This is a genomic window from Herbaspirillum sp. GW822-FHT03A08 (assembly GCF_058801885.1).
Map to the genome: position 1 here is coordinate 113466 of NZ_JBXANR010000002.1, position 56653 is coordinate 170118.

50 protein-coding genes (2 of these 50 only partly in view) are annotated in these 56653 nt (G+C 59.6%); 31 read left to right on the forward strand and 19 right to left on the reverse strand.

The genetic code is table 11. The features are described from left to right. A protein-coding gene (locus AC1RN6_RS05535) for an ABC transporter substrate-binding protein (protein WP_493004724.1) crosses the window boundary here: on the reverse strand, positions 1 to 701 show its 5' portion. It extends 493 nt beyond the left edge of the window; 701 of the gene's 1194 nt are visible here — the first part of the coding sequence; the start codon lies at positions 699 to 701; its stop codon lies off the left edge, out of view. A 97-nt stretch (positions 702 to 798) separates the two neighbouring features. On the opposite strand from AC1RN6_RS05535, the gene AC1RN6_RS05540 reads away from it, so the two are divergent. Then, positions 799 to 1074: a hypothetical protein gene (locus AC1RN6_RS05540; RefSeq protein WP_493003699.1), complete on the forward strand. Its 276-nt coding sequence runs from the start codon at positions 799 to 801 to the stop codon at positions 1072 to 1074. Between the two features lie 236 nt (positions 1075 to 1310). On the opposite strand, the gene AC1RN6_RS05545 is transcribed toward AC1RN6_RS05540, so the two are convergent. Together AC1RN6_RS05545 and aptA are read right to left on the reverse strand one after the other, a co-directional pair. After that, positions 1311 to 2804 (reverse strand): CoA-acylating methylmalonate-semialdehyde dehydrogenase, encoded by a 1494-nt coding sequence (locus AC1RN6_RS05545; protein WP_493003701.1) that lies wholly within the window; start codon positions 2802 to 2804, stop codon positions 1311 to 1313. Between the two features lie 21 nt (positions 2805 to 2825). Next, entirely contained in the window at positions 2826 to 4148 is a 1323-nt protein-coding gene (gene aptA / locus AC1RN6_RS05550; protein WP_493003702.1) for an omega-aminotransferase AptA, read from the reverse strand. Positions 4149 to 4385: 237 nt separating this feature from the next. Here aptA and AC1RN6_RS05555 point away from each other — a divergent pair, with 237 nt between their 5' ends. Together AC1RN6_RS05555 and AC1RN6_RS05560 are read left to right on the forward strand one after the other, a co-directional pair. Further along, the gene (locus AC1RN6_RS05555) at positions 4386 to 5804 is read left to right on the forward strand and encodes an aminotransferase-like domain-containing protein (protein WP_493003704.1); all 1419 of its coding nucleotides are present in this window, start codon (positions 4386 to 4388) and stop codon (positions 5802 to 5804) included. Positions 5805 to 5846: 42 nt separating this feature from the next. Beyond that, positions 5847 to 6503, forward strand: a complete 657-nt coding sequence (locus AC1RN6_RS05560; RefSeq protein ID WP_493003705.1) for an HAD family hydrolase — start codon at positions 5847 to 5849, stop codon at positions 6501 to 6503. 6 nt (positions 6504 to 6509) lie between these two features. Here the strand turns inward: AC1RN6_RS05560 and AC1RN6_RS05565 are convergent, their stop codons facing one another. Then, positions 6510 to 7175: a DsbA family protein gene (locus tag AC1RN6_RS05565; protein ID WP_493003706.1), complete on the reverse strand. Its 666-nt coding sequence runs from the start codon at positions 7173 to 7175 to the stop codon at positions 6510 to 6512. Between the two features lie 112 nt (positions 7176 to 7287). Beyond that, a complete protein-coding gene (locus tag AC1RN6_RS05570) occupies positions 7288 to 8202 on the reverse strand; it encodes an MBL fold metallo-hydrolase (protein WP_493003707.1) in 915 nt (304 codons plus the stop codon). Between the two features lie 131 nt (positions 8203 to 8333). Between AC1RN6_RS05570 and AC1RN6_RS05575 the strand changes: the two genes are divergently transcribed. Then, positions 8334 to 9233: a LysR family transcriptional regulator gene (locus AC1RN6_RS05575; RefSeq protein ID WP_493003709.1), complete on the forward strand. Its 900-nt coding sequence runs from the start codon at positions 8334 to 8336 to the stop codon at positions 9231 to 9233. A gap of 8 nt (positions 9234 to 9241) precedes the next feature. Here the strand turns inward: AC1RN6_RS05575 and AC1RN6_RS05580 are convergent, their stop codons facing one another. Next, entirely contained in the window at positions 9242 to 9802 is a 561-nt protein-coding gene (locus AC1RN6_RS05580; protein WP_050479316.1) for a PAS and helix-turn-helix domain-containing protein, read from the reverse strand. 160 nt (positions 9803 to 9962) lie between these two features. On the opposite strand from AC1RN6_RS05580, the gene AC1RN6_RS05585 reads away from it, so the two are divergent. Then, positions 9963 to 10667, forward strand: coding sequence for a CoA transferase subunit A (locus AC1RN6_RS05585; RefSeq protein WP_493003711.1), 705 nt, complete (start codon positions 9963 to 9965; stop codon positions 10665 to 10667). Between the two features lie 12 nt (positions 10668 to 10679). Next, on the forward strand, positions 10680 to 11330 hold the full coding sequence (locus AC1RN6_RS05590) for a 3-oxoacid CoA-transferase subunit B (protein WP_493003713.1): 651 nt from the start codon (positions 10680 to 10682) through the stop codon (positions 11328 to 11330). A gap of 84 nt (positions 11331 to 11414) precedes the next feature. On the opposite strand, the gene AC1RN6_RS05595 is transcribed toward AC1RN6_RS05590, so the two are convergent. Further along, on the reverse strand, positions 11415 to 13160 hold the full coding sequence (locus tag AC1RN6_RS05595; RefSeq protein ID WP_493003714.1) for a chloride channel protein: 1746 nt from the start codon (positions 13158 to 13160) through the stop codon (positions 11415 to 11417). A gap of 325 nt (positions 13161 to 13485) precedes the next feature. Here AC1RN6_RS05595 and AC1RN6_RS05600 point away from each other — a divergent pair, with 325 nt between their 5' ends. Beyond that, positions 13486 to 13845 carry an STAS domain-containing protein gene (locus AC1RN6_RS05600; protein WP_493003716.1) on the forward strand — a complete coding sequence of 120 codons (360 nt, stop codon included), beginning with the start codon at positions 13486 to 13488 and terminating at the stop codon, positions 13843 to 13845. Positions 13846 to 13996: 151 nt separating this feature from the next. Here the strand turns inward: AC1RN6_RS05600 and AC1RN6_RS05605 are convergent, their stop codons facing one another. After that, entirely contained in the window at positions 13997 to 14623 is a 627-nt protein-coding gene (locus AC1RN6_RS05605; protein WP_493003718.1) for a glutathione S-transferase family protein, read from the reverse strand. 216 nt (positions 14624 to 14839) lie between these two features. Between AC1RN6_RS05605 and AC1RN6_RS05610 the strand changes: the two genes are divergently transcribed. The 4 genes from AC1RN6_RS05610 to panE all read left to right on the forward strand — a co-directional run bounded on the left by AC1RN6_RS05610 (position 14840) and on the right by panE (position 17865). Beyond that, positions 14840 to 15400, forward strand: coding sequence for a TetR/AcrR family transcriptional regulator (locus AC1RN6_RS05610; protein ID WP_493003719.1), 561 nt, complete (start codon positions 14840 to 14842; stop codon positions 15398 to 15400). A 269-nt stretch (positions 15401 to 15669) separates the two neighbouring features. Then, a complete protein-coding gene (locus tag AC1RN6_RS05615) occupies positions 15670 to 16479 on the forward strand; it encodes an SDR family NAD(P)-dependent oxidoreductase (RefSeq protein WP_493003720.1) in 810 nt (269 codons plus the stop codon). Positions 16480 to 16513: 34 nt separating this feature from the next. Further along, the gene (locus tag AC1RN6_RS05620) at positions 16514 to 16933 is read left to right on the forward strand and encodes a winged helix-turn-helix transcriptional regulator (RefSeq protein WP_493003723.1); all 420 of its coding nucleotides are present in this window, start codon (positions 16514 to 16516) and stop codon (positions 16931 to 16933) included. Between the two features lie 2 nt (positions 16934 to 16935). Further along, positions 16936 to 17865: a 2-dehydropantoate 2-reductase gene (gene panE / locus AC1RN6_RS05625; RefSeq protein ID WP_493004725.1), complete on the forward strand. Its 930-nt coding sequence runs from the start codon at positions 16936 to 16938 to the stop codon at positions 17863 to 17865. A 141-nt stretch (positions 17866 to 18006) separates the two neighbouring features. On the opposite strand, the gene AC1RN6_RS05630 is transcribed toward panE, so the two are convergent. Continuing rightward, the gene (locus AC1RN6_RS05630) at positions 18007 to 19485 is read right to left on the reverse strand and encodes an efflux transporter outer membrane subunit (RefSeq protein WP_493003725.1); all 1479 of its coding nucleotides are present in this window, start codon (positions 19483 to 19485) and stop codon (positions 18007 to 18009) included. A 233-nt stretch (positions 19486 to 19718) separates the two neighbouring features. On the opposite strand from AC1RN6_RS05630, the gene AC1RN6_RS05635 reads away from it, so the two are divergent. Both AC1RN6_RS05635 and AC1RN6_RS05640 read left to right on the forward strand, forming a co-directional pair. Then, the gene (locus AC1RN6_RS05635) at positions 19719 to 20870 is read left to right on the forward strand and encodes an HlyD family secretion protein (RefSeq protein ID WP_493003726.1); all 1152 of its coding nucleotides are present in this window, start codon (positions 19719 to 19721) and stop codon (positions 20868 to 20870) included. Between the two features lie 2 nt (positions 20871 to 20872). Continuing rightward, the gene (locus tag AC1RN6_RS05640) at positions 20873 to 22471 is read left to right on the forward strand and encodes a DHA2 family efflux MFS transporter permease subunit (RefSeq protein ID WP_493003727.1); all 1599 of its coding nucleotides are present in this window, start codon (positions 20873 to 20875) and stop codon (positions 22469 to 22471) included. Between the two features lie 3 nt (positions 22472 to 22474). Here AC1RN6_RS05640 and AC1RN6_RS05645 read toward each other — a convergent pair whose 3' ends face one another. Beyond that, the gene (locus tag AC1RN6_RS05645) at positions 22475 to 23353 is read right to left on the reverse strand and encodes an oxygenase MpaB family protein (RefSeq protein ID WP_493003729.1); all 879 of its coding nucleotides are present in this window, start codon (positions 23351 to 23353) and stop codon (positions 22475 to 22477) included. Between the two features lie 194 nt (positions 23354 to 23547). On the opposite strand from AC1RN6_RS05645, the gene AC1RN6_RS05650 reads away from it, so the two are divergent. The 5 genes from AC1RN6_RS05650 to AC1RN6_RS05670 all read left to right on the forward strand — a co-directional run bounded on the left by AC1RN6_RS05650 (position 23548) and on the right by AC1RN6_RS05670 (position 33031). Further along, entirely contained in the window at positions 23548 to 26778 is a 3231-nt protein-coding gene (locus AC1RN6_RS05650; protein ID WP_493003730.1) for an efflux RND transporter permease subunit, read from the forward strand. Positions 26779 to 26794: 16 nt separating this feature from the next. Further along, the gene (locus tag AC1RN6_RS05655) at positions 26795 to 28063 is read left to right on the forward strand and encodes an efflux RND transporter periplasmic adaptor subunit (protein WP_493003731.1); all 1269 of its coding nucleotides are present in this window, start codon (positions 26795 to 26797) and stop codon (positions 28061 to 28063) included. Then, positions 28063 to 29508 (forward strand): efflux transporter outer membrane subunit, encoded by a 1446-nt coding sequence (locus tag AC1RN6_RS05660; RefSeq protein WP_493003732.1) that lies wholly within the window; start codon positions 28063 to 28065, stop codon positions 29506 to 29508. Before AC1RN6_RS05655 ends, AC1RN6_RS05660 begins: the two co-directional genes overlap by 1 nt. Before the next feature lie 388 nt (positions 29509 to 29896). Continuing rightward, positions 29897 to 32224, forward strand: a complete 2328-nt coding sequence (locus AC1RN6_RS05665; RefSeq protein WP_493003734.1) for a catecholate siderophore receptor Fiu — start codon at positions 29897 to 29899, stop codon at positions 32222 to 32224. A gap of 126 nt (positions 32225 to 32350) precedes the next feature. Beyond that, positions 32351 to 33031 (forward strand): Fe2+-dependent dioxygenase, encoded by a 681-nt coding sequence (locus tag AC1RN6_RS05670; protein ID WP_493003735.1) that lies wholly within the window; start codon positions 32351 to 32353, stop codon positions 33029 to 33031. 79 nt (positions 33032 to 33110) lie between these two features. Here AC1RN6_RS05670 and AC1RN6_RS05675 read toward each other — a convergent pair whose 3' ends face one another. The 3 genes from AC1RN6_RS05675 to AC1RN6_RS05685 are packed head-to-tail and all read right to left on the reverse strand — an operon-like array spanning position 33111 to position 37436. Continuing rightward, on the reverse strand, positions 33111 to 34649 hold the full coding sequence (locus tag AC1RN6_RS05675; RefSeq protein WP_493003737.1) for a DHA2 family efflux MFS transporter permease subunit: 1539 nt from the start codon (positions 34647 to 34649) through the stop codon (positions 33111 to 33113). A 13-nt stretch (positions 34650 to 34662) separates the two neighbouring features. Next, complete coding sequence (locus AC1RN6_RS05680) at positions 34663 to 35919, reverse strand: HlyD family secretion protein (RefSeq protein WP_493003739.1); 1257 nt, start codon at positions 35917 to 35919, stop codon at positions 34663 to 34665. Between the two features lie 50 nt (positions 35920 to 35969). Further along, positions 35970 to 37436 (reverse strand): efflux transporter outer membrane subunit, encoded by a 1467-nt coding sequence (locus AC1RN6_RS05685; protein ID WP_493003740.1) that lies wholly within the window; start codon positions 37434 to 37436, stop codon positions 35970 to 35972. 185 nt (positions 37437 to 37621) lie between these two features. Here AC1RN6_RS05685 and AC1RN6_RS05690 point away from each other — a divergent pair, with 185 nt between their 5' ends. The 4 genes from AC1RN6_RS05690 to AC1RN6_RS05705 all read left to right on the forward strand — a co-directional run bounded on the left by AC1RN6_RS05690 (position 37622) and on the right by AC1RN6_RS05705 (position 43989). Then, positions 37622 to 38242: a TetR/AcrR family transcriptional regulator gene (locus AC1RN6_RS05690; protein ID WP_493003741.1), complete on the forward strand. Its 621-nt coding sequence runs from the start codon at positions 37622 to 37624 to the stop codon at positions 38240 to 38242. 344 nt (positions 38243 to 38586) lie between these two features. Next, complete coding sequence (locus AC1RN6_RS05695; protein ID WP_493003743.1) at positions 38587 to 40140, forward strand: methyl-accepting chemotaxis protein; 1554 nt, start codon at positions 38587 to 38589, stop codon at positions 40138 to 40140. 545 nt (positions 40141 to 40685) lie between these two features. After that, complete coding sequence (locus AC1RN6_RS05700; RefSeq protein ID WP_493003744.1) at positions 40686 to 42935, forward strand: putative bifunctional diguanylate cyclase/phosphodiesterase; 2250 nt, start codon at positions 40686 to 40688, stop codon at positions 42933 to 42935. A 115-nt stretch (positions 42936 to 43050) separates the two neighbouring features. After that, positions 43051 to 43989, forward strand: coding sequence for a dihydrodipicolinate synthase family protein (locus tag AC1RN6_RS05705; RefSeq protein ID WP_493003746.1), 939 nt, complete (start codon positions 43051 to 43053; stop codon positions 43987 to 43989). 19 nt (positions 43990 to 44008) lie between these two features. Here the strand turns inward: AC1RN6_RS05705 and AC1RN6_RS05710 are convergent, their stop codons facing one another. Then, complete coding sequence (locus AC1RN6_RS05710) at positions 44009 to 44944, reverse strand: TIGR03571 family LLM class oxidoreductase (protein ID WP_493003748.1); 936 nt, start codon at positions 44942 to 44944, stop codon at positions 44009 to 44011. Positions 44945 to 45385: 441 nt separating this feature from the next. Between AC1RN6_RS05710 and AC1RN6_RS05715 the strand changes: the two genes are divergently transcribed. Both AC1RN6_RS05715 and AC1RN6_RS05720 read left to right on the forward strand, forming a co-directional pair. Further along, positions 45386 to 46528 (forward strand): patatin-like phospholipase family protein, encoded by a 1143-nt coding sequence (locus AC1RN6_RS05715; protein ID WP_493003749.1) that lies wholly within the window; start codon positions 45386 to 45388, stop codon positions 46526 to 46528. A gap of 224 nt (positions 46529 to 46752) precedes the next feature. Then, positions 46753 to 48420, forward strand: a complete 1668-nt coding sequence (locus tag AC1RN6_RS05720; RefSeq protein WP_493003751.1) for a methyl-accepting chemotaxis protein — start codon at positions 46753 to 46755, stop codon at positions 48418 to 48420. Between the two features lie 92 nt (positions 48421 to 48512). Here AC1RN6_RS05720 and AC1RN6_RS05725 read toward each other — a convergent pair whose 3' ends face one another. The 3 genes from AC1RN6_RS05725 to AC1RN6_RS05735 form a co-directional block, all read right to left on the reverse strand. Beyond that, a complete protein-coding gene (locus tag AC1RN6_RS05725; protein WP_493003753.1) occupies positions 48513 to 49064 on the reverse strand; it encodes a flavin reductase family protein in 552 nt (183 codons plus the stop codon). Between the two features lie 167 nt (positions 49065 to 49231). Continuing rightward, positions 49232 to 49903, reverse strand: a complete 672-nt coding sequence (locus AC1RN6_RS05730) for an NAD-dependent epimerase/dehydratase family protein (protein ID WP_493003754.1) — start codon at positions 49901 to 49903, stop codon at positions 49232 to 49234. Positions 49904 to 50097: 194 nt separating this feature from the next. Continuing rightward, entirely contained in the window at positions 50098 to 50466 is a 369-nt protein-coding gene (locus AC1RN6_RS05735) for a hypothetical protein (RefSeq protein ID WP_493003755.1), read from the reverse strand. Positions 50467 to 50683: 217 nt separating this feature from the next. Between AC1RN6_RS05735 and AC1RN6_RS05740 the strand changes: the two genes are divergently transcribed. The 4 genes from AC1RN6_RS05740 to AC1RN6_RS05755 all read left to right on the forward strand — a co-directional run bounded on the left by AC1RN6_RS05740 (position 50684) and on the right by AC1RN6_RS05755 (position 53625). Further along, positions 50684 to 51631, forward strand: coding sequence for a DMT family transporter (locus tag AC1RN6_RS05740; protein WP_493003757.1), 948 nt, complete (start codon positions 50684 to 50686; stop codon positions 51629 to 51631). 7 nt (positions 51632 to 51638) lie between these two features. Further along, positions 51639 to 51965 (forward strand): hypothetical protein, encoded by a 327-nt coding sequence (locus AC1RN6_RS05745; protein WP_493004727.1) that lies wholly within the window; start codon positions 51639 to 51641, stop codon positions 51963 to 51965. A gap of 69 nt (positions 51966 to 52034) precedes the next feature. Beyond that, positions 52035 to 52553 (forward strand): hypothetical protein, encoded by a 519-nt coding sequence (locus AC1RN6_RS05750; RefSeq protein WP_493003759.1) that lies wholly within the window; start codon positions 52035 to 52037, stop codon positions 52551 to 52553. A 193-nt stretch (positions 52554 to 52746) separates the two neighbouring features. Continuing rightward, positions 52747 to 53625: an alpha/beta fold hydrolase gene (locus AC1RN6_RS05755; RefSeq protein WP_493003761.1), complete on the forward strand. Its 879-nt coding sequence runs from the start codon at positions 52747 to 52749 to the stop codon at positions 53623 to 53625. A gap of 7 nt (positions 53626 to 53632) precedes the next feature. Here the strand turns inward: AC1RN6_RS05755 and AC1RN6_RS05760 are convergent, their stop codons facing one another. Beyond that, positions 53633 to 54031 carry a nuclear transport factor 2 family protein gene (locus tag AC1RN6_RS05760; protein WP_493003762.1) on the reverse strand — a complete coding sequence of 133 codons (399 nt, stop codon included), beginning with the start codon at positions 54029 to 54031 and terminating at the stop codon, positions 53633 to 53635. An 82-nt stretch (positions 54032 to 54113) separates the two neighbouring features. On the opposite strand from AC1RN6_RS05760, the gene AC1RN6_RS05765 reads away from it, so the two are divergent. Further along, entirely contained in the window at positions 54114 to 54638 is a 525-nt protein-coding gene (locus AC1RN6_RS05765; protein WP_493003763.1) for a MarR family winged helix-turn-helix transcriptional regulator, read from the forward strand. A 204-nt stretch (positions 54639 to 54842) separates the two neighbouring features. After that, a complete protein-coding gene (locus AC1RN6_RS05770; protein WP_493003765.1) occupies positions 54843 to 55991 on the forward strand; it encodes a branched-chain amino acid ABC transporter substrate-binding protein in 1149 nt (382 codons plus the stop codon). Positions 55992 to 56045: 54 nt separating this feature from the next. Here AC1RN6_RS05770 and AC1RN6_RS05775 read toward each other — a convergent pair whose 3' ends face one another. Beyond that, positions 56046 to 56330, reverse strand: coding sequence for a hypothetical protein (locus AC1RN6_RS05775; protein WP_493003766.1), 285 nt, complete (start codon positions 56328 to 56330; stop codon positions 56046 to 56048). A gap of 11 nt (positions 56331 to 56341) precedes the next feature. Between AC1RN6_RS05775 and AC1RN6_RS05780 the strand changes: the two genes are divergently transcribed. Beyond that, positions 56342 to 56653: the 5' portion of a DUF4148 domain-containing protein gene (locus tag AC1RN6_RS05780; RefSeq protein ID WP_493003767.1), read on the forward strand. Its footprint extends 105 nt past the window's final position; only the first 312 of its 417 coding nucleotides appear in the window; its start codon is at positions 56342 to 56344; its stop codon lies beyond the right edge, outside the window.

Here is a 56653-nt window from a genome sequence, read left to right on the forward strand (position 1 = left end):
GTGTCCGACGATTGCGAACCGAAATTCAACAATAACAGGACGTCCGGCTTGGCGGCCATGGCGTTGGTGAGGTAGCCGCTGAACTCTTTTTCGGCCAGCGAGTGGTAGCTGTTGCCGACGTGTTCGATACCTTTTTCTTTGAAGATCGCTTTGGCTGCGCTCAGCAAACCGTCACCGAAAACATATTGCGGCGTGATGGTGTACCAGCGCTTGGCGTTTGGCATTTTTTCCAGTAGCGGACGCACGGTCTGCTCGATCGCACCGAAGGTCGGCACCGACCAGCGGAAAGTAGCGCGGTTGCAATCGCTGCCGGTGATTTCATCGGCGCCCGCGGTGGTGATGAAAATACTGCCGCCTTTTTCCGCTTCCTTGCCCATCGCCAGCGCTTCGCCGGAGAGAATGCCGCCTGCGAAAAAGCGCGTGCCTTTTTCCATCGTCTCTTGCATCTTGCGGACCGCAGTCGCCGGTTTTCCTTCCGTATCCAGCGTGGTGTAGCTCAGGTTCTTGCCGAGCACCTTGCCGTATTTTTGCAGCACCAGCTTCATGCCCATGTCGGCGTATTTTCCGTTCGCGGCAAACGGGCCGGACATCGGAACAGGGCAACCGAACTGAATTGCATCGGCTTGTGCGAATACATCGGTGTAGGACAGTGCACCTGGTGCAGCGAGTGCGGACAGCTTGAGAAAATCACGACGATTCATCATATTCACATCTCCAAAAATGACTGTGCATTGAAAGGGTTAAATCAATCTGTTGTGACGCAAGTTCTGTGCCCGTAACGATAAGAAATTCATCGTCATGGCGAGAGAAAATCTACTGCAGGGACATGTGGAAATGCACCGTGTTTACCTCGGTAAAAACGGTGTGATGATGAAGGTCTCTCGACCTTGCGCGCAGGCGTATGTGTGCGTGCTGCAATACATGATGGCGATGGATCATGTTGCTCCTCCTGGTTTAATGTCTCTGTTTGTTTTTGTACGTCGTTTTTTATTTTTTACTGCCGCGAATGTTGGCATGGTCATGTGTTTTTACATGCCTGCCTTTTGGTTTTTCGCGTTACTGCATGCTACGTGAATTACTTGCTGCGTTGATTTTTCTTTTGATGAATTTAATTCTCCAATTTCGTCAATGTCGGTGCGTTTTCAACATCACTTTGCACCATCAATTTCCGCTACTGCACCAATACTTCACGTCGCGAAATTCAATGTGAAAATCAATAGTGAAAACAGCGACGGCATGAGGTTCGCTCATGCCGTTTTTCTTTCTCAACTCTTCGCTGTTTTCATCGCGCTTTCACATGAACTGCAGACTTATTTCATCTGCGGGAAAGCGAACTCGGCACCGGCGCTGGCGGTGTTCGGCCAACGTTGCATCACGGCTTTGGCGCGTGTGTAAAAACGTACGCCTTCCGGACCGTAGACATGATGGTCGCCGAACAGACTGCGCTTCCATCCGCCGAAACTGCTGAACGCCATCGGCACCGGCAGCGGGACGTTGACGCCGACCATGCCGACTTCGATCTGGCGCACGAACTCGCGCGCTGCGCCGCCGTCGCGGGTGAAGATGGCGACGCCGTTGCCGTATTCGTGGTTGTTGATCAGCTCGACGGCGGTGGCGACATCTGGTGCGCGCAACACGCACAGCACCGGTCCGAAAATTTCTTCCTTGTAGATGGTCATCTCAGGCGTGACGTGATCGAACAAGGTGCCGCCGACGAAGAAGCCGTTTTCACGGCCAGGCACCTTGAAACCGCGGCCGTCGACAACCAGCTTCGCGCCTTCTTCGACACCTTTGCCGATCAGACCTTCGATGCGTGCTTTCGCCGCAGCGGTGACGACCGGGCCCATCTCGGCATCTTTTTCCATGCCGTCGTTGATCTTCAGATTGCGTGTGCGTTCGGCCAATGCAGCGACCAGCTTGTCGCCGGCGTCGCCGACTGCAACCGCCACCGAGATCGCCATGCAGCGTTCGCCCGCGGAACCATAGGCCGCGCCGATCAATGCATCGACCGCGACTTGCATGTCAGCGTCGGGCATGACCACCATGTGATTCTTGGCGCCGCCCAACGCTTGCACGCGCTTACCCTTGGCACTGCCGCGCGCATAGATGTATTCGGCAATCGGCGTCGAGCCGACGAAGCTGATGGCTTTGACTTTCGGATGGTCGAGCAGCGCATCGACGGTAACTTTATCGCCCTGGATCACGCTGAAGACACCGTCCGGCAGGCCGGCTTGCTGCAGCAGTTCTGCGATCAGGAGCGACGCCGACGGATCGCGTTCGGACGGTTTGAGAATGAAGCAGTTGCCGCAGGCCAGCGCGATCGGAAACATCCACATCGGCACCATGGCGGGGAAATTGAACGGCGTGATGCCGGCCACCACGCCCAGCGCCTGGCGCATCGACCAGGCGTCGATGCCGCGTGCGATCTGGTCGGTGTATTCGCCCTTGAGCATTTGCGGAATGCCGACCGCATATTCGACCACTTCAATGCCGCGCGCGACTTCGCCTTGCGCATCGGAAAAAGTCTTGCCGTGTTCGCGGGTGAGGATGGCGGCGAAGTCGTCGGCGTGTTGCTGGATCAGTTGCAAAAACTTGAACAGCACGCGCGCACGCGTCAGCGGCGGCGTGTTGGACCATGCAGGGAAAGCGGCGGCTGCGCTGGCGACTGCGCTGTCAACTTCTTCTGCCGTGCCCAGTGCGACGCGCGCCACCGGCACGCCCAATGCAGGATTGAATACATCGGCATAGCGGTCGCTGCTAGTGTCGACGCGGCGTCCACCGATGAAGTGAGTAATTTTTTCCATGTTGTATTGATGTACTTTCGATTAATCCAGGGTCTTCAAAATCGCAGCGAGCTTGCCGAACAGTTCGTCGATGTGTTTCTTCTCGATGACCAGCGGCGGCGACAAGGCGATGATGTCGCCGGTCACGCGGATCAGGATGCCGTCGTTGAAGGCGCGGCGGAAGGCGTCATAGGCGCGTGCGCCCGGCTTGCCCGGAATCGACGACAGCTCAATGCCGGCAATCATGCCGATGGTGCGGATATCGATGACGTTCGGCAGGCCGCGCAGCGAATGCGCCGCTTCCTGGAAGTAGTCGGCGACGCTCTGGGCGTGTTCGAGGATGCCGTCCTGTTCGAAAATGTCGAGCGAGGCCAGGCCGGCGGCGCAGGCCAGCGGGTGGCCGGAATAGGTATAGCCGTGGAACAGTTCGATGCCGTCCGGACCTTGCATGAACGCGTCATGCACGTGCGGTTTGACGAACACCGCGCCCATCGGCACCACGCCGTTGGTCAGGCCCTTGGCTGTAGTGAACAGATCCGGCTCGACGTCGAAGTAGTCCGATGCGAATGGGGTGCCGAGGCGGCCGAAGCCGGTGATGACTTCATCGAAAATCAGCAGGATGCCGTGCTTGGTGCACAGCTCGCGCAGGCGTTTGAGGTAGCCCTTGGGCGGAATCAGTACGCCGGTGGAGCCGGCGACCGGCTCGACGATGACGGCGGCGATGTTGGACGCGTCATGCAGCGCGACCAGGCGTTCCAGCTCGTCGGCCAGGTGCGTGCCGTATTCAGGTTCGCCCTTGGTGAAGGCGTTCTTTTCCGGGTTGTGCGTGTGCGGCAGGTGATCGACGCCTTGCAGCAGCGCCGAGTTGAAGGTCTTGCGATTGCCGCCGATGCCACCGACCGACATGCCGCCGAAACCGACGCCATGGTAGCCGCGCTCGCGGCCGATCAGGCGGGTGCGGGTGGCGTCGCCGCGTACGCGGTGATACGCCAGAGCAATTTTCAGGGCGGTGTCGACCGCTTCCGAGCCGGAGCCGGTGTAGAACACTTGCGAAAAACGGTTGCCGGTGTATTGCTTCAGGCGTTCGGCCAGCTCGAACGCCATCGGATGGCCGAGCTGGAAGGACGGCGCATAGTCCAGCGTCGCCACGGCCTTTTGCACGGCGGAGACGATCTTCGGCTGCGCGTGGCCCAGCGGTACGCACCACAGGCCGGCGGTGCCGTCGAGGATCGCGTTGCCGGCGTCGTCGCGGTAATACATGCCTTCGGCTGAGACCAGCATGCGCGGGCTGGCCTTGAAGTTGCGGTTGGCCGTATAGGGCATCCAGTAAGCGGACAGGTCGGAAGAGGACAGTGGTTTGTTCATTTCAGGCGCACCTTGAAGGGTTGACGAAACAAGAGTTAACGAAACGGGAATGGATGGACGATCGATGGAATGATCAATGAGACGATTATTGCGAGACGCGGCCGGTATTGTTAGATACACTTTGGAATTAACTGAAAAACTGTATTGTTTAATTCAACAATCTGTATTGATAACAGTTGTCGGCAAGGCAAGCGCTCAAACGCTCAAGCGCCGGCAACATGCTGTAGCGAGGATAAGATGGCGAAGGCGCAGCGCGAGGCGGTCTACCTGACGCTGGAACGAAACGGCGTGGTGAGGTTGGTCGAGCAAGTGGTGAGCGGATTGGCACAATCGATCGAACAGGGCGGCTTGCGCTCGGGCGAGCGTTTGCCCTCGGTACGCCAGTTTGCCGAATCGCACGGCATCGGCGCATCCACCGTGGTCGAGGCTTACGAGCAACTGGTGGCGCGCGGCCTGCTGGTGGCGCGGCGCGGCGCCGGTTTCTTCATCGCGCCCAAAGGGACCAATATTCCGCCCAGCCTGGCGTTCACGCCGCCGGAGCCGGTCATCGACTCGGCCTGGCTGCTGTCGGAGATGTTTGCCGACGAGCGCGTGCCGATCAAAGCCGGTTGTGGCTGGCTGCCTGGCAAATGGCTCGACGACGAAGGCTTGCATCAGGCTGAACGCCGCATCATCCGTTCACCCGGCGCGCAGCAGGTCGGCTACGGCCATCCCTACGGCTATGCGCCGCTGCGGCAGATCATCTGCCAGTTCCTGGCGAACTGGTCGCTGGAAGTCTCGCTCGATCAGGTGCTGACCTCGCACGGCGCGACGCAGGGCCTGGACCTGATCATCCGCACCATGGTCAAGCGCGGCGACACGGTGCTGGTCGACGATCCCGGTTATTGCAATCTGATCGCCATGCTGAAGATGGCCGACCTCAACGTCATCGGCATTCCGCGCACGCCCACCGGCGTCGATACCGAGATGCTGGAGACGCTGGCGCGCACGCACAAGCCGAAATTGTTTTTCACCACCAGCGTGCTGCACAACCCGACCGGCACTTCCTACACGCCGGCCTGTGCGATGCGCGTGCTGCAGGCGGCCGAACGGCACGGTTTCTGGGTGGTGGAGGACGATATCTTCCGCGAACTGGGCCAGCCGACCGACCCTATGCTGGCGGCGCTCGACGGCTTGCAGCGCGTGATTTACGTCGGCAGTTATTCGAAAACCATCGCGCCGTCGTTGCGCCTCGGCTTCATCGCCTGCCAGCGCGATCTGGCGCGCCAGCTGGTGCATACCAAGATGGTGCTGAGCCTGACCAATTCCGAAATCAACGAACGCCTGGTGCACAGCGTGCTGACCGAAGGCCACCATCGCCGCCACGTCGAGAATCTGGCGGCATCCTTGTTGAATGCGCAATCGCGCGTCAACAGCAAGCTCAGCGAGACCGGTCTGACGCCGTTCACGACGCCGCGCGGCGGTATGTTTTCCTGGGCAAAACTGGATGGTTGCGAACTGAGTGCGCGCGAGATCGCCGATCGCGCGCGGCAGAAAGGCATCTGGCTGGCGCCGGGAGAGTTCTTTCACCTCACGCCGCCGGACGAGCCGTGGTTCCGTTTCAACGTGGCGTATGCGGATGCGCCTGAGCTGTATGAATTTTTCCGCACATTGTGATGTCCAGATCCTTCCATCCACCAATCATTCGATGACTGTCTGATGCAAAAATTTAACTCTGACTATGCAAGTTCGGCCGGCATTCGCGCCGTGGTGTTCGATTTCGGCGGCGTACTGTTCGACTGGAATCCGCTGCACCTGTATCAACAACTGATTCCAGACGCCGCCGAGCGCGAGCATTTCCTGACCAACGTCTGTTCGCCGGACTGGAACATCCGCCAGGACGGCGGCCGTACATTGCAGGAAGGCACCGAATTGCTGGTGGCGCAGCATCCGCAGCATGAGCCGATGATCCGCGCCTTCTACGATCGCTGGACCGAAATGCTGCGCGGCCCGCTGCATGACGGCGTGGAATTGCTGCGTACTTTGCACGAAAAAGAAGTGCCGTTGTTCGGTCTCACCAACTGGTCATCGGAGACCTTTCCGTATGCGCTGGCGAACTACGATTTTCTGCAGATCTTCCGTGACATCGTGGTATCGGGAGCCGAGCAGTGCATCAAGCCGGATGACGTTATCTACCAGATTGCGCTGACGCGTTACGGCAAACATCTGTCCAACCTGAAGCCGTCCGAACTGATCTTCCTCGACGACTCCGCCAAGAACGTGGAGGCGGCGCGGCGCCTCGGCTGGCATGCGATTCATCATGTCGATTGCGCCGAGACGGTGAAGCAGTTGCGCGAGCTTGGTTTGCCTGTGTAAGCAGGTTTAACGACGCGTGTATGCGGCGAGATGTTCGCGCCACGCGTCGGGTTCGCCCAGCCAGCGGCCGGCGTCGAGCATTTCGAAACGGCCGTCCTGCTCCAGCACGAAAGTCGGAAAGCCGTGTCCACCGACCTGCGCCAGCAAGCGGCGGCTGGCGGCGATATGTTGCTGCAATTCTTCCTCGCCGATGCGCCCGTAAGCTTGCGCGAATTCGTCGGCATCCAATCCCAGTTCGACCGCCAGCGCCAGCAGCACATCGTCATCGGCAATGCGTTTGCCTTCCACGTAATGCGCCACTTGCAGACGCGACAGCAGGTCGAGGCCGCGTTCGGCCAACTCTTCTGCGGCCAGAATCGCCCTGATCGGCGGCGCCGAATCGAAGACGGCGGTTTCATCCAGCAACAAGCCGTTGAAGTAGCCGTCGCCGAATGGTTGGCCGGTCAGGCCGGCAATCCGATGGTCGTGCGGCATGACGTAATTGCGTAAAGCCGGGTTGATCTGTTTGCGGTTGGCGCCGGTCATCATGCCGCCGCCATGGCCGATCACCGGCATGACGTTGCGTGCAGCTGCCGCCAGCGGGGCGGCGCCGTAGCACCAGCCGCACAGCGGGTCGTAGATGTAATGCAGCGCAGTAGCGCCGCCGGTGTTGTTGGCGTTGTTGGTGTTCATGATGCGTTCCTTGAAGAGAGATCCCTAATTTAACGCGAATAGCCGGCGCATGTGTGCCGGCTATTCGCTATTCAAGACGAGAACTTTGTTGATGAATTTTTGTTGAATTGCATTACCACTTCATCTCGCCCTTGGCGACCTTGGCGCACAGTTCCAGCACCGAAAGATTGGTCGCGTTGGGATAGCGCGCTTTCATCGCCGCGATCAGTGCGGTGGAGTCGGCTGCCTTTGCGGTTTCCGCATCGAAGGCCTTGATGTAATCGCGGGTGTATTTCACCGACGCGATGGTCATCGGTGCGCCGGCGGCGTAATGGCCGGGGACGACGGTCTTCGGTTTCAGCTTCTCGATGCGCGCCAGCGTGAGCAGCCAGCCCTTGTGCGATTTTTCGCCTTGCGTGTCGGCCATCCAGACGTGTTCGTTGCCGTCGACAACCACACCGCCGACGACTGCCCTGATCGAAGGAATCCAGACGAAGCTGCGCTCCGGCTGTGGTCCGTCGAGACCGATCACTTGCAGCTCCTTGCCTTCCAGCGTCAGCGTATTGCCCTCAAGGACATCCGGCACGATGGTTTGCGCGGGGGCATCGGCGCCCAGCTTCGGTCCCCAGAAGGCCAGCTTGTGGGCGACGGTTTCTTTGATATGCGCCACGGTTTGCGGCGTTGCCAGGATCTTCACGCCGGGATAGGCGGCCTTGATGGTGTCGAGGCCGAAGTAGTAGTCCGGGTCGCCATGGCTGATGTAGACCGCAACCAGTTTCTTGCCGCTGGCACGGATCTTCTCCACGACTTGTTCCGCCTGCGCGCGGCCGAATTGGGCGTCGACCAGAATCGCGTCCTGCTTGCCGGCGACCAGCACCGAGCTGACAGGAAACAGCGCGCTGTCGCCGGGGTTGTAGATATCCAGCTTGAGGGCATCGGCGGACGCGGTTGTTGCAGCGGCGGCGTTGCCGGTGCTGGCGGCGAAGATGCCGACGGCCGCAGCCAATGCCAGCAGCGGACGGGAAATTGTGTGGAAGCGCGAATACATGTTCATCTCTCCGAAAAGGTTTAAGTGCGACGGAGGAAGATTAATGATTTATTTGTTTTGGAAAAACAGCATAATGAAACATAGTTTGTTTCTTAAATCGTGCATATAAACTGAAGCGCCGGGAGGGCGGCATGGATAGATTGACGGCAATGCAGGTATTTGTGAGCGTGGTCGATAGCGGCAGCCAGTCAGCGGCCGCCTTGCAGCTGGACATGTCGCGTCCGGTGATTTCGCGCTATCTGGCGGAGCTGGAAGAGTGGGTCGGCGCACGCCTGCTGCACAGGACCACGCGCCGCCTGAGTCTGACCCCGGCCGGCAATGAGATTCTTGAACGTTGCCGCCAGATGCTTTCTTCCGCGAGCGATCTACAGCATGCCGTCAGCCAGCCGCAGCAGGCGCCGAAGGGCTTGCTGCGCATCACCACGACTACCTCGTTCGGTCCGCAGCTGGCACGCGCTGTCACCGCTTATTGCAAGCGCTATCCTGAGGTCGCGGTCGATCTGATGATGCTGGATCGCACCGTCAATCTGGTGGAAGAGCGCATCGATCTGGCGATTCGCATGACCACGCGCCTCGATCCCAGCCTGATCGCACGCAGGCTGTCGGTGTGCCGTTCGACGATCTGCGCATCTCCGGATTATCTGCGCGTGCACGGCACGCCGAAGAAAGTGGCGGACCTGGCGCTGCACAACTGCCTGACGCATTCCTATGTCGGAAAGAGCCTGTGGGAGTTCGATCACAAGGGCAAGCACAGCTCGGTCGCGGTCAGCGGCAATATCAGCGCCAATGAAGCGATGGTGTTGCTGTCGGCCGCGCTGGCCGGCGCCGGCATTGCGCATCTGCCGGCCTATGCAGCCGCGCCCTACGTGGCTTCGGGAAAACTGGTGGCGCTGCTGCCGCAACATGAACCGACCGTGCTCGATATCTACGGCGTGTACGCGTCGCGCAAGCACATGCCGGCGACCTTGCGCACCATGCTGGATTTTCTGGCGGAGAGATTTACCGGCGAACCGGAATGGGGTGAAGGTTAACGCCGGAGTTATGGCGTAATGCTGAGCAGCTTGTGCACGAGTTCAGACGACGTCGCTGCGCCGAATTTACGCATCAGACGGGCGCGGTGCATTTCTACAGTACGTGGGCTGAGTTCGACCTGGCGTGCGATCAATTTACTTGTCTTGCCTTCCACCAGCAGCGCCGCGATCTCGCGTTCGCGTGGCGTCAGGCCCGGCGCCAGCGGCCGTTTGGCGCTGACGTCTTCGAAGGTCCAGATGCCCGCCGCGTGCGGATCGCCCTGCACCAGCGACGCCCCGGTGACGTGGCACCAGAACATTTCTTCGTTGGCGCGCTTCATGATGCGCTCGTCGGAGTAGAAACCTTTTTCGTTGAGAATCGGCACCAGCCGTACGCCGGTGCGTTCGAATTCATCAGGTGTCGGATACAGCACCATGAATGAGAGCCCCGACAGTTCGCCCGGCGCGTAACCGAACATCTTCGCCAGCGCCAGATTGCTTTGCTGGATGACACGGTTATGCGATACGCACATGCCGATCGGGGCATGCATGAATACTTGTTCGAAGTCGACGAGATGCGAGTTGCTCATTATCCGTTGCTAATTTTTTGTATCGTAAAAATACTGTCAGGAATCCTCAATAATAAGGCCTGGCGGGAGTTCTAGGTATTTTTACCGTATTGTAGGGGCTATGGCAGCAACCTATGATGCCAGCTGACATTTTCAAACTATAAGAATTGAAAGGAGACATGTGAATAAAGTCTATCCCGACGCGTCCAGCGCGTTATCCGGCATCGTCAAGGACGGCCAGACGATTGCGGTCGGCGGCTTCGGCCTGTGCGGCATTCCTGAAGCGCTGATCGCCGCCTTGCGCGACTCCGGCGTACAGAATCTGACGGCCATCTCCAATAACGCCGGCGTTGACGGTTTCGGCCTCGGCCAATTACTCACAACGCGCCAGATCAAGAAGATGATCGCCTCCTATGTGGGTGAAAACAAAGAGTTCGAACGCCAATACCTGGCCGGCGAACTGGAACTGGAATTCACCCCGCAAGGTACGCTGGCAGAAAAGCTGCGAGCAGGCGGCGCCGGCATCCCGGCCTTCTTCACCAAGACCGGTGTCGGCACGCTGGTGGCCGAAGGCAAGGAAATCCGCGACTTCGACGGCGCCAGGTACGTCATGGAGCGCTCTTTGGTCGCCGACATCTCGCTGGTCAAGGCACAGAAGGCCGACAAGGCAGGCAACCTGGTCTTCAACAAGACCGCGCGCAACTTCAATCCCAACGTCGCCATGGCCGGCAAGATCACCATCGTCGAAGTCGAGGAACTGGTCGAAGTCGGCCAGCTCGACCCGGACCAGATTCACACCGCCGGTATCTTCGTGCACCGCATCGTGGTCAACGCCACGCCGGAAAAGCGGATTGAACAACGTACGGTTTCTGCTGCGGCGAAATAAGGAGAAATAATCATGGCATGGACCAGAGACGAAATGGCTGCGCGCGCAGCCAAGGAATTGCAGGACGGTTTTTACGTCAACCTCGGCATCGGCTTGCCGACCTTAGTCGCCAATCACGTTCCCAACAACATTGAAGTCTGGCTGCAATCGGAAAACGGCCTGCTCGGCATCGGCCCCTTCCCGACCGAAGACAAGGTCGACGCCGACCTGATCAACGCCGGCAAACAGACCGTCACCACCATCCCGGGCTCGTCCTTCTTCAGCTCGGCGGACTCGTTCGGCATGATCCGCGGCGGCAAGATCAACATCGCCATCCTGGGCGCGATGCAGGTATCGCAGCAGGGCGACCTGGCCAACTGGATGATTCCAGGCAAGATGGTCAAGGGCATGGGCGGCGCGATGGATCTGGTGGCTGGCGTCGGCCGCGTGGTGGTGCTGATGGAGCACGTTGCCAAAGGCAAGGACGGCAGCATCTCGCAAAAGATTCTCAAGCAATGCAACCTGCCGCTGACCGGCGTGGGCGTGGTCAATCGCATCATCACCGATCTGGGTGTGATCGATGTGACGCCGGCGGGGTTGAAGCTGATTGAACTGGCGACGGGCGTGACCAAGGAAGAGGTGATCGCCAATACCGAGGCGGAGCTCGACGTCAGCGCGGTGTAGTCAACAAAGTTGTTCTGCGTTCTCTTCGGAGAGCGGACGGTACAGGGGTCGAAGCCTGTGCCGTTTTTTTATGCCCGTTTCAGTCTAGCGTGCCAATCTTTCGCGTACGTGTTCTTCGTGGAACACCGCGTGTGCAGGTTTGACCAGATCGCTGCGGGTGATGAGGCCGATCAGTTGCAAGGACACCGGATCGGCAACTACCGGAAGGCGTTCGACGTGATGTGCGGCCATGCGCCGCGCAATTGACTGGCAGGTTTCGGTGGCGAATGCCACCTGGGAAGTTGACGGCTTCAGCACCGCGCCAATGGCGGTTGTGTCCGCCGTGTCAGGGTGAGCATCCAGATGCGTGGACAAGGTCGCGCGATCCAGCATGCCGAGCAGTTTTCCGCCGTCATCGCACACCGGAAAAGCCCGGTGCCGTTGCGTCGCGCCGAAATATTCCTCGGCGATCCTCCGCAAGCTGGTGTCTGCCGCAATGCACATCACTTCGCGTGTCATCACCTCTTCCACGAACATGCGTTCTTGCGGATCGACGCTGTATTCGCGATAGATGTGCAGGCCGCGACGGGCGATTTTCTCGGTCATGATCGAGCGGCGCATCACCAGCACAGTAAAGCCGTATGAGATGCCGGTCGCCAGCAACAAGGGCAGGAAGGCATTGAAGTCGCCCGTCAGCCCGAGGGCAAACACGGCCGCCGTCAGCGGCGTGCCCAGCACGCCCGCCAGTACCGCCGCCATGCAGACCAGCGGCCACAATGCCGCATCGCTGCCGGGCACGACATAAGCGATGGCGGTGCCCAGTCCGGCGCCCAGCATCAGCAGCGGCGCCAGTACGCCGCCCGAGGTGCCGGAGCCGAGTGCAATGATCCAGATGATCGCTTTGACTGCGAGTAACGCCAGCACCGCTGAAATGGCGAGATGATGATTGAGCAGATCGGCAATCACGTCGTAGCCCACGCCGAGCGCACGTGGCTGGAAGTAGCCGCCGATGCCCACGGCAACCGCGCCGAGCGCAGGCCACCACATCCAGTGCAGCGGCAGCGCGTGGAAGCGATCCTCGACCCAATACAAGGCCACCGACATTGCCGACGACAAGGCGCCGCTCAACAGTCCCGCCAGGATGCACACCAGCAACGCCGACAATCCGGCCGGCGCCGTATGCAAAGGAAACAGCGGTCCGGGTTCCAGCAGCAGCGGTCGCGCGAAGCCGGCGACGGCGCAGGCCAGGATCACCGGCAGCAAGCTGCGCGGACGCCATTCAAACAACAGTAATTCCACCGCCAGCAAGACCGCTGCCGCCGGTGTGCCGAATACGGCTGTCATGCCCGCCGTGGCGCCGGCGACCAGCAGGGTTTTGCGTTCCGCGGCACTGACATGGAAATGCTGCGCGATCAGTGAGCCGATGGCGCCGCCGGTCATGATGATCGGCCCTTCCGCGCCGAAGGGGCCGCCGCTGCCGATCACGATGCCCGACGCCAGCGGCTTTAGGAGGGCGACCTTGCCGGACATTTTGCTCTTGCCGAACAGGATGGCTTCGATGGCTTCCGGAATGCCGTGGCCGCGGATTTTCTCTGAACCGTAACGCGCCATCAGACCGACGATCAGTCCGCCGATGATGGGCACGATCACCACTGAGATTCCCAGCGTGTGCGTTGCCGGCGAGCGATCGGCAAACGACAGCGTCTGGAAGAAAAACAGGTTGGTGAAGAAACGGATCAGGTTCAGCAGGACAAAGGCGGCAACCGTGCTGATGGCACCGATGGCAACGGCGATGCCGGCAAGAAAAAGGACTCGGCGGTCGACAGTGAAGTCGCGTTGGTGGCGGCGCATGTGATCGTCAGAATGAGGAGAGGGTTGACGGAACAGCGGCGTGTTGGCGACAGGCTGCTTCCGGACAAGCATGCCGATAAATATATCATATTGTGATATATTTATTTTCTCTTCATTTTTTGAGCCAACGTTGATGCATCAGAAGTTTTTAATAATGCAATCGAAATTATCCGATTAAAAATTCAAACTTTGAGAGATGAATGAAGATGGTGATGATTTTCGTGAAAATGCACGCCGTAGGTAACGTTTTGTAACTATTTGCTGTGTGGAAATAGCGTGGCAAGTTTTATAATGACCGCCCGAATTGCCTGATGTGAAAAAAATCATGAAGGTCGAAGCAATCCATAGCAACGAAGTTTTGATCGTGCGCGCCGTAGGTAGCCTGGACGCCAACGGCGCTTCTGAATTCGTTAAGCAGCTGCAAAGTCAATGTCGCCCGGATCTGCAAAAGATGATCCTGGATTTCTCTCGCCTCGATATGCTCGGCTCAGCCGGACTGAAGGCGCTTTACCTGCTCAGCAAGAAAGCCGAAGCGCGCCGCGCACGTCTGGTCGTGGTGGGCTTGCAACCGGATGTACGCGAAGTATTCGACAACAGCGGCTTTGTCGCCTGGTACAAGATTCTTGGCAGCGTGGAAGAGGGGCTCAGTTTGCTGAGCCAGGCACCAGGTTTGTTGTCGCGTTAACGAAGCCGCTCTTCACGTTTTTCATTGAAGCATCAACTTCAATTTTCCGCCTGCATCAGTCAGAAAGAACGATGCTTTGGCGCCGCCCCGCGTAGCACCAGCGCCGATACGGCCACGACAAACCTGTCTCAGTGCGGAGATGCGTAATGCCTTATGCCGCGAGCGGCGACGCCGGCATCGGTCGGAAATTGCGCAGGCTCTCCACGCGCGCGATCCATGCGCGTAATTGCGGATACGGCGTCAGACTGACGCCGCCTTCAGGCGCATGTGCAACATAGCTGAAGCAGGCGATGTCGGCGATGGTCGGATGCGTGCCGACCAGGAAGTTGCGGCCGCCGCTGAGATGCGTCTCCAGCAGTTGCAGCAGGCTCGCGGCTTTTTGCTTTGCCAGTTCGTAGTCGTGCGGCGCGTTGAACACCTTCACCAGGCGCGCCTTGCCCGGACCTTCCAACACCTCGCCGGACGCCAGCGACAGGAACTGCTGCACCTTGGCGGCGTTGGCCGCATCATCGGGCAGCCATCCGCTGTTGCCGTAGCGCTTGGCCAGATAAACGAGGATCGCAGTCGAGTCGTACAAGGTAATATCGCCGTCCACGATCACGGGCACCTGGCCGCGCGGATTCATGGCCAGGAAGCCGGTTTCCTTTTGTGCCTTTTTGGGCAGATCGACGTAGATGAATTCATACGGAAGATCGAGCAAGGACAGGAACAGTTCGACGCGATGGCTGTGGCCGGACAATGGAAAGCCGTAGAGGCGGATGGGATGGGCGGGCTGCATGTGAATCTCCTGGTGGATGACGGCGCAAGAAAAATAAATCTTCCCGGACAGATTGGCGTAAGATGTGAATTTGTACCGAACGATCGGTACAATAAACAATCGAAAGAAGCCTGTCAAATAAATTTATAATCCCGGAAACAACAGCGGCGTCGCCATGTCGGTCATGCATGGACATGCATTGCCCCGCTGCGCTGCTACTCACCCAAGAAAATACCTATGCCTGCTCCAAGCTTGTCTCGCGAAGAAGTCGCCCAACGCATCCTTGCCGAATTCCGCCGCTCGGGATATCAGGGCGCGACCCTGGCGAGCTTGTCGGAAGCCACCGGTCTGGGCAAATCCAGCCTGTATCACTATTTCCCCAACGGCAAAACCGACATGGGGACGGCCGCGCTGGAAGCGGTCGGCGTGTGGTTCGGCGAACATGTGATGCCGACGCTGGCGGAAGATGCGCCGGCCGAAAAGCGGCTCAAGAAATTCAGCGCGGCGCTCAGCGAGTTTTACGCCAAAGGCACCCGGCCGTGTCTGACCGATTTGTTCACCATCGGCGAAGCAGGCGAATTCTTCCAGCAATATCTGAAGCAGCGTCTCAGCGGCCTGATCAAGGCGCTCGCCGCCGTTGTGGCCGAAACCGGCGTCTCTGCCGAAGAAGCTTCACGCCGCGCGGAAGACGCCATGATCACCATGCACGGTTCGCTGGTAGTCTCGCGTGCGTTGGGCAGCACGGCGCCATTTGTGCGCACCATGCGCAATTTCCCGGGTGTGCTGCTGGGCGAATAGCGTCATTGCTCGCCGGCGCGAGTGCTGCCGGCTTCCGTCTTCTACTTTCCCCATACCAGCTGGGCCGCGAACGCGCATCGCCATGCCGTCGTGTGCGACAGCAGCGGCACCACGCCTTCTTGCGGCGATTCCATAGTTGCCAATCAGGCCGTCTTAGTTTTTTCCTATCGTCCTCATTAAAACAAAGCGCTTGCTTGACATTTCTCTAGTAACTATTATTATGAAAGTAACTGTCCGAATGGTCGGACGCTACCCTTTCGGAGAATCCCATGAGCAATGCAGCAAACAACGGCAAGAAACCTGGCACCGCACTCATCACCGGCGCATCCACCGGCATCGGCGCAACCTATGCAGACCGTCTGGCCCGCCGCGGCTACGATCTGGTGCTGGTTGCGCGTGACGCACAACGCCTGGAACAAGTGGCAGAGCGCCTGCGCAAGGAGACCTCGGTCAAGGTCGAGATCCTGCCCGCCGATCTGGTCAACAAAGCCGATCTGCTGAAAGTCGAACAACGCCTGCGTACCGACGCTTCCATCACCATGCTGGTCAACAACGCAGGCATGAGTATTGCCGGCGAACTGGCTGACGGCGACATCGACAAGTACGACGCCATGATCCAGCTCAACATCACCGCCGTGATGCGTCTGGCAGCCGCCGTCGCACCGGGCTTCATTCAACGCAAGGGCGGCACGCTGATCAATCTGGCATCGGTGCTGGCGCTGGCGCCGGAAATGTTCAACGGCGCCTATAGCGGCACCAAGGCTTTCGTGCTGAACCTGACTCAGTCGCTGCAAAACGAACTGGGCAAACACGGCGTACGCGTACAAGCCGTGCTGCCGGGCGCTACCCGTACCGAAATCTGGGAACGTTCCGGCTCCGACATCGACGCGCTTCCTGACGCCATGGTGATGAGCGTGGACGATCTGGTCAACGCCGCACTGACCGGTCTGGATCTGGGTGAACAAGTCACCATCCCGCCGCTGCCGGACGTCGCTCAATGGGATGCATTGACCGCCGCGCGTCAGGCGATGGGACCGAATCTGTCGCTCAAGAATCCGGCCGCTCGCTACACCAGGTAATTGCACGTCATCTCAACAGAAGCCATCACGCCGCATGCGACGTAAATGTCTCGACGATCAGGATTGCCCCGTGGCCTGCACCATGCAAGTGGTGGGGGAGTGGTGGAGCATCCTGATCGTGCGTGATTGCCTGCGCGGTCTGACCCGCTTCGACCAGTTTCAGAAAAATCTGGCAATATCGCCCAACATGCTGGCGCGCCGGCTGCAGACGCTGGTTGACGCCGGCTTGCTTGAACGCCGCCAATACCGGCAACATCCACCGCGCTATGAATATCTGCTGACCGAACGCGGCCACGATTTCCGGGTGGTGATCGCGGCGATGTACGACTGGGGATTGCGCAACTTCGGCGACCCGGCGCAGCAGCTCAGGCAAGGCAGTGCGGACGATTATTTGCGAGAAAGAATGCAGGAACAGCGTCAGGAAAGCATTCAGGAAAACAACGAGGAGACATGAAGATGCAAACTTTGGTAGTGGGCGCCGGCGCAGTCGGAGGATATTTCGGTGGCCGCATGTTGGCTGCCGGACGCAACGTGACATTTCTGGTACGCGAAAAACGCGCGGCATTGCTGGCCAAGAACGGCTTGCAGATCAAGAGTCCGGTCGGCGACCTGACGCTGAGCAATCCGCCGACCGTTCTCAAAGAAAATCTGCAGCAACATTACGACCTGATCATTCTCAGCTGCAAAGCCTACGACCTGGATGACGCGATTGACTCCTTCGCCGCAGCAGTCGGACCGCAGACGGCAATCCTCCCGCTGCTCAATGGTATGCAGCATCTGGACATCCTGTCGCAGCGCTTCGGCGCAGAGAAAATTCTGGGCGGGCAATGCGTCATCGCCAGCACCATTGATGCTGACGGCGCCATCAGGCATCTGAATACCTTCCACGGCATGACCTTCGGCGAACGCGACGGCACCTCGTCGTCGCGCCTCGCGCAGATCGAGAAGGAAATCGCCGGCGCCGGCTTTGACGTCAACGTCAGTACCACCATCCTGCAATCGATGTGGGAAAAATGGATCATGCTGGCATCGCTGGCGGGCAGCACCAGCCTGATGCGCTCCACTGTCGGCGATATTCTGCAAGCGCCGGGCGGCGAACAATTCATCACCGCCTTGCTGGAAGAAAACGCAGCCATTGCTGCTGCCAACGGCCATGCACCGGGCGGTCCGTTCTACGACCGCACGCGCAAGATGCTGACCGAAGCCGGTTCGACGCTGACCGCTTCCATGTTCCGCGACATCAGCAACAATGCACGCATCGAAGCCGATCACATCATCGGCGATCTGTTGCGCCGCGGACGCGAAGCCAGGACCAAAATCGACCTGCTGCAAGTCGTCTACGCCCATCTCAAAACTTACGAAGCGCGCAATCAGCGTACAGTCTGACAGACGCACAACGTTTCTGAGTAACACCCTCGTCCCGGCGAACGCCGGGATCCGGTGCCGTGAAGAGAGTGATACGGCACGATGCCGGATCCTGACTTCGTCAGGATGACGGCGATGGGTTTCTACGCATTTCTCTACGTCTTACCAACCGCCGCCCAAAGACCGGAACGTCGTCACCGCAGCACGCGCATCATCCATACGCACCTGCGCCAGCTGATCGCGCGCATGCAGCAGCAGGCGATCCTCTTCCAGCACTTCCGTCAAACTCAAGGCGCCGCCCTGGTAAGCATCTTGCGCTGCAGTACGCGCGCGTTGGCGGGCGGCGACTTCATCGATCAACTCGGTGCTTTGCTTCTCCAACTGCACCAGCGTGACGATGGAGTTCTCCACGTCTTCGGTAGCGCGCAGGATAGCCTGGCGGTAACGCGCCAGTGCTTCCTGATTGGCGCCCCTGGTGCGCGCGACTTCCGCATCAATGCGACCGAAGTCGAACAAGCGCCAGCGCAGACCCAGCGCCGCTTGTGGTTGGAAGCTGTTGGAAGTGAACAATCCTCCCGCGCCCAGGCTTTCAAATCCCAGCAAGGACGACAGCGACAGCTTGGGGTAATACTCCGCCATCGCCACGCCGATACGTGCATTGGACGCGGCCAGGCGACGTTCTGCCGCCAGCACGTCGGGACGGCGGCGCAACAGTGCGGCGCTGCCATCGGCAACGGTAATCGCCGGCACCGTTGCAACCTCTGACGCGTCGTCGTTCAACTCCTGGGCATAGGTTCCGGGCACGGCTCCCATCAGGACGTCGAGCCGGTTGAGCTGGCGTTCGAGTTCAATGCGCAGCGGTGGAATACCGGAGCGTGCCTGCGACAGCTGCGCTTCGGCGAGCGCGCTTTCACGCTGGTTCGACATGCCATCGCGCAAGCGCAGGCGTACCAGTTCGAGTAATTTGCTCGTGGTTTGGACCTGGTCTTCGGCAATGCGCAGACGGGATTGCGCACTGCGAATGCGGAAGTAAGCATCGGCTGCCTCAGCCGCAATGGAAATGCGCACACCGAGATGATCGGCCTCGGCGGCGTCGCGCTCCGCGTCGGCAGCTTCTGCACCGCGCTTCAGCGAGCCAGCCAGATCCAGTTCCCAGCTGGCGCCGACGCCGACGTCATACAGCGTCTGGGTGCGTTCATACCCGGGGAAGCTGCTGGCGATTTTGCCGAGCGGACTATTAAGCGATTGCCTGGCGCGCGCTGCCTGGCTTTCTACGCCGACTTGGGGGCGGCGTTGTGCGCCGGCTTCCTGCGCTGCGGCACGGGCTTGTTCCACACGGGCAACCGATGCGGCGAGGTCAAGGTTCTGCTCGATCGCGCGCTGCACGACACGGCTCAGCACCGGATCGTTGAAACCTTTCCACCATTCATCCAGTTGCGGCATTGGCGCAACAGTGGAACCAGTCGTACCTGTCGCATTCCGCTGCGCCAGCAGACCGGCATTGCGGAACGCGCCACCGGCCACCGCCGGCGCCTGGTAATCGGGACCGCTGGCGCAGCCAGTCAGAAATACGCCGACCGCCAGCGCCACCGCGCTCAGGCTTGCCGATCCCATCAGTTTGTTGCCGTCCGTTGCTGCCATTGCTGACTCCCTCTGAAAAATCCGATTTCTGATTGGCTTCGAAAAGTTACTTGCAAAACGATAGTGTCTAGTTTAATCTAACTATCAAAATGAAAGCAACTAGCAGCCGAAATATTTTTGTCAGCCGAAACAGCTTGCTGGTAAAGGATTTCAAGGCTTCAGGATGTGCAGGACAACGGCATTTTTCATAACCGGCCCCGCGCGGGCTTATCGATAGAAAGACTGGGTACAACATGAGCAATCCAACAAGTGTTGCGTCGGCGAACGACATCGGGCAGTCCGCTACCGCACAGAAAAAAGGCAAAGGCAGGACGGTGAAAATCTTCGTGGCGATCGTCGTGATCGCTGCGGTCATCGGTTACCTGATCTATTGGTTTGCTGAAGGACGCTATTGGGAACACACCGACGACGCCTATGTGGGCGGCGACATCACCGTGATCGCGCCCAAGGTTTCCGGCAACATCGCGCAAGTGCTGGTGACCGACAACCAGCGCGTCAAAGCCGGCGACTTGCTGATCAAACTGGACGACCGCGATTACGTCGCCGTACTGAACAAGCTGAAAGCCGCCGTGCAGGCGCAGGAAGCGACGCTGGCCAACATCGACGCCGAGCGCCACCTGCAGGAAGCGGTGATTGAACAAAACAAGGCCGGCGTCGTCGCCGCCAGCGCCGAGACTTCGCGCGCGCACGACGACCAGACTCGCTATCAAAGCCTGTCGTCCAAGGCTGCGGTATCGGTGCAAAGCTTCCAGAAAGCCGATGCCGACTATAAGCAGGCAGTTGCGAACGGACAAAAAGCGCAAGCCGGTCTGAACGCGGCGCAACGCCAACTCGACGTACTGGCGACACAGAAGCAAAAGGCGCAGGCGGCATTGCAACAGGCCATCGCCGAACGCAATCTGGCCGAACTGAATGTGGCCTACACCGAACTGCGCGCACCGGTTGACGGCGTGGTCGGCAACCGTCGCGCACGTCTCGGCGCCTATGCCGCGACCGGCGCGCAATTGTTGTCGGTGGTGCCGGCGCAAGGGCTGTGGGTCGATGCCAACTTCAAGGAAAACCAGATCGCGCATTTCCGGGCCGGCATGGCGGTGAAGATCAAGGCAGACGTTTTGCCCGGTGAGACCTTCGAAGGCCATGTCGCCAGCGTTGCACCGGCAACCGGCGCGCAATTCAGCATCCTGCCGGCAGAAAACGCCACGGGCAATTTCACCAAGATCGTCCAGCGCGTGCCGGTGCGGATTCTGCTCGATGGCGAAGCTGCGCGTCTCGGAAAATTGCGTCCCGGTCTGTCGGTGACGGCGGAAGTCGATGAGCGCATGCCGGCATCGGGCAGCAACAGCGCCGGCAATACCAACGACGCCGGCAACGCTAAGCGGAGCTGAGCATGAGCGCCGTCGCCAGCACTACCATGGCACCACCGCAAGCGTCGCCCGCAGAGCTGACCCAAAAGGCCAAGATCCTTGCCTTCGCCACCATGTGCGTCGGCATGTTCATTGCACTGATCGATATTCAGATTGTGTCGGCGTCGCTGGCCGACATCGGCGGCGGCTTGTCGGCCGGCGCCGATGAAACCGCCTGGGTGCAAACCAGCTATCTGATCGCCGAGATCATCGTCATTCCCCTGTCCGGCTGGCTGGCGCGCGTGATGTCGACGCGCTGGCTGTTCAGCGCTTCAGCGGTCGGTTTTACCGTCGCCAGCATGTTGTGCGGCATGGCCTGGGACATCAACAGCATGATCTTCTTCCGCGCGCTGCAAGGTTTCCTCGGCGGCTCGATGATCCCGATGGTGTTTACCTCCGCATTCTTTTATTTCTCCGGCCATCAGCGCGTGATTGCGGCGGCGACGGTCGGCGCATTGTCATCGTTGGCGCCGACTCTGGGTCCCACGGTCGGCGGCTGGATCACCAGCAATTATTCATGGCACTGGCTGTTCTTCATCAACCTCGTGCCGGGAATTTTTGTCGCCGTGGTGGTGCCGATGCTGGTGCGCATCGACAAGCCCAATCTGTCGTTGCTCAAGGGCGCCGACTATCTCGGCATGATCCTGCTGGCGGCCAGTCTCGGCTGTCTGGAGTATTCGCTGGAAGAAGGCCCCCGGCTCGGCTGGATGGGCGACGACATCATCCGCACCACGGTGTGGATTTCCATCATCGCCGGTATCGCGTTTGTCTGGCGCAGCCTGGCGTATGAGAACCCGGTTGTGGATCTGCGTGCGCTCAAAGACCGCAACTTTGCGCTGGGCTGTTTCTTCTCGTTCGTGACCGGTATCGGCATTTTCGCCACGGTGTATCTGACGCCGGTATTCCTGGCGCACGTGCGCGGCTTCAGTGCGCTCGACATCGGCCTGGCGATTTTCGCGACCGGCCTGTTCCAGATCTGTGCGATCCCCTTCTATACCTATCTGGGACGCCGCGTCGATCTGCGCTGGCTGATGATGTTTGGCATGGCGTGTTTCGCTCTGAGCATGTGGAACTTCACGCCGATCACGCATGACTGGGGCTGGCGCGAGCTGATGTTGCCGCAGGCCTTGCGCGGTTTTGCGCAGCAGTTTGCGGTGGCGCCGGTGGTGACGCTGACACTCGGTGCGCTCAAGCCGGAACGTTTGAAGCAGGCTTCGGGTTTGTTCAACCTCATGCGCAATCTCGGCGGCGCGATCGGTATTGCGGTGTGCGGCACGATCCTCAATGATCGCACCAACCTGCATTTTTTGCGCCTGGCGGAACATCTCAACAGCGCCAATGAGTCCATGAACAACCTGGTGCAAAACACCGGCGCCAACATGCTGGCATGGGGACTCGACGCCGGTACTGCGCCGACCGGCGCCTTGCAGCAATTGTGGAAGCTGACCATGCGTGAAGCACAGACGCAGACTTTTGCCGATGCTTTCCTGGCGGTGATGGTGTGCTTCCTGGTGGCGATTGTGCTGATTCCATTCATGCACAAGGTAGCCCCACCTAAAGCGCCGTCAGCGGATGCGCATTAAGTTTTATGTTGGCTCAGCCGGCGCCATGCGCTGGCGAGCCAACTGGGCGGAACTCTGCCGGACCGCCCAGCGTATCGGTTTCGCCGCCACTGCGACGGCCCGTTGCAGCATCATCTGCTGTAACGGGCGCAGTGGTTTCACGCCGAGCTGAAGCTTGGCCCAGTCCGGCAGCATATCGACGCCGGCGCGCATCATCAGCCGCGTCCACGGCACCGCCAGCGCATTCGGTGCGGGTGCGTTCATCACCAGCTCCAAAGTCTTCAGCGTGCGTGCGTCGCAATGCAGTTGCGGCCGCATCTTCTCTATATAACCGTCCATCTCCGCCAGGGTACGCGGCACATTTCTTGCTCCGAGTTGCTCGGCGACCAGGGCGATTTCGTCGAGGTACTGGTTCTGTTGCGCCATGCCCAGCTGCGGATTGCGATAGCGCAGATACGCGCGCAGGAAATTCGATACTTCCGCCACATGCACCCAGGTCAGCAAGTCGGGATCGTCGGCCGAATAAGCGCGGCCATCCGGTGCGACGCCGCGTACGCCGCTGTGGATACGGCGCACAAGCGCGATCAGTTTCTCTGCATCTTCGCGGTTGCCAAAGGTCGTTCCTGCGATAAACTGCGCGGTGCGCCGCAAGCGGCCAAGCATATCTTGCTGAAATGTGGAATGATCCCACACGCCGGCCAGCGCCAGCGGGTGCAGCATCTGCATCAGGAGCGCGCTGACGCCGCCGATTAGCATCGCAGTAAAGTCGCTGTGCACCAGCCAGGCGGCGGAATCCGGACCGAACAGGCCGGGATCGCCCAGAGGATAGCGAAAATCAGGGCTGCCGGGAGGGCGGCTGATGCTGATGACGCTGGCTTCAATGCGGGTGCGTAGTAATTCCATGGCGTAGTCGGAGGCGACGGCGGGGCGAGAAAGTGAAATGGTAAGGCTTTTGTCAGTTGGACGCAGAAAGACGGCAAAAGAGGGCAGAAAAGAACAAAAAAGAGTAAGAGCGGAAGAAAAACGCGCAAGAGTAGTAGCTTTGCGGCAAATTATTCTGAGTATAATAAAAGTCTCATTTCAGGGAACCAAAGTTCATGTCAATGGTCGAGTTGGCGCTGCGTCGCCCGTACACCTTTATTGTGATGGCGATGCTGATCGTGCTGTCCACGCCGCTTGTCCTCATGAAAATGGCGACGGACATCTTTCCGGAAATTAATATTCCGGTCATCAGCATCATCTGGAACTACAACGGCCTGTCCGCGCAGGAAATGGGGCAGCGCATTGCGTCCCAGAACGAGCGCGGCCTGACCACCGTGGTCAGCGACATCGAACATATCGAGTCGCAATCGCTGGCCGGCGTTTCCGTGATCAAGGTTTTCTTCCAGCCTACCGCCAACATCCAGAACGCGATTGCGCAGACGGTCGCCTCGGTGCAATCGCAGTTGCGCCAGCTGCCGCCCGGCATTACGCCGCCGCTGGTGATCAAGTATTCCGCTTCCAGCATCCCGGTCATGCAGTTGGCATTGTCGAGCGCGACGCTGCCTGAGCAGCAGCTGTTCGACGCTGCCGTCAATACGCTGCGTCCGCAGCTCATCACGATTCCCGGCGTCGCCGTGCCTTTCCCTTACGGCGGCAAGACCCGTCTGATCTCGGTCGACCTCGATACCCAGGCGCTGCAGGCGCGCGGCCTGTCGCCGGTCGACGTGGTCAACGCCGTCAACACGCAAAACCTGATTCTGCCCTCCGGTACCGCCAAGTTCGGCGGCACCGAATACACCATCAAGATGAACGGTTCGCCGGAAGCGGTGAACGGACTCAATGACCTGCCGGTGCGTACCGCCAACGGCGCCACCACCTATCTGCGCGACGTCGCCTATGTGCGCGACGGCTTCTCGCCGCAAACCAACGTGGTGCGCCAGGACGGCGTGCGCGGCGTCCTGTTGTCGGTGTTGAAGAACGGTGGCGCGTCCACGCTGGACATCGTCAACAACCTGCGCGCGCTGCTGCCGCAGGCGCAGCAGACCATGCCGGCTGACGTCAAGATCACGCCGCTGTTCGACCAGTCGCTGTTCGTGAAAGCCGCGGTCAAAGGCGTGGTGGCCGAAGCGCTGATCGCCGCCGGCCTGACTGCGGCGATGGTGCTGCTGTTCCTCGGCAACTGGCGCAGCACGGTGATCATCGCCGTGACGATTCCGCTGTCGATTCTGGCGTCGATTCTGGTGCTCTACATGCTGGGCGAGACGCTCAATCTGATGACATTGGGGGGCCTTGCGCTCTCGGTCGGTATCCTGGTCGACCAGGCGATCGTGACGATTGAGAATATCGAGCGGCACATGCACATGGGCAAACCTCTGCACGATTCCATCATTGTCGGCGCCGGTGAAATCGGCGTGCCGGCCTTCGTGTCGACCGTATGTATTTGTATCGTGTTCGTGCCGATGTTCTTCCTGTCGGGCGTGGCGCGCTTCCTGTTCGTGCCGCTGGCCGAGGCGGTGGTGTTCGCGATGGCGGCGTCTTATATCTTGTCGCGTACGCTGGTGCCGACACTGGTGATGCTGTTGATGAACAACGCACACGGCGCCGACGACGGCGGCAAGCCAAGTCTGTTGCAGCGCCTGTACCGCGGTTTCGATGCACGCTTTGAACGCGTGCGCCGCGCCTATACGCTGGTGTTGTCTTCGCTGCTGGCGCATCGCCGCCGCTTTGCGCTGGCCTTCCTCGCTTTCTGCGTGCTGTCTTGCCTGTTGTATCCCTTCCTCGGTCGCGACTTCTTCCCTAGCGTTGACGGCGGCCAGATCCGCTTGCATATGCGCACGGCGACCGGTACACGTATCGAAGAGACCGCGCGCATCGCCGATCAGGTCGAATCCGCCATCCGGGAGATGATTCCTGCCGACGAACTGGAAACCGTCCTCGACAACATCGGCGTGCCCAACAGCGGTATTAATCTTTCGTACAGTAATGCCGGCACCATCGGCACGCTCGACGGAGAAATCCTGATGTCGCTGCGCGAAGGACATCGTCCGACGGAACAACTGGTGACCAAACTGCGTGCCGAGTTGCCCAAACGTTTCCCCGGCGTCGAATTCTTCTTCCAGCCGGCCGACATCGTCACGCAGATTCTGAATTTCGGTTTGCCGGCGGCGATCGACGTGCAGTTCACCGGACCCAATCTGGAAAAGAACGCCGAACTGGCAGCTGAACTGACCAAGCAGATCCGCCAGATCCCCGGCGCGGTCGATGCCCACGTGCATCAGCGCATGGACGGCCCGAGTCTGGACATGCAGATGGATCGTACGCGCTTGCAGCAGTATGGATTGTCCGCCGCCAACGTCGGCCAGAACGTGCTGATCGCCTTGTCCGGCAGCTCGCAGACGACCCCGGCCTTCTGGCTCAATCCGCAAAACGGCGTGGTCTACAACGTCGCCGTGCAGTCGCCGCAGTACCGCGTCGACTCGCTCGACTCGCTGCTCAATATCCCGGTCGGTGCAGGCGCCGCCGGTACGGCGACGGGCGCACCGACCAACACCCAATTGCTGGGCAATCTGGTGGACGTCAAACAAGGACGTCAGGTTGCGATCTCGTCGCGCTACAACATTCTGCCGGCGGTCGACGTGTTCGTCAGCGTACAGGGCACCGATCTCGCCACTGTTGCCGGCAAGGTCAGCAAGCTGGTTGAAGAGATGAAGCCGAAGCTGCCGCGCGGCAGCCAGATCGCTGTGCGCGGTCAGGTGCAGACCATGCAGGCCTCGTTCATCGGCCTGGGCGTCGGCTTGGCGATGGCGATTGTGCTGGTCTACCTGCTGGTGGTGGTCAACTTCCAGTCGTGGATCGATGCAGCGATCATTATTGCCGCCTTGCCCGCGGCGCTGGCGGGAATTGCCTGGATGCTGTTCATCACCGGCACCACGCTGTCGGTGCCGGCATTGACGGGAGCCATCATGACCATGGGGGTGGCGACCGCCAACAGTATTCTGATCGTGTCGTTCGCGCGGCAGCGCAAGGATGAAGGCGCGACGCCATTGGCGGCAGCGCTGGAGTCGGGCGCCACGCGTATCCGTCCGGTGCTGATGACGGCGCTGGCGATGATCATCGGCATGATCCCGATGGCGCTGGGCTTGGGCGAAGGCGCAGAACAGAATGCGCCGCTCGGCCGCGCCGTGATCGGCGGTCTGATTTTCGCTACCGTATCGACTTTATTTTTCGTTCCCGTCGTTTTTGCGGGCGTTCACCAACGACTGGCACGCCGCAAAGAGGCGCGTCAGGATCACGGGCATGGGCCGGCCGACAGCAATGGTACGCCCCCTCAGCCTCAGCAGCCGTAACAGGAGATAGGAAGCAATGTCGCAAGAACGTCATTCTCAACTCGGCATCCATCCCGTGGATCCGGATGCATCCGGAGAGCTGCTGAAGCGTCAGCAGATCGTACGCCGCACCAAGATCGTCATGGTCGTGGTGCTGGTGCTGCTCGCAGTGGGCGCCGGCCGCACCGTCATCAGCCGCATCTTCAACGCGCGCGAACTGGAAGCCGGCACCGCCGAGCGCGCCAGGCAATACGTCAAGACCGCCATCGCGAAGAGCACTGATGCCGGCCAGACGCTATCGCTGCCCGGCACGCTGCAAGGCTTTGTGCAATCGCCGATTTCGGCGCGGGCCGCCGGTTATCTGAAACGCTGGCACAAGGACATCGGCAGCCGCGTCGAAAAGGGCGAGCTGCTCGCGGAACTCGATACGCCGGAAATCGACCAGCAATTGTCGCAAGCCGTCGCCGCGCGCCAGCAAGCTGCTTCCAGTCTGGAACTGGCCAAGAGCACCGTGGATCGCTGGGAAGCATTGCGCAAGAAAGACGCCGTGTCGCAACAGGAACTCGATGAGCGCCGCAGCGGTTATTCGCAGGCGCGTTCCAACCTCGCCGCCGCCGACGCCAACGTCGAACGTCTGCGTCAGGTGGAAGGCTTCAAGCGCATCGTCGCACCGTTTGCCGGCGTGATCACGCGCCGCAACGTCGACGTCGGCGACCTGATCGATCCGGGTGCAGGCGGCGGTGTCGGACGCGCCTTGTTCACACTGGCGCAGACCGATCCGCTGCGCGTCTACATCAACGTACCGCAGTCTTACGCCAATCTGATCAAGCAGGGACAGAAGGTCGTGGTGACGCAGTCCGAACTGCGCGGCCGCAGCTTTGAGGGCAAGGTCGTTCGCACTGCGGCATCGATCGATACCAGCACGCGCACCATGCAGGTGGAAGTGTCGCTGCCGAACACCGATGGCGCCTTGTTGCCGGGTGCCTTCGTGCAAGTTGCCTTGCCGCTGAAACCAAGCGGTGCGCTGGTCGTATCCACCGATACCCTGATCTTCCGTCGTGACGGCACGCTGGTGGCCGCCGTGGATGACAAGAACCGCGTGCATCTGAAGCGTGTGCAGCTCGGCCGCAATTATGGCCAGACCGTGGAAGTGCTCGATGGCATCAGCGGCACCGAACGCCTGATTCTCAATCCGTCCGATTCGGTAGCGGAAGGCGACGAAGTTGCCTTGGCGCCCGATACCAAGCCGGCAGTTAATCCTGCAACTAAGGCGGACGGCAAACCAGCTGAGCAAGGCAAGTCGTGATGAAGCTGCGCCTGCATCCGATTGCTGTCGCCGCCGTCGCACTGAGCGCCGCTGTTCTGGCGGGCTGTGCAGTCGGCCCCGACTATCGCAAGCCTGACGTCGACATGCCGGTCACCTGGCAGCTCGATGCGCCGTGGCGTCAGAGTACGCCGAGCGACACGCAAGCCAAGGGCGCGTGGTGGGAACGTTTCGGCGACGCCAAACTGAACGCCTTGCAGGAGCAGGCGCTGGACGGCAACCAGACGCTGGCGGTTGCCGCCGCGCGGTTGACGCAGGCGCGTGCCACTGCAAATTCGGTTTCGGCTGGCATGTATCCGCAAGTCAGCACCGGCGTGCGCGCCTCGCGTCTGCGCATCGCCGGCAACCGTCCGCTGACCAACTACAACGCGCCGAACTTTGCAACGGTGCAGAACGATTTTGCGCTGGGCCTGAACGCCAGCTATGAAGTAGATCTGTTCGGCCGCGTGCAACGCAATGTCGAGGGCGCGCGTGCTTCGGCCGAGCAATCCGCCGCCGATCTGGAAAATACGCGCCTGCTGCTGAGCGCCGATCTGGCGACCAATTACTTCAACCTGCGCGAACTGGACGTCGAACTCGACGTGCTGTCGCGTTCCATCGAGCTGCAACGCAAGGCACTGGAACTGGCGACCTCGCGTCATGATCTCGGTGCGACCTCAGGCCTGGATGTCGCCCAGCAGCAAGCCCTGCTCGATACCACGCTGACGCAGGTCGATGTGCTGCGCAAGGCGCGCTCGCAATATGAGCACGCCATCGCCACACTGACCGGCACGCCGGCGCCGAACTTCTCATTGCCGCCTGCACTGGCGCCGATGACGCCGCCGGCAGTGCCGATCGGCGTGCCGTCCGATTTGCTGGAACGTCGTCCCGACATCGCTTCGGCGGAACGCGCCATGGCGGCATCCAATGCGCAAATCGGTGTGGCGCGTGCAGCGTTTTTCCCGAGCGTGATTCTGGCGCCGTCATATGGCGTCGACAGCCGCACCATCGAGACCTTGTTCAACGCGCCGAGCGTAGTATGGTCGCTGGGGGTATCGCTGACGCAGACGATATTCGATGGCGGCCGTATCAGCGCCAACGTCGATTTTGCGAAAGGCGGCTATGACGTCGCCGTGGCCAACTACCGCCGCGTCGTACTGACCGCGATGCAGGAAGTGGAAGACGGCATCACTGGCGTGTCCGCACTGGACCGCGCGTATGCCCAGGCGCAGGCGGCGATTGTGTCGGCACGCCGCGTGCTCGACATCGCCAACAGCCGTTATGAAGGCGGCGTGGCGACGTATCTGGACGTGATCACCGCGCAGCAAGCGCTGCTCAACAGCGAACGCCAGGCAGCGCAACTGATGGGGCAGCGCATGCTGACGTCGGTGTTCTTGATCAAGGCCTTGGGCGGCGATTGGCCGGATGCCAAGGTGACGCTCAAGTAGCGTCGGCAGCACGTCTTCCGGAAGCGGCGGGTTGCCGCTTCCGGCTTCCCCCTGTTTTCACGTTTCTTGTGTCCCCGCAAGGCCGGCGGCTGTGCAGTGCATGTCGCCGGAGATCGTCGAATGTAAATTATTGTTTCTAATTCGCAACAATGTGTGTATTTAGTAATGATTCTCAATTAGAATTGCTGCGAGTGAAAGCATTCAACATTCATCTCACGACGGCATCTTCTTTTCCAGCCACCGCGGTTCTTCCGCGTAGCCGATCCGCGTCGTGAATGCGCCGACCTGTTCGTGTGCACATCAAACAATTTATCTTCGCGTCGCCAGCCAGTTCTGTATTGCAGATGTAAGCCAGCCAGTCCGAAACTTTTACTTATGAGTTCCGTTCATGACTTACATAAAAAATCGCAAACATGCGCAGCCCCGTTTCCATCCGAAAATGACTGCTGCCATTGCCGGCGCGCTTCTGCTGCCCGCCGTGGCCCATGCCCAGCAATCGCAATTGCCCAGCGTTGAAGTGACTACGACGCAGGATGGCGGCTACAAGGCAGAGCGCGCTTCCTCCGCCAAATATGCGCAACCGCTGGTCGACACTCCGCAAACGCTGCAAGTCATCAAGCGACAACTGATCGATCAGCAAAACGCCACCACGCTGACGGAAGCGCTGCGCAACAGTCCTGGCGTAAGCACCTTCTATCTCGGCGAGAACGGTTCCACCAGCACCGGCGACGCCATCTACATGCGCGGCTTCGATGCGTCCGGCGCCATTTTCGTTGACGGCGTACGCGACCTGGGTTCGGTCTCGCGCGACATGTTCAACATCCAGCAGGTAGAAGTGCTCAAAGGACCGGCAGGCACCGACACCGGCCGCGGCTCGCCGACCGGCTCGATCAATCTGGTGACCAAACAGGCGGAGATAAGCGATGCCTTCAGCGCCTCCGCCACTTACGGCAGCTGGAACCAGAAGCGTGCCACCGCCGACTGGAACAAGGTGCTCAACGCCGAGTCCGGCACTGCGCTCCGCCTCAACCTGATGAAGCAGGATAGCGGCGTACCGGGACGCCACGAAGTGAAGAACGATCACTCGGGCGTTGCCGCGTCATTGGCGAACGGCCTAGGCACCAACACCCGCATCTTCCTGGACTATCTGCACATGGAGCAGAACGACGTACCGGACGGCGGCGTGCCGACAATCGGCCTGCCGGGTTATCAGAGCCCGCAGACGGCCGCAGCCGGCGCCACGCCGGCCATTCCGCCGCGCGCTTATGTGACCAATGCTCCGCGAGTGAATTCATCGAATTTCTATGGCCTCACCAGCGATTACAACGATGTCTCCACTGACCGGGTGACTTTGCGCGTCGAACACGATTTCTCGCCGGACGTGAAGCTGCAGAACACCACGCGCTACGGCAGAACCCATCAGAACTATCTGCTGACTTCCTTCATGGGGAGCGCGGCCAATCTGGTGACGCCCAATCCGTCGGATTTGTCGACATGGACTATCGCCCGTTCGAATCCGACGATCAAGGACCAGACCAATACCATCCTGACCAACCAGACCTACATCACTGCCAATCTGCAGACCGGCGCTATCAAGCACACGCTGATGGGCGGCGTCGAGTTGACTCAGGAAAAACAGAATAACGTCGGCTACGATACGAGCGGAAGTTTGCCCGCCGCCAATCTGTACAACCCGAATCCCAACGTCGGTCGGGGCACCTGGACGATGACGCCGAATTCCGGCCTGAATTCTTCTGGTGAAACCAAGACGGTGTCGGCCTACCTTTTCGATACGCTCAAGTTCAACGAGCGCTGGTCGATCAACGGCGGCATTCGCGTCGACCACTACGACACCGACGCCGCAAGCGGCTACAAGTGCGTTGCCCCGGGAGGACGCGGGACGGTCTGCCCGACTGGCGTGACGGCGGGCACGCTGTTCCGCCAGAACTTCAGCACCAATGGCAATCTGTTCAACTGGAAGCTGGCGGGCATCTACAAGCCGACTGAAAACAGCAGCGTCTATGCGCTGTATGCGACTTCGCAGCTGCCACCGGGCGGCAACAGCTTCGCATTGAGCTCTTCGGCCAATAGCGCAGACAATCCCAACTTTGCGCCACAAAAGACCAAGACTGCGGAAATCGGCACCAAGTGGGATGTGCTGAACAAAAAGCTGGCCTTGACCGCCGCTTTGTATCGCACCGAAGTCAATAATGAGGTGGAACAGGACCCGACCTCCGGCCTGTACTTCCAGACCGGCAAGAAGACGGTTCAAGGCATCGAACTCGGCGTGACCGGCGAAGTGACCCCCAACCTGGCGCTGACCGCCGGCTACACCTACATGGACACCAAGGTCGACAGCGGCGCAGTGGTCACTGCCAACGGCGAGAACAATCTGGCCTACACGCCCAAGCAGGCCTTCACGTCGTGGGCGACCTACAAATTGCCTCAAGGCTTCACCATCGGCGGCGGTGCGCGCTATGTGAGTTCGCTGCTGCGCGGCAGCGACGACAAGCTGAGCGGCACGCCTCAGTACGCCAGCTCCTATTGGGTGTTCGACGGCATGGCCAGCTATGTCGTCAACAAGAACCTGGATCTGCAGTTGAATCTGTACAATATTTTCAACAAGGATTACGTGGCTGCAATCAACAAGAGCGGCTATCGCTATACGCCGGGCACGCCGCGCGCCGTCACCCTGACCGCCAACCTCAAGTTCTGATGCGGTCCTGATCCGGCACAAACCGACGGCCTTCCCGCATGGTTTATAGTGGGCGGCCGTACGGGAGGCTAAACGCGCAAAATCAGGCCCCTCCTGCAAGGAGGGGCTTTTCATTGGAGAACCAACATGATGCTGCACATTCCGGAAGTGCTGACGGCAGCCGAGGTCGCCTTTATCCGGCAGGAACTGGCGAGCGCCGACTGGGTCGACGGCAAGGCAACCGTGGGCGAGCAGGGCGCCAAGGTCAAACGCAATCGCCAACTGCCGGAGTTTTCGCCGCTGAGCATCAGGCTCGGCGAGATTATCCTCGCGGCGCTGAAGAAGAGTCCGTTGTTCTTTGCCGCCGCCTTGCCGAAGACGACGATACCGCCTTTGTTCAACAGCTACGAAGGCGGCGAGCATTACGGACTGCATGTCGATGGTTCGGTGCGCGCCGTGCCCGGCACGGGGCAGAGTATCCGCACCGACTTATCGTCGACCTTGTTCCTGTCGGAACCGGAAGAATATGAAGGCGGCGAATTGATCGTTGTCGACACCTACGGCACCCATGAAGTCAAATTGCCGGCCGGCGATCTCATACTGTATCCGTCGACCAGCCTGCATCGGGTGGAGCCAGTGAGCAGCGGCGCGCGAGTGTGTTCCTTTTTCTGGACGCAAAGCATGGTGCGCGACGACTGGCAGCGCAGCCTCCTGTTCGAACTGGACCAGAATATATCGAGTCTGCGCGGCAAGCTCGGCGATACCGGTGAAGTTCTCGGCCTGACCGGGCATTATCACAATCTGTTGCGCCAGTGGGCGGAACTGTAGATCGCCTGACAGGGCGCGAGACAATAAAAAAGGGATGCCGTTGATGCGGCATCCCTTTTTCTTTCTTACTGCAAGAGCCTCAGTGCGCCGCCGACGTATCCGCCACCCGTGTCGGCTTCGGTGCAAACCACACCGCCGTCGCCGCCAGCCCGAATGAGATCGCCGCCATCATGAAGATGTGATTGGTCGACAGCATGATGCTTTGCGACTGCAAGGTCTGTTCGATGCTGGCGCGCGCCTGATCGAGCGACATGCCTGCTTGCGTCAGCGAGTTGATCGCATCGCCGAACTGATCGACCAGGCCGGACAATTCGGCGTGATAGTAGATCGACTTGTTTTCCCAACTGGTGTTGACCAGCGAGGTCGCAATCGCACCCGACATGGTGCGGCAGAAGCTCATCAGACCCGCCGCCGACGCCGTCTCCGATTCATCCACACTGGCTAGCGCGAGACCGGTCAGCGGCACGAAGAACAGCGGCAGACCGATACCTTGCAGCAGCAGCGGCCAGCCGATCTGGAAGTTGGTCATGTCGGAGGTGTTGAAGCTGCGGAACAGCGTCACCGCGCCCAGCCACATCACGCCGATAAAGACCAGCTTGCGCGGATCGACCTTGGTCGACATCTTCGCGACAAACGGCGCGGTCATCACCGCAAGGATGCCGCTCATCGCCGTGGTCTCACCCGAGTGCGTCGCCGTGTAGCCCATATAGCCCTGCAGCCACAGCGGCGTCAGCACCGTCGCGCCGAAGAACGCGCCGAAGGCGAGACAGATGGTCGTCACACTGGCCGAGTAGCCGCGATGGCGGAACACCCGCAGGTCGACAATCGGATTGCGTTCCGTCAGCTCCCAGATCATGAAAGCGACGAAACCTGCAACGGCCACCAGCGCCAGGATGATGATTTCGTTGGAGGCAAACCAGTCTTTTTCCTTGCCTTCGTCGAGCATCAGTTGCAAGGCCGCTACCCAGACGATCATCAGGATCAGGCCGATCTTGTCGATCGGCAGTTTCAGCAATGGCGACTCATAGCGCTTGAGCATCTTCCAGCCCATGTAGCCGCACAGCAGCGCTACCGGCACGTTGATGAAGAAGATGTACGGCCAGCTGTACTGATCGCACAGCACGCCGCCGAGGATCGGTCCGGCAATCGGTGCAATCAGCGTGGTCATGGCCCACAAACCGACGGCGGCGGGCGCTTTCTCTTTGGGGAAAATGCGCAGCAGCAGGGTTTGCGACAACGGCATCAGCGGACCGCCGGCCAGACCTTGCAACACGCGGAAGGCGATCAGCATGCCAAGCGAATTGGCCAGGCCGCACAGCGCGGAGAACACGCCGAACAGGATCATCGACGTGATGAACACGCGCACCGTACCGAACCGGTTGGCGAGCCAGCCGGTCAGCGGCACGGTAATCGCTTCAGCCACCGCGTACGAGGTAATGACGTAAGTGCCCTGGCTCGACGACGCGCCGAGTGCGCCCGAGATGGTCGACACCGAGACGTTGGCGATCGTGGTGTCGAGCACCGCGATGAAGTTGGCGGCCGCCAGCAGCAAGCCGGCGCCGATCAGCTGCGCGCCTTCCAGCGGCTTCACGGCCGCGTCGGAAAAATTGGATGACATGATTGCCGCCTGATTACAGAGTCGATGCGTTGGCTGGTTTGTTGCCGTCGCTGTTACCGTCATTCTTGCCGACGGTCAGTGCGCCGCTGGAAGTCATCGCCGAATTGCCGGCTTTACCGGCACCGCTCTTGCCGCGTGTATCGATCGACACATCCATCGACAAGCCGACGCTCAGCGGTTGCTGCACCAGTTCCTTGCCATCGATAGAGATGCGCACCGGCAAGCGTTGCACGACCTTGATCCAGTTGCCGGTGGCGTTTTGCGCCGGGATGACTGCGAAGGCAGAACCGGTGCCGCCGGCCACGCCGATCACGGTACCGTGATATTCCACCGCGCTGCCGTAGATGTCGGCCTTCATGGTGACCGGTTGGCCCAGGCGCACCTGCGCCAGCTGGCCTTCCTTGAAGTTGGCGTCAACGTGCATCAGGCCGGTCGGGACTACCGACAACAGCGCCGTACCGGCTTGCACGCGCTGGCCGACTTGCACCTGGCGGCGGGCGACGACGCCATCCACCGGGGCGCGCAGCACGGTGCGTTCCAGATCCAGTTTGGCCTGATCGCGTTTGGCGCGCGCCAGCGTGACTTCCGGATTGGTGTCGACGGTCGTGTTTGCGGTCAGCACGGTGCTGGCTTTTTGCGCGCCGATGGTCGCGTTGCGGTTGGCGTCAGCCTGAATGCGGCCGGCTTCGGCAGCTTTCAGGTTGGCTTGCATGGTCAATACAGTGGTGCGGGCGTTGGTCAGTTCTTCACCCGAAACCGAACCAGATTTTTCCAATGCTTCGCGGCGGCGCAGATCCAGTTCGGCGCGCTGCAGATCCGCTTGTGCCGACAGCAGTTGTGCTGCCGAACGTTTCTGTTCCGCCTCCCGTGCCAGCACTTGCGCAGCCAGTCCGGTGTCGTTGGCGAAGTAACCCTGTACGCGGCGTTCCGCACGGCTCAGGTCGGCTTCGGCTTGCGCCAGTGCGAGAGCAGCGTCGCGCTTGTCGATGACCACCAGCACGTCGCCCTGCCTGACGTATTGCGTATCGACGACTTTGACTTCCGACACGATGCCGTTGACGGCCGGGGTCACTTGCGAGACTTCGACGGCGGTGTAGGCGTTGTCCGTCGTGACATAGCGCGAGCCGATGAAGTACCAGTAGGTGCCGTAGCCGATGGCGGCAACGGCGACCACGCCGGCAAAAATGGTGAACAGCTTCTTGCGCTTGTTGGGCGCCTTGTCTGTGCTGGCGGCGATGGTTTGAATTGCTTGAGAATCACTATGTGACATGACGGTTCCTTGTATCTTGTTGAATTCGATTTGCGGGCGGCCAGTTGCGATCAGCTGGCGTGCTGATAGCCGCCGCCCAGTGCGCGCACCATGGAGACGTCGAGCGCGAACATGCGCGAACGCAGGGTCGACAGCTCGCGCAGATTGGTCAGCAGCGCATCCTGTGCATTGAGTACATCGAGGTAATTGGTGAGGCCGCCTTCATAGCGGTTGCGTACGATGCGATAGGCTTCTTCGGCGGCATGCGCGGCTTCCTCGGTCTTGTTCAGACGGCCGCTGAGCGCCTTCTCGCTGACGGCGACGTCGGCGACATCCTGCAGGGCTTGCGTGACGGCGCTGTCGTAGTTGGCGACGGCTTCGTCATAGCTGGCGCTGGCGGAACGGAACTGTCCGCGCAGACGGCCGCCCTCAAAAATCGGCAACGAAATCGCCGGACCGAAACTGCCGATGCTCGATCCCGATTGCGTCAGCAGGTTGGTGCCCAGCGACTGGAAGCCGAAGTAGGCGCTCAGATTTACATTCGGATAAAACTGCGCACGCGCCACCTTGATCTGCTTGGCGGCCGATTCCGCGCGCAGACGCGCGGCGACGATGTCGGGACGGCGTCCCAGCAATTCCGCCGGCAATTCCTTCGGCAGATTGAAGGGCTTGGACATGTCGATCACCGGGCGTGTCAGTTGCAGGCCGCGATCCGGGCCGGCGCCGGCCAGCGCCGCCAGCTTGTTGCGCTGGAGTGCAATCGACTCGTCCAGACTCAGCAGATCGGCTTCCGCCATGGCGCGGCGCGCGGTGACTTGCTTGACGCTGCCTTCGGTTTCCAGGCCGTTGAGACGGCGCTGCTGGAACAGGTTTTCAGTTTCCACGCGTACTTGCAGCGCAGCTTCTGATGTGTCGCGCTGGCTGAACAGGCGTTCCAGTTCGGCATAGGCCGCGGCAATCGACGTCGACAGCGCGATGCGCGCCTGTGCGGCGTCGGCGCGTGAGGCTTCGAGGTCGGATGTGGCAGCGGCCAGTGCGGCGCGGTTCTTGCCCCAGAAGTCGATCTCGTAGCTGAAGTCGAGCGTGGCGCGTGCTTCATTGTTGTAGCCGCGCGGCACGAAGTCCGGCGGTACGCCGTTGTTGTAACTTTGCTTCATGTGATCCAGGGAAGCATTCGCGCTGACCTGCGGCAACAGGGCTGCGCCTTGCTGCTGCGCCACGCCTTCTGCCTTCAGCAGGCGCGCACGCGCCACTGCCAGCGACGGTGCGCCGTGCAAGGCTTCGCCGATCAGGGTGTTGAGCTGCTTGTCGCCGTAGGCCGTCCACCAGTTGTCGTCAGGCCAGGTAACGGCAGTACCTGCGAGCGATTGGGAGGATTGATAGGCATCGGCGGCCTTGGGTTCGGCGCGCGGGCCGATGTCGGAGAACTGCGCACAACCGGCCAGCGCCAGCGCCGCCAGGGCCAGTGCGGAGAGTGTCAGCAACGGTCGCAGCGGGCGCGAACGGCTTTCCTTGCGAGAAACAGATTGAACTTCCATGATGTAAATCCACTCATAATTAAACTGTACAGTTCAGTATAGTATTGACTTTTAACGAGCGTCAAGCAAAACTAGGCGAAAATACGGGGCGCAAATGCTGCAGTCGCAAAAAAAGCAACAGCCTCCGGGGAAACCAGGCTCAGTGCGGTCCAGGCCGCCATCGAGCCACACAGACAAAGATTTACATGCGTAAGAAAAGTGAAGAACGGCGCCAGGCCATCATTGATGTGGCGGCGGAATTGTTTAACGAGATAGGATTCGACCGCGCCTCGATGGCGGAGATTTCCGCGCGCCTGGGCGGATCGAAGGCGACGCTGTACAACTATTTCTCGTCGAAGGAAGAGATTTTCCTGGCGGTCATGAAGCAGCAGGCGGGCATGCAGTTCGAGTCGCTGTTTGCCATCCTCTCGGAGGACAGTGCGGACCCCGACCAGGTGCGCGCCACGCTGAAATTGTTTGCCGGCAAATATCTGCATCTGGTGCTGTCGCCGGAAGTGATCGCGGTGCGGCGCTTGCTGTATTACAACGCGGAGCGCTCCGAACTCGGTTGCCTCTATTACGAAAACGGTCCGCGGCGCGGCTGGCTTGCGATTGCCGACTTTATGAAACGCGCCATGGAAAAAGGCATCTTCCGCGAAGCGGATTCGTGGCTGGCGGGAATTCAGTTCCGCGTGCTGATCGAAGCAGAATGGGCCGAGGGACGTATTCTCAACGTCATTACAACATTGCCGCCGGCCAAAGTGAAAGAGTCGGTCGAGCGCGCGCTCGACGCCTTTTATCGGATCTATGCAGCGGACCGTAATTAAGCGGAATCGTTGACGCAGCCGATGCGGCGGAGTCAGGACTTTGTCAGGCGGCAGGTTCCGGGTCCTGCCTCCGTCTCACACTCTCGTCTCTCCTCTCGTTTCTCGTCATATTCACATCACAATGCCATGTGAAAATACATGGCAGATTTTCCCCACAGCCCCCGCAGGGCGGCGTTTCAGGACATCTCCGTAGGCACAAATGGGCAGTAAACAACCTCCTTCTTCCATGATGAAGAAGGGGGCGGGATGCGTACCATTCGTGAGACGCTGGCGCTGACTGCGCCGCTGCTCTGTATAAAACATCGAACAAACAGCAACTCATATCTTCACCTAAGGCACTCATCATGACTTGGTTCTATAACCTGAACATCGCCAAAAAGCTGATCCTCTCTTTCCTGTCCGTCATTATCCTGACTGCGGCACTCGGCATTTTCTCCATCGTCGAACTGGTCAAGGTCAATCAGGCATCGACCGAAATCGCCACCAACTGGATGCCGAGCATCAAGGTCGGTTTGCAATTGCAGACATCGATGGCGCGCTTTCGTATTTCGGAACTGCAGCACATCATCTCGACCGAAGACAAGGATTACGACGACGCTGAAAAGGCCATGAAGACGCGTCTTGAAATCATCAACAAGGATCTCAAGAGCTACGAGGACATGATCTCCGAACCGGAAGAGCGCACCATCTATCCGCAATTCCAGCAGACCATGCAAAAGTACCTGGCGGAAAACAAAAAGGTGATGGCCTTGTCGCGCGCCAATCAGAAAGAAGAAGCCCGCGCCCAATTCAAAGGCGATTCAAACAAACTGTTCCGTCAGGCGGTGGAGCAACTGGGCGAGCTGGTTAAGGTTAACGACAACGGCACGATCCGCTCAAGCAGCGAAGCCGACCGGATTTTCAATCTGGCGCGCAACGGGATTCTCGGCCTGCTGATCGCCATCGTGGTGATCGCACTGGGTCTGGCGATCTGGGTCGCGCGTATCGTGTCGGTGCCGCTCAACAAAGCCGTCGACATTGCACAGCGCGTTGCAGAGGGTGACCTTGGCGCCGAGATCCGTTCCGACAGCAAAGATGAAACCGGCCGTCTCATGGATGCCCTGCGCGCCATGAACGACAGCCTGTTGCGTATCGTCGGTGAAGTTCGCATCGGTACCGACACCATTGCCACGGCATCGACGCAGATTGCCAGCGGCAACCTCGATCTGTCTTCGCGCACCGAGCAGCAAGCCGGCTCGCTGGAAGAAACCGCTTCAGCGATGGAAGAGCTGACCTCGACAGTGAAGCAGAATGCCGACAACGCGCGTCAGGCCAATCAGCTCGCCGTCTCGGCGTCCGAAGTCGCGCAGCAGGGCGGCGCAGTGGTCGGTCAGGTGGTCGACACCATGGGCTCGATCAATGACTCGTCGCGCAAGATCGTCGACATCATCAGCGTGATCGACGGCATCGCGTTCCAGACCAACATCCTGGCGCTCAATGCCGCCGTCGAAGCGGCGCGCGCCGGCGAACAGGGCCGCGGCTTTGCCGTGGTGGCGTCGGAAGTGCGCAGCCTGGCGCAGCGTTCTTCTGCGGCGGCGAAAGAAATCAAGACCCTGATCGACGACTCGGTGTCGAAAGTCGACGTCGGCAGCAAGCTGGTGCAGCAGGCTGGTGAAACCATGCAAGAAGTGGTCGCCAGCGTACGCCGCGTGACCGACATCGTCGGCGAGATCAGCGCCGCCAGCAGCGAGCAAAGCACCGGCATCGAAGAAGTCAATCGCGCCATCACGCAAATGGACGAAACCACGCAGCAAAATGCCGCGCTGGTGGAAGAGGCTGCGGCCGCTGCGCAATCCTTGCAAGAGCAGGCAGGCAAACTGACGCAGGTCGTCAGCGTGTTCAAACTGTCGCGCTCTTGAACAGTGTGTGCAGCGGAAATCTGATCATCGGATTTCTCTGAGAAAAAAGCCCGCGATGCAGAGATGCCCGCGGGCTTTTTTCATTGCATCAAGACAGCGCATGCTCGGTGAATAGCGACGCGGGCCGTCTCGTCACAGCCTTTCAGAAATGCGAGCAATACCAATTTTCCGCGCACCATGCTCCGGCCTGTTAATTGGCAGCCAGACAACAAAGAATCTGCAAGCAATTGCAGATATGGAAACATGCTTGCCAGTATGCGAGTCAGCAAATGTAAATGAGGGGTATCCGCTATGGAATGTTATTGCTTATTGGAAATTATTTATGAGACTATGCGAGGTTGAATCAGAACTTGTTAGAAACTAACCGAGTTACAGCCAGCGAACACCGGTGCATCAATCGGCGCGCAAGCAGCGCGCTGCGGTGGCATGCAAGCCATGACGGGGCCACCCCTCCCGTTTACCGGAAGCGCGATGCGACTCAATCGATGTGAATGGCAGTCCGCAGATGCGCAAGACCCGTGCCCAAACTCACCAAGAAAAATACAATGTTCCAGTGGCTACTGCTTAAAGAAAACGCGCTGAGCGCGGCGGAAAACACGGTCTGGAAAGAGAGCGCGCTGCGCATCATTCTGGTGTCGGGTTTGCTGCTTGAATTTTGCATCGGGCTGCTCAGCGCCATTGATGCAGTCAAGGTCGGCGCTTACTACATCATCGTTATCGTGACGGGTTTTTTCATCGCCTTGTCGATGGCGGTGTTCGCCTCCTTGCGGCGGCCTGTGGTCGGCAGCGCGATGCTGATTGCGACGATCTACGCTGCGGCGTTCTGTATCGTCTATTTCGTCAACGACAACGAGATCGCCAAACTGGGCATCATGTTCGTCTATACCGCGCCGCTGATCGCGCGCATCTTCTTCGGCTCGCGCCTGGCGCTGGTGCTGATGACGATCAACTTCTTCCCGTTCATGCTGCTGATGCGCAATGAGCCGTTGCCCAGCTATCCAGGTCTGTCGACTCCGTTGGCCAATGCGCATGCATATATCCAGGCGCTGCTTTTTCTGTTCTTCAATATCTGCGTACCGCTGGGCGTATTCCGGTTGTTGCATGCACTTGATGCAGCGGTGAGACGTCACCGTGCGGCTAGCATCGAGTTGGAGAGCAGCCACGCACAATATCAGGAGATTTTTGAAAACGCCGGGGGCGCAATTGTGCTGTGCGACGTCCAGGCGCGCATCCTCAAAGCCAACTCTTTGGCCGACGCCATCATCGGCCGTCAGGATAAAAAGTCAGCCAGCTTGTTTGCCTTGCTGGCGCACAAGTGCAAAGACAAGGAAGAGAAGACCGCGGACATCCTCTCGCTCAAGCCGGGGCAGGAATTCGAGACCCGCGACGGCCGCCTGATCTCGATAGAAACCATCTCGCCGACTTCGGAAAACCATTACATCGTCCTGCTGCGCGACATCTCGCAAATGCGCCGCATCCAAGAGGCGTTGAGCCGCAGCAAGGAGCGTGAGTCCTTCCTCAGCAGCCACGATCAACTGACCAGATTGCCTAACCGCGACATGATGATGCAGCAGTTGGCAGCCGCCATGAGCGCCATGCCGCCGCGACGTCAGCTGGCGCTGATCATTATTCGCCTCGACAGCATCAAGTACGTCAACGACGCGCACGGCAGCGCCGCCGGCGACGACGTAATTGCAGCCTTTGCCGAGACGCTCAGGCGCCTGCTGCCGGACGATAGCCTGTGTGCGCGGCTACGTAGCGTGGTGTTCGGTTTCACCATCGAAAGCACTCACGGCAGCCGCGACGCCATTCCGCAAATCGAACATATCCGGCGCAGCCTGCCGGAAGAACTGGTGCTCAACGGTGAGCGCCATCCGGTGCAGATTTCCATGGCGGTAGCGTTCTCGCGTCCTGGTGAAACGGATGGCGACGAGTTGCTTCAGCGCGGCAAGATCGCACTGGATACCGCGCGCCGTTCCGGTAACCAGAACGTCGCCGTATTCGACGACGAGGCGGCGGCGCAGATCCGCCGCCGTCTCAACATCGAGCAGGCCATCCTTATGGCGCTGCGCGAAAACGAACTGCGTCTGGTGTATCAACCCAAGGTCACGCGCGATGGCGAGATCGTCGGACTTGAAGCGTTGATCCGCTGGCGTTCGCCGACTCTGGGAGATGTCTCGCCCGCAGAATTCATCCCGGTGGCGGAGAGCAGCGGCGCCATTCACTTCATCACGGCGTTCGTGGTGGACAGCGTGTGCACCTATATCCGCCAGACGCTGGATGCCGGTCGCCGCTGCCTGCCGGTCGCGATCAACCTGTCGGCGATCGACATCGTGCGCGCTGATCTGCTCGATCTGGTGAACGCTTCCTGCCAGAAACATCGCATCAGTTCCGACTATCTGGAGTTTGAAATTACCGAAACCGGACTGGTCGGCAATGAGAACCTGGCAATCAGCCATCTGGAGGCGCTCAACGCCAAGGGATATGGGATTACCATCGACGATTTCGGCACGGGATACTCCTCTTTGCAGAAGCTGAGTCGCTTTCCCACGAAAAGTATTAAGATAGACCAGTCTTTTGTGGCGCAAATCGGGATCAGCGAGAAGAGCGAGCTGATTATCCGCGCAGTCGTATCGCTGGCGAAGATTCTCTCTTGCACCACCGTCGCCGAAGGGGTGGAAACGCTGGTGCAGGAAAAATTTCTCAAAGCCATCGGATGCCAGTTCTTCCAGGGGTTCTATTACTACCCGCCCATGGAGTTTCAGCAAGTCAATCAGTTGCTGAAGGGACGCTGAGGCCAACGCCATCCATAGCCATCCATTGTGATGCTCTGATGTGATCCCGGATCGGCGCCGCAAAGACAACAACATTAAGCGGCTGTCCGCATCACCCAAAGAGAGACACACGATCATGAGCAAAAACAAGAATGCGCCCACGCCGGTTTATCGCGGCGTTTTTCCCGTGGCACCGACCATCTTCGACGACCACGGCGATATCGATCTGGAAGGGCAGCGCCGCTGTATCGACTTCATGATCGATGCCGGTTCCGACGGCATCTGCATTCTGGCCAATTTTTCCGAACAGTTCGCACTGACCGACGACGAGCGCAACTCGCTCATCAGCACGGTGCTGGATCACGTCGCCGGACGCGTGCCGGTGATCGTCACGACCACGCATTTCAGTTCGCGCATCTGCGCCCAGCGCAGCCGCATCGCGCAAGATGCCGGCGCTGCGATGGTCATGATCATGCCGCCGTACCACGGCGCAACCATCCGCATCGGCGAGACCGGCATCTATGATTTCTTCAGCACCGTCTCGGATGCCATCAGCATCCCGATCATGATCCAGGATGCGCCGGTCAGCGGCACTACGCTGTCGCCGTCGCTGCTGGTGCGCATGGCGAAAGACATCGCCAACGTTTCTTACTTCAAGATCGAAGTGCCGCAAGCGGCCAACAAGCTGCGTGAAATTATTGCACTCGGCGGCGAAGCGATCGTCGGTCCGTGGGACGGTGAAGAAGCCATCACGCTGATGGCCGATCTGGATGCCGGCGCCACCGGCGCCATGACCGGCGGCGGTTATCCCGACGGTATTCGCCGCATCCTCGATGCTTACTTTGCCGGCGACACCGAACTGGCGGCGCAGCACTATCAGGAATGGCTGCCGCTCATCAATTACGAAAATCGCCAGGGCGGCCTGGCGTCCTGCAAGGCGCTGATGAAAGAAGGCGGCATCATCAAATCGGACGCTGTACGCCATCCGCTGGCTGCGATGCATCCCGCAACCCGCGACGGCCTGATCAAGATCGCGCGCCGTCTCGATCCGCTGGTGCTGCGCTGGGGGAAATAAGTACCTGCCTGTTGCGAGCTCAGCCCAATTGCGGGATGAGCTCGCGGCCGATTTCTTCCATCACTTCGCGGCGCGGCCTGCCCTGGCGCGCCAGATTCAACAGCACGTGGCCGACGCCGTAATCGTGCAATCTCCGCAGATAGTCGAGCAAAGCGTGGCGGCCGCCGCGCATGCCCAGCGTGATCGGTTCGGACGGCGCATGCGGATCGTCCAGCAAATCCAGATTCAATGACTGGATGAAGGGTTTGGCCGCGCCGCCTGCGCGTTGCGCCAGCGCCTGTTGCCACAGACCGATGCGGCCTTGCTGACGTTGTTCCTCGCGATGGTAGGACGCCCAGCCGTCGGCGTTGGCGGCGATCCACTGCAGGGATTGGCGCGCCGAACCGACCGCCAGCATGGCAATCCGCTGTGCCGGATGCGGCAACACCTCGTAGCCGCCGGTGGCTTGCATCAACACTTGTCTTGCCGCTTCATCCGGCGCATCGTCCAGCGCGGCGCGTACGATTTCCCAATGCGCGCGGAAGCGTTCGCCGCCTTGTTCCGCCGTCATGCCGAACGCGGCGAATTCTTCTTCGCGGTCGCCCGAGCCCACGCCGAGCAAAAAGCGCCCTCCGGACAAACGATCCAGGCTCAGCGCGCTCTTGGCCAGCAACAGCGGATGCCGCAAGGGCAGCACCGCAGCTGCCGTCCCGATCGCAATCGTGGTGGTTGCGCCGGCCAGCATGCCCAGCCAGAGAAATGGATCATCGAGCGCACTGACTTCACCGGCCTGCGGAATCATCAGCGGCACATCGCGCGTCCACAGCGCAGTGAAACCGCATGCTTCGGCATGCTGCGCCAATGCTTTCTCCGTTGCGGGGTCGGCGAGCACGCCGGCGGGCGGCGTCAATGGCGTCATCAGGCCGAGGGTGAGACGGTTCTCGAGAAATACCAGCGAATAGGCTTTATTGAGCATGCGCACAACCATGTTCTGAATTGTGAGGAAGGATCATTGTCTCCGATTGCGGAGGATTCGGCCGAAGCGTAAAAAACGGCAGCAAAATAGGCAGAAATTTTCATATTTTCTCTTTCGCCTGTCGTCGAAAATGCGGACATCGCGTAACTTCAATTCATGACAAATGCGTGACTAAGTTTGATATTTGCTGTCATCTTGCAAACAGGTTTTTCGCAATCCATCTCGCCTCAGGTAATGGTCGCACCGCGCAAACGCAGCAGGCGTCCTCATATCAGCTTGTTGAATACCTGATATGCGTTAATTAAATCGCCGCAAGTCCTTCCTTTCTGTTTCTTTGAGGCTATATTTCCCTCACTAAGAAAAATTTTGCAGTGCGTCATTTTCCTCATTTTCATATGCGCGCATTGTTCCAAAACACAACGGGAAATCTGAGAGGCTCACATGACCAATCAGTATCGGGCGGGAAAAAAAGCATTGGTGATCGGCGGCGGTGCGCCGAACTCAACCTTGATCGCAGGGGCACTGACTGCGTTTCTGGATGAGGGCATCGAATTCGACGTCATCTCGGCGTCGGGTGCAGGCGTGCTGATGGGCTTGCTGTATCAGGCCCCTCTGGATTGCTCGCCGCGCGAGGCGCTGATGCGCTGGGCTGAAGCGGGGATATCCGACAGCATCTACAAGATGTTCCCCATCAACTACAAGATCTTCAAGAAGCCGGGACAGGAAGCGCGCAGCTTCCGCGACAATACGCCGTCGCAGATACCTTCCCTGCCGCAGATGCCTTCCATGCCGGGTATGCCGAACATGTCCACCATGGCGGCCGGCTATCCTTTCCTCGATGTCTTCACGCAGCGCTTTGCGGAAGCCTCCGGTGCATGGAACGACTGGATGCATCTGATGTTGTCAGCCATGTCGCCGTCGGATCTTTCATCGAAGAGCCTCGGCCTGTGCGCGCATCATCCTTTCCTTGAGCAATCGATCGACTTCGATGCCATCGCGCGCATGAAGCCAGACTTCTATATCAACGCCTACAACATGAGCAAGGGCGAGATGCAGATCTGGGACAAGAAAGAGATAGCGCCGATTCACGTGCGCGCTGCCTTATCCTTCCCCTTCCTGTATCCGCCGACGGAAATCAACGGAGACGACTACATCGAAGGCGCTGCGCTCGACACGCTCAATTTCGATCCGCTGCTGTCCACCTCCGGCAAGCATGCCGACATCGAAACGCTGGTGGTGCTCGACATCCTCGGCGAAGATCGTCTGATCCGCAAACCGCGCAATCTGTACGACGCCTGGGTGCGCTCCATCATCACGCCGCTGGTAAAAATTTCGAAATCCGAAATGCGCCTGTTCGAACTCGAACACAACACGCATCCGGAAACCGGAGAACCGCTGCGCCGTCTGCTCAAGGTCGATCTGATGAGCGGCATTCCCGACGAGCACTGGCCGGAGGTATTGGACTGGTCGACATCGAACATGCAGTTGCTGTTCGACGTCGGCTACCGCGCGGGCCAGAAATTCTGCCGCGAGCATGGCGAATCCTTGCAGGACGCCTTTGAAGGCACCTCCATCGCGGCATAAGCGCGAACGGATTCGCTGAATACCTGATTCATCAAGCAGTCATACAGCGCCGCTAACATGTTGGTCCCGCCGGTCAGGCGGAACCAGGATGTTGGCGGCGCAGCAGTTCCGGATAACACATTTGCCAGCATGCAACTTTACTGTCCGCACAGGAAGAGACAACGCCAGCCCCGGGGCCAACGTAGCTTCGGATCCCATCCATTCTTTTGAGAAACGATACGACCATGACAATCACCAAACGCCTTCTTCTTACCCTGTCAGTGGCCCTGCTGGCTCTCCTTTTCGTCGGCATCGACGGCCTTGTGCAACTGCAACGCGCACAGGTGCGCTTCGACACCGTGCAGAACCGCATCATCCCGAGCATCAGCGGGCTGAACGCCGCCAAGGGATTCCTCGCCGATACGCGCCTTGCCGGTTACCGGCTGTCGGTGTTCTCCAATCTGAGCGACAAGACCGCGCTGGATAAAGCAGTGGCCGACGCCAACAAGGCTTTCGATGACGTGGTCGCCAAGTACGCGAAAGAGCAGATCTACGACGAGACCGACGGCAAAATGCTGGAAGCCGACAAGGTCAACATGGAAGCCTATCGCAAGGCCTTGATTCCATTCTTCGCCGCCGCCCACGCCGGCGACATGGACGGCGTGCGCGCCACGCTGATGGCGGGCAGTCCGCTGGCAGTGTCGGCAGCAGGCGTCAAGAAAGGCATCGACGACCACATCGCCTACAACAGCAAACTGGTCGACGACGTGCGTGCGGAAAGCGTTGCGGCCTACGAGTTCGCCTTCAAGAGCATGGTGGCCGTCATCGTGGTGGCGATCCTGCTCACCGGCACGCTGGCGCTGACGCTGTACCGCAACATCAGCGGCAGCCTGCGCAACATCAAAAATACGTTTGAAGAAGTCAGCGCTTCGCTCGATCTGTCGAAGCCGATGCATGTCGAACGCATGGATGAAATCGGTCACGCCGCGACCGCCTTCAACAAGCTGCGCGTGCGCATCGTCGACGTGATCGGCACCGTGCGGACATCGACCGATTCGGTCAGCGTCGCCGCCAAGCAGATCGCCGTCGGCAACACCGATCTGTCGTCGCGCACCGAGCAGCAAGCTGCATCGCTGGAAGAGACGGCATCGAGCCTCGAACAGCTGACTTCCGTCGTCAAGCAAAACACCGAGAACGCCAAGCAAGCCAACCAGCTCGCGCTGTCGGCATCGCACATCGCTTCGCAAGGCGGCGACGTGGTGCGTCAGGTGGTCGATACGATGAACTCCATCAATGATTCGTCGCGCAAGATCGTCGACATCATCAGCGTGATCGACGGCATCGCTTTCCAGACCAATATCCTGGCGTTGAATGCAGCAGTCGAAGCGGCGCGCGCCGGCGAACAAGGCCGCGGCTTTGCGGTGGTGGCGTCCGAAGTGCGCAGCCTGGCGCAGCGCTCGGCAGCGGCGGCAAAAGAAATCAAGACCCTGATCGATGACTCGGTCGACAAGGTCGGTTCCGGCAGCAAGCTGGTGCAGCAAGCCGGCACCACCATGAGCGACATCGTCAACAGCGTGCAGAAGGTTACCGACATCGTCGGCGAAATTGCCAGCGCCAGCGAAGAGCAAAGCAGCGGCATCAGCCAGGTCAACCAGGCCGTCTCGCAAATGGATGACGTCACGCAGCAAAACGCCGCACTGGTCGAAGAAGCTGCCGCCGCCGCGCAAGCCTTGCAGGATCAGGCCGAAACGCTGGAGCAGGTGGTCAGCGTGTTCAAGCTCGATGCTGCCCGCATCGTGACGAGCGCTGCGGCACAGTCATCGAAGATCGCATCCAAACACGCGATCGACATCACGCCGCCGGCAGCGCGGCTGAGCTCGTCCGAGTTGCATCGTCTCGAGCACGAAGTCTGAAGCAGAAGGACTGATCTCGCTCGAACGTAAGCAGCAGAGAGAAAAAAGACCGCACGTGCAAGCGTGCGGTCTTTTTATTTCGGCGGCAGCATTTAGAGATTCTGAGTGACGAAACGTCCGCGCCGGCTGAGATGCCTGCCCGCGGCCATGAATTCGCCGTCGCCGGTGTAGTGGACCGTCTCCGGATGTTTCGGACTCGCGGCGGCGTGCGCCTTGACCACTTCGAAGATGAAATAGTTGTAGGTGTCGATCAGGCAGTCATCGTAGAGTCTGCACTCCAGGTTGACGAAGCAATCATCGATCAGCGGTGCACGGACTTTAGCCGCAGGGCTGGTCGACAGGCCGAAGCGGCTGAACTTGTCGACTTCGGCGCCGGAGCAGTTGCCGATGTCGACCACGGTATCGATCATTTCCACCGTCGGGATGTTGATCACGCATTCCCGGCTGCTGCGGATCAGTTCGAAGCTGTGATTGCCGGAGGCGATGACGCAGCCTACCAGCGAGGGCGTGAATTCCATTACCGTGTGCCAGCCCAGCGTCATGACATCGGTTTCATCCTGCCAGCGCGAAGTCACCAGCACGATCGGTCCCGGCTCCAGATAGTGGCGGATGTCAGCGACGGGGTAATCGAGTTTCTTGTTCATAGCGGCTCACCATTGCGAATATCAAAGGTGATTCATTCTATGTCCGTCGTCTGCAAGATTTCTGTAGGACAAAATCTGATTTCAGCGCGGTTTCAGCACAATACGGCGATGCAATCGATGATTCCGTTATCCATCGGATAACGGCGGGTAAATAAGTTGCTATCCCGTTATGCCAATTGTGCAAGCCCGGCGATATCGGCATTGTGGACGATGGGTTTGCCGTGTCCGCGCCGTGCAACGTTGATCATGGCGCGTGAGAGTTGTTCGGTGGTGGTGACATGCTGCGGGAAGAGCGAGCGCGCCAGCGACAGCAGCGGGCCCGCCAGCGTGTAGAACCAGCGATACGCCGGCGTCTTCGATACTTCTCCATGCATGGGCTGGATCGCGCCGGGACGGAACATGTAGGCCGCCTTGAACGGCAAGGCGAGCAGGGCGTTCTCGGTTTTTCCTTTGACGCGCGCCCACATGACCTTGCCTTGCTCCGTGCTGTCGGTACTGGCGCCGGAGATGTAGAAGAAGCGCATCCCGGGATTGAGCCGGCACAAGGTTTGCGCCGCCGCCATCGTCAGGTCGTAGGTGATGCGGGTGTATTCGGCTTCCGTCTTGCCGCTCACTGACACGCCGAGGCAAAAGAAGCAGGCATCGAAGCCGCGCAATTGTTCTTCCACGCTGTCGTAGTGATAGAGATCGGCGTGAAGCAATTCGCTCAGTTTGGGATGTTGCACGCCGACGGGAGTGCGGCCGACTACGCGCACCGAGGCGATGGCGGGATCAAGCAGGCATTCGCGCAACAGGCCCTGGCCGACCATGCCGGTGGCGCCGAAAATCAGAACGTTCATGTGCATTCTCCCAAGAGTTCACGGCTATCTGGGAGCAGTTTGCCATTGCACAAGGGCGCGTGGAGAAAGATTGCCCCCTCGGATCACTCCTGCCGGCGTAACAATGCAAACGGCCGGGCGGCGGCAGATTGCTCTGCTCGCCGCCCCGGCCGCGGGGTTACCGTTGTTGTCTGCTAACTTGTTGCCGTTCGCTGTTAGCGGGTGTAATACACGTCGCGGTATTCGCGGCGATACTCACGATAAACCGGACGTTCGCGATATTCGCGTTCCACATACACCGGAGCCGGACGTGCATATACCGGAGCAGGTTGGTAGTAGACTTGCTGCGGCGCCTGGTAATACACAGGCTGCGGAGCAGGCTGATAGACCTGTTGCGGCGGCGCATAGCTCGGACCCGAATTGGCGTTGGCGATTATCGAGCCGATGGCGACCGCGCCGATGATGCCGGCGGCGATGGCAAGGCCGTTGTTGCCGCCGCGATCATGTGCGGAAGCGGAACTCGACACCGACGCTGCCAGTACTGCAGTGATCAGCAGGGCGGGAATAATTTTTTTGGTGATCATGATGATGTCCTTTCAGTTGAGGCGCATCTGATTTGTCGCCACGATTCAAATATAGGGCATTTCAGCCGCCGTGAAAGGCTTGGCATTACTTGCTTACAATTCTTACCAAGTTGGCGATTTCGGCGGTTTCGTCCCGTTCACCTGCCTGATGGGAGCCTTCATATTAAAATGCACGACCGGCTTTCCCGCAGGAAAGCATAACCTCATTCCCTATCCGATGAATTACACCCCCGGCCGCATGACGGCCTATGTCTGCCTGGCGCTGAGCATGTCCATGGTCGGCGCTTACGTGGCGCTCACCAAACCGCTGGCGGCGGCATTGCCGGTATTTCTGCTCGCGTGGCTGCGCTTCGGCATCGGCGCCGTCGCCATGATCCGCTGGCTGAAGAAGCCGGGAGCGGAAGCGCCGCTCACCCCGCGCACGCGCCTGCTGGTGTTTCTGGAATCCTTTCTCGGCAACTTCCTCTTCACGATCTGCATGATCAGCGGCGTGAGCATGACCAGCGCCGTTTCGGCCGGCGTCATCATGTCGGTGATTCCGGCGGTGGTGGCGCTGATGAGCTGGATCTTCCTGCGCGAACGCATCGGCCTGCGCGTCTGGCTGGCAGTCGCCTGCGGTGCGCTCGGTATCGGCTTGCTGTCGCTGGCGAAAAATCCGCATGCGCCGGGACTCGACAGCGCCGGTGAGCATCAGGCCTGGCTCGGCAATCTGCTGGTGTTCGCCGCCGTGCTGTGCGAAGCTTCATACGCGGTCATCGGCAAGAAGCTCACCGCCGTCCTCAGCCCCAAGCGCATCAGCTCCATCATCAACTTGTGGGGCCTGATCCTGATGACGCCGATGGGTTTTTACACGGCGTTGCACTTCGACTTTGGCGCCGTGCACAAAGGCATCTGGCTGCTGTTGCTGTTCTACGCCCTGGCGGCGAGTGTCTGGAGCGTGTGGCTGTGGATGACCGGCCTCAAATCGATTCCCGCTTCACGCGCCGGCGTGTTCACCGTCATGCTGCCGGTCAGCACTGCACTGGTCGGTGTGCTGGCGCTCGGCGAGCAGTTGACCATCATCCAGCTCGCCGCCTTCGCCGTCGCACTCGCCGGCATGCTGCTGGTCACGGTGCCGGGAAAATCCGCAGTGGATGCAGCAGACCCTGCCGGCGCTGCACACTGAGTCAGCCATGGCGCGCCGTTATCACTACTCCGTCTACGTCATTGAACTGTCCACGGATGTGCTCTACGAGGCACGCTTTCGCAAAGCCAATCCCGACTACGTCACCGGCAAGCCCTGCGTCTATGTCGGCATGACCGGACTGAATGTCGATCAGCGTTTCGACAAGCACAAGGCCGGTATTCAGTCCAACCGCTTCGTGCGCGAATACGGCCTGCGCCTGTTGCCCAAGCTCTACGAAATGTACAACCCCATGCCCTACGACGGCGCGCGTGACATGGAGGTCGAGCTGGCGATCGGCCTGCGTGAGGCCGGCTACGGCGTCTGGCAAGCCTGATGCCCCGATGCCGGTTGTCCCCGACTCTTCGTTATACTCGACGCCATTGCTCTCATACGCGTTCATGCCATGAAAAAACTTCTCCTCTTGCTTTCCGTTTTTGCCGGCTTCGTGCCGATGCAGCATGCCGCATTTGCCGTCGCACCGGAAAAGAGTCTCTGCACCGCCGGCGAAACACCCCTGTTCCAATGCACCATCAAGGGCAAGCAAGTGTCGCTGTGCGCTTCGGGGGCAAGCAAGGACGCCGCCGGTAAGCTGCAATACCGCTTCGGCACTGCGCAAAAGGTCGAGCTGAGCTATCCCGATACGCCGCAACCGGCGGACGGCAAATTCTTCAAGAGCGAGACCGGTTATTCCGGCGGCGGCGAGGAGCGCATTCGTTTCAGGAATGGCGACTACGACTACTTCCTGTTCGAGCGCACTGTGCGCACCGGCTTCGGCAACGGTCCCAACAATCCTGAATTCAGCGCCGGGATCATCACGCGGCGCGGCAAGAGTGTGACCACGCGCCTGTGCTCACAGGACGGCGCAATGAAACCGGCCTCCCGCGCTTTGCCGGAAGAAGACTTCGAGTATCTGGATAACTGAGCGCCAGCCTGGTCGCCGTTGATATTTATGGTTGTTTTATTATTAAGTTAAAACAAATAATAGACTTAATCCTGATGAATTATGTGGAGCGGTGCCGGACGTACAATCACCCTGTACCCATCGTCCGCATTGCTGCATTTCCACCTGCTCTGCAGGCTGCAAGCGGCAAGGGGAGACATCAAAGGAACCGACCATGTTCGAAGGATTCACGCGTCACGTCGCCGACGTCAACGGCACGCACATCAATTACCTCCGCGGCGGTTCCGGTCCCGCCTTGCTGCTGTTGCACGGCCACCCGCAGACGCATGTCATCTGGCACAAGGTCGCGCAGCAACTGGCCGAGCGTTATACCGTCATTGCCGCCGACTTGCGCGGTTACGGCGACAGCGGCAAGCCGGCCGGCCTTCCCGATCACAGCAATTATTCCAAACGCGTCATGGGGCAGGACCAGATTGACCTGATGGCTTCGCTCGGCTTCTCCCAATTCCTGCTGATGGGACATGACCGCGGCGGCCGCGTGGCCTACCGCATGGCGCTCGATCATCCCGACGCAATCCGCAAGCTGGCAGTGCTCGACATCGCGCCGACGCTGGCGATGTACGAACAGACCAGCAGGGAATTCGCTACTGCGTATTACCACTGGTTCTTCCTGATCCGTCCGGCGCCGTTCCCGGAGACGCTGCTCGCCTCTCATCCGGAAGATTATCTGAAGCACACCATCGGCGGCCGCAGCGCCGGACTGAAACCCTTCACGCCGGAAGCATATGCAGAATATTTGCGCTGCCTGCGCGACCCGGCCACCATTCACGGCATCTGCGAAGACTATCGCGCCAGCGCCGGCATCGATCTGGAACACGAGCGCCATGACCTCGCTGCCGGCAACAAGATCCGCTGCGAGATGCTGGCCTTGTGGGGCAAGCAAGGCGTGATCGAAAAATGCTTTGACCCGCTCAGGGAGTGGGCAAAATTCTCCGGCAGGCTGAGCGGCGGCGCACTCGACTGCGGCCACTACATTCCCGAAGAAGCGCCGGATGCGCTGCTGGAGAAAGTACTTCCCTTCTTCGACGCATGAGGACCGGTCAGGACAGCATCTTCCACACCTCAAACGTCTGTTCGCGCGCAATCAGGCCGTCACGCATCGTGAAATGATGCACCAGCCGCAACTCGGCTCGCACCCCGACCGACAGCGGACAGTTGCGGATCCCCGGTCCCGTGATGCGAAAGCGCGCCAGCATGTCGTCGACCACGCGCGTCTCGGTTGCAAAGCGATCCAGCGGTTCGATTTCCACTTCCGCCATTGCGCCGAACATGGCGAGATACATTTCGCGGATGGCATGCTTGCCAACCAGGCGAATACCGCGGTTCGGCGCTTCAAAAATCACATCATCGGTATACAGCGCCAGCACGCTGTCCACATCACGCGCTTCATCGCGAATGTGGCGGTCGACGACGTCAAGATTTCTCTGGATGGCATTCATATCGGCTTTCCCTTTTTTGTTAATTAAGTCAGATATTCTGTCTATTATAGACATATGATCTGTCTATGTGTCAAGATCAGGCATGAGCAAAAAATCCACCAGGACAGACAACGCCGCCGAGCGCACAGCCCGGCCCTCGCTGGCACGCGCCGACACGATTCCCGACCTGCATCGCACCATCGGGGCGTTGTTGCGCGGGGTCTACGACCGCATGGCCGTATGGCTGTACGACGAACTTGCCGTGCGTGGTTTTGAAGAAGTGCGCGTCGCACACAGTGCCGTTTTTCGCGCCATCGCGCCGGGCGGCAGCCGCGTGGTCGACCTGGCTGCGCGCGCGGGCATGACCAAGCAAAGCATGGCTTACCTGGTCGAGCAGCTGGAGGGCTTCGGTTACCTGAGCATCGTTCCCGATCCCGACGACGGCCGGGCCAAACTGGTCATGCTGACAAAACGCGGCAAGGCCTTGCACGCCGCCGCCATCGAACTAAGCGCACAGGCGGAACGCCACATGGGCGAGCTGATCGGCCGCGATCGCATGGACGAACTGCGCCGCGCGCTGGAGTCTGCCTACGACAGCTGGGATCCGGACGGTATCGTCGACACCTGAGTCCGGCTCATGCAAATTCGGCAACATCCCGGCAAGCTCACAACAGCATTGAGGCAACATCAAGGCAACATCGGCCGACGATATTGAAATCCCCGGTTTTTATGCTTCATTTTCCCCTTATGGCTTCCCTTGCCGCAGTGATATAACTGTCCGGATCGCGTATCTATAAATAAACCAGCGCGATGCAGACAAGGACAGAGACATATGGGGAAGACAGGCAAACGCAACGCCATGTTGCTGGCCGTAGCAGCGCTGCTGGCATCGCCGGCGGCAATGGCCGAAAAGATCGTCTCCATCGGATTTGCCGGACCGCTCACCGGTCTGAGCAGCGCCAGCGGGACCAGCATGCTGAACGCCGCCAAGATGGCGGTCGACGACGTCAATAGCGCAGACCTGCGCATCAATGGGGAAAAGCTCACCTTCAAACTGCTGGTGCAGGACGACAAGTCCAACCCGCGCATTGCGGAGATCGCCGCCAAGTATTTCGTCAAGAGCGGCGTCGCCGGCGTGGTGGGTATCTTCAACAGCGCGGTGGCGGTCAGTTCGTCGGAGATTTATCAGAAAGCCGGCATCCCGCATTTCGCCGTTTCCGGCACGCGGCGCTTCACCCAGCAAGGGCATGACACGGCGTTCCGCTTTGCCGCCTATGACGAACAGCGCGCGCACGTGCTTGCCGTGTACACCGTGCAAGAGTTGCGCAAAATGCGGATTGCCATCGTCCACGATGACAGCGTCTTCGGCCGCGACTACAAGGAAAAATTCGAAAACGCCTTCACCAAGATGGGCGGCAAGATCGTCAGCGTCAATGCCGTCAGCGCGACCACTTACGACTTCAACGACATTCTGAAATCGATACGCACCGGCAAGGCCGACGCCATTTTCTTCGGCGGCCTCGGATCGCAAAGCGCGATGTTCGCGCAGAACATGTATCGTCTCGGCACCGACATCACCCTGATCACCGCGGCTTCGGTAGTCGGACCGATGTTTCTGCAGACGGCGGGGCCGGGCGCGGAAGGAACGGTCTCCATCATGCCGGGTGCGCATCAGCGCAAGAGCAAGCAGATGGAGAGTTTTGAAAAGAACTACCAGCAGCGCTACAACACCGCCATCGGACCGTATTCCGCAGTCGCTTACGATCAGGTGCAAGTACTGGCGGCAGCGGTGGTGCGTGCCGGCACCGCCAATCCGCGCAAGGTCGCCGCCGCCTTGCACGCGATCAAATACAATGGCCTGAGCGGCAACATCGCCTTCGACGCCAGCGGCGATTTACGTGAGCTGACTTTTTCGACCTTTCAGGTCAAGAGTTCGGTCTGGACCATGTTCAAGCAGTATCACGTCGGGATCGGTAACTGACAGTATTACGTCACGGGATTGTTGTGCCATCTGTAATGAAAGATTCGCCAGCTTTCATTCAGCCTTCATCCCAATACGCTGCCTGAGAGCAATAATGGTGCGCCAGCCCGTGTGTTGATTCTTCTCTATCCCTTTCAGCAAGCGGCTTTGGGCGATATTGTGCAGTTCGCTCTTGCCGTCTTCCTCTATTGTAAAAACACGCATTATTTCTGTAATCGAAATAGAGCATTGCTCGCATCCCCATTTTTCTTTGCTGTTGCAACAAATAAGATGCTCTCCATGGTGAACGCAGTTATGAACAGGACCTTCGCGTGAAGGTCCGGCTGCAGCAGCACCCATTGGAGTAAATCATGAACATCAAGAAAATTTCCGCAGCCGTCCTTATGTTGAGCCTTGCAGGCGCCGCCCTGGCAGAAGCACCTTATCCTGAAGATGCCAAGTTCGTTTCCACCAAGACACGTGCCGAAGTGATCGCCGAACTGGCGCAAGCGCGTGCCAACGGTGAATTGCCGATCAATGACGTCTCATATCCCGACAAGGCCATGGCGTCGGTTCAATCGACCAAGACCCGCGCCGAAGTCGTTGACGAACTGAAGCAAGCCCGTGCCAACGGCGAGCTGCCGATCAACGACGCAACTTATCCGGACAAGGCGATCGCTTCG

Excerpts from the sequence above, each read along its gene's own strand:
- AC1RN6_RS05540 (WP_493003699.1), top strand. The coding sequence starts at position 799 with ATGGCGAGAGAAAATCTACTGCAGGGACATGTGGAAATGCACCGTGTT.
- AC1RN6_RS05545 (WP_493003701.1), bottom strand. The coding sequence starts at position 2,804 with ATGGAAAAAATTACTCACTTCATCGGTGGACGCCGCGTCGACACTAGC.
- aptA (WP_493003702.1), bottom strand. The coding sequence starts at position 4,148 with ATGAACAAACCACTGTCCTCTTCCGACCTGTCCGCTTACTGGATGCCC.
- AC1RN6_RS05555 (WP_493003704.1), top strand. The coding sequence starts at position 4,386 with ATGGCGAAGGCGCAGCGCGAGGCGGTCTACCTGACGCTGGAACGAAAC.
- AC1RN6_RS05560 (WP_493003705.1), top strand. The coding sequence starts at position 5,847 with ATGCAAAAATTTAACTCTGACTATGCAAGTTCGGCCGGCATTCGCGCC.
- AC1RN6_RS05565 (WP_493003706.1), bottom strand. The coding sequence starts at position 7,175 with ATGAACACCAACAACGCCAACAACACCGGCGGCGCTACTGCGCTGCAT.
- AC1RN6_RS05570 (WP_493003707.1), bottom strand. The coding sequence starts at position 8,202 with ATGTATTCGCGCTTCCACACAATTTCCCGTCCGCTGCTGGCATTGGCT.
- AC1RN6_RS05575 (WP_493003709.1), top strand. The coding sequence starts at position 8,334 with ATGGATAGATTGACGGCAATGCAGGTATTTGTGAGCGTGGTCGATAGC.
- AC1RN6_RS05580 (WP_050479316.1), bottom strand. The coding sequence starts at position 9,802 with ATGAGCAACTCGCATCTCGTCGACTTCGAACAAGTATTCATGCATGCC.
- AC1RN6_RS05590 (WP_493003713.1), top strand. The coding sequence starts at position 10,680 with ATGGCATGGACCAGAGACGAAATGGCTGCGCGCGCAGCCAAGGAATTG.
- AC1RN6_RS05595 (WP_493003714.1), bottom strand. The coding sequence starts at position 13,160 with ATGCGCCGCCACCAACGCGACTTCACTGTCGACCGCCGAGTCCTTTTT.
- AC1RN6_RS05600 (WP_493003716.1), top strand. The coding sequence starts at position 13,486 with ATGAAGGTCGAAGCAATCCATAGCAACGAAGTTTTGATCGTGCGCGCC.
- AC1RN6_RS05605 (WP_493003718.1), bottom strand. The coding sequence starts at position 14,623 with ATGCAGCCCGCCCATCCCATCCGCCTCTACGGCTTTCCATTGTCCGGC.
- AC1RN6_RS05610 (WP_493003719.1), top strand. The coding sequence starts at position 14,840 with ATGCCTGCTCCAAGCTTGTCTCGCGAAGAAGTCGCCCAACGCATCCTT.
- AC1RN6_RS05615 (WP_493003720.1), top strand. The coding sequence starts at position 15,670 with ATGAGCAATGCAGCAAACAACGGCAAGAAACCTGGCACCGCACTCATC.
- AC1RN6_RS05620 (WP_493003723.1), top strand. The coding sequence starts at position 16,514 with ATGCGACGTAAATGTCTCGACGATCAGGATTGCCCCGTGGCCTGCACC.
- panE (WP_493004725.1), top strand. The coding sequence starts at position 16,936 with ATGCAAACTTTGGTAGTGGGCGCCGGCGCAGTCGGAGGATATTTCGGT.
- AC1RN6_RS05630 (WP_493003725.1), bottom strand. The coding sequence starts at position 19,485 with ATGGCAGCAACGGACGGCAACAAACTGATGGGATCGGCAAGCCTGAGC.
- AC1RN6_RS05635 (WP_493003726.1), top strand. The coding sequence starts at position 19,719 with ATGAGCAATCCAACAAGTGTTGCGTCGGCGAACGACATCGGGCAGTCC.
- AC1RN6_RS05640 (WP_493003727.1), top strand. The coding sequence starts at position 20,873 with ATGAGCGCCGTCGCCAGCACTACCATGGCACCACCGCAAGCGTCGCCC.
- AC1RN6_RS05645 (WP_493003729.1), bottom strand. The coding sequence starts at position 23,353 with ATGGAATTACTACGCACCCGCATTGAAGCCAGCGTCATCAGCATCAGC.
- AC1RN6_RS05650 (WP_493003730.1), top strand. The coding sequence starts at position 23,548 with ATGTCAATGGTCGAGTTGGCGCTGCGTCGCCCGTACACCTTTATTGTG.
- AC1RN6_RS05655 (WP_493003731.1), top strand. The coding sequence starts at position 26,795 with ATGTCGCAAGAACGTCATTCTCAACTCGGCATCCATCCCGTGGATCCG.
- AC1RN6_RS05660 (WP_493003732.1), top strand. The coding sequence starts at position 28,063 with ATGAAGCTGCGCCTGCATCCGATTGCTGTCGCCGCCGTCGCACTGAGC.
- AC1RN6_RS05665 (WP_493003734.1), top strand. The coding sequence starts at position 29,897 with ATGACTTACATAAAAAATCGCAAACATGCGCAGCCCCGTTTCCATCCG.
- AC1RN6_RS05670 (WP_493003735.1), top strand. The coding sequence starts at position 32,351 with ATGATGCTGCACATTCCGGAAGTGCTGACGGCAGCCGAGGTCGCCTTT.
- AC1RN6_RS05675 (WP_493003737.1), bottom strand. The coding sequence starts at position 34,649 with ATGTCATCCAATTTTTCCGACGCGGCCGTGAAGCCGCTGGAAGGCGCG.
- AC1RN6_RS05680 (WP_493003739.1), bottom strand. The coding sequence starts at position 35,919 with ATGTCACATAGTGATTCTCAAGCAATTCAAACCATCGCCGCCAGCACA.
- AC1RN6_RS05685 (WP_493003740.1), bottom strand. The coding sequence starts at position 37,436 with ATGGAAGTTCAATCTGTTTCTCGCAAGGAAAGCCGTTCGCGCCCGCTG.
- AC1RN6_RS05690 (WP_493003741.1), top strand. The coding sequence starts at position 37,622 with ATGCGTAAGAAAAGTGAAGAACGGCGCCAGGCCATCATTGATGTGGCG.
- AC1RN6_RS05695 (WP_493003743.1), top strand. The coding sequence starts at position 38,587 with ATGACTTGGTTCTATAACCTGAACATCGCCAAAAAGCTGATCCTCTCT.
- AC1RN6_RS05700 (WP_493003744.1), top strand. The coding sequence starts at position 40,686 with ATGTTCCAGTGGCTACTGCTTAAAGAAAACGCGCTGAGCGCGGCGGAA.
- AC1RN6_RS05705 (WP_493003746.1), top strand. The coding sequence starts at position 43,051 with ATGAGCAAAAACAAGAATGCGCCCACGCCGGTTTATCGCGGCGTTTTT.
- AC1RN6_RS05710 (WP_493003748.1), bottom strand. The coding sequence starts at position 44,944 with ATGCTCAATAAAGCCTATTCGCTGGTATTTCTCGAGAACCGTCTCACC.
- AC1RN6_RS05715 (WP_493003749.1), top strand. The coding sequence starts at position 45,386 with ATGACCAATCAGTATCGGGCGGGAAAAAAAGCATTGGTGATCGGCGGC.
- AC1RN6_RS05720 (WP_493003751.1), top strand. The coding sequence starts at position 46,753 with ATGACAATCACCAAACGCCTTCTTCTTACCCTGTCAGTGGCCCTGCTG.
- AC1RN6_RS05725 (WP_493003753.1), bottom strand. The coding sequence starts at position 49,064 with ATGAACAAGAAACTCGATTACCCCGTCGCTGACATCCGCCACTATCTG.
- AC1RN6_RS05730 (WP_493003754.1), bottom strand. The coding sequence starts at position 49,903 with ATGAACGTTCTGATTTTCGGCGCCACCGGCATGGTCGGCCAGGGCCTG.
- AC1RN6_RS05735 (WP_493003755.1), bottom strand. The coding sequence starts at position 50,466 with ATGATCACCAAAAAAATTATTCCCGCCCTGCTGATCACTGCAGTACTG.
- AC1RN6_RS05740 (WP_493003757.1), top strand. The coding sequence starts at position 50,684 with ATGAATTACACCCCCGGCCGCATGACGGCCTATGTCTGCCTGGCGCTG.
- AC1RN6_RS05745 (WP_493004727.1), top strand. The coding sequence starts at position 51,639 with ATGGCGCGCCGTTATCACTACTCCGTCTACGTCATTGAACTGTCCACG.
- AC1RN6_RS05750 (WP_493003759.1), top strand. The coding sequence starts at position 52,035 with ATGAAAAAACTTCTCCTCTTGCTTTCCGTTTTTGCCGGCTTCGTGCCG.
- AC1RN6_RS05755 (WP_493003761.1), top strand. The coding sequence starts at position 52,747 with ATGTTCGAAGGATTCACGCGTCACGTCGCCGACGTCAACGGCACGCAC.
- AC1RN6_RS05760 (WP_493003762.1), bottom strand. The coding sequence starts at position 54,031 with ATGAATGCCATCCAGAGAAATCTTGACGTCGTCGACCGCCACATTCGC.
- AC1RN6_RS05765 (WP_493003763.1), top strand. The coding sequence starts at position 54,114 with ATGAGCAAAAAATCCACCAGGACAGACAACGCCGCCGAGCGCACAGCC.
- AC1RN6_RS05770 (WP_493003765.1), top strand. The coding sequence starts at position 54,843 with ATGGGGAAGACAGGCAAACGCAACGCCATGTTGCTGGCCGTAGCAGCG.
- AC1RN6_RS05775 (WP_493003766.1), bottom strand. The coding sequence starts at position 56,330 with ATGGGTGCTGCTGCAGCCGGACCTTCACGCGAAGGTCCTGTTCATAAC.